This is a genomic window from Cohnella sp. GCM10012308 (assembly GCF_042649185.1).
Lineage (GTDB): Bacteria > Bacillota > Bacilli > Paenibacillales > Paenibacillaceae > Cohnella.
This window is the reverse complement of the sequence record NZ_JBHRYU010000002.1, coordinates 57,672-115,342: the sequence shown is the minus strand read 5'-3', so window position 1 is coordinate 115,342 and position 57,671 is coordinate 57,672. Positions and strand designations below refer to the sequence as shown.

General features: G+C 60.4%; 44 protein-coding genes, 2 tRNA genes and 1 other annotated feature (1 of these 47 only partly in view). Of the genes, 39 read left to right on the top strand and 7 right to left on the bottom strand.

The genetic code is table 11. The annotated features are described in order from the left end of the window. Positions 1–42: 42 nt before the first annotated feature. From ACFOTD_RS03785 to ACFOTD_RS03775, 3 genes are all read right to left on the bottom strand, one after another. Positions 43–1,020 carry an ROK family protein gene (locus tag ACFOTD_RS03785; protein WP_378115888.1) on the bottom strand — a complete coding sequence of 326 codons (978 nt, stop codon included), beginning with the start codon at positions 1,018–1,020 and terminating at the stop codon, positions 43–45. Then, entirely contained in the window at positions 1,017–1,649 is a 633-nt protein-coding gene (locus ACFOTD_RS03780) for a D-sedoheptulose-7-phosphate isomerase (RefSeq protein WP_378115886.1), read from the bottom strand. Before ACFOTD_RS03780 ends, ACFOTD_RS03785 begins: the two co-directional genes overlap by 4 nt. A 112-nt stretch (positions 1,650–1,761) precedes the next feature. After that, a complete protein-coding gene (locus tag ACFOTD_RS03775; RefSeq protein ID WP_378115884.1) occupies positions 1,762–2,667 on the bottom strand; it encodes a helix-turn-helix domain-containing protein in 906 nt (301 codons plus the stop codon). 174 nt (positions 2,668–2,841) lie between these two features. Here ACFOTD_RS03775 and ACFOTD_RS03770 point away from each other — a divergent pair, with 174 nt between their 5' ends. The 7 genes from ACFOTD_RS03770 to ACFOTD_RS03740 all read left to right on the top strand — a co-directional run bounded on the left by ACFOTD_RS03770 (position 2,842) and on the right by ACFOTD_RS03740 (position 17,399). Continuing rightward, positions 2,842–5,178, top strand: coding sequence for a glycoside hydrolase family 2 protein (locus tag ACFOTD_RS03770; RefSeq protein WP_378115882.1), 2,337 nt, complete (start codon positions 2,842–2,844; stop codon positions 5,176–5,178). A gap of 170 nt (positions 5,179–5,348) precedes the next feature. Further along, a complete protein-coding gene (locus tag ACFOTD_RS03765; RefSeq protein WP_378115880.1) occupies positions 5,349–9,593 on the top strand; it encodes a hypothetical protein in 4,245 nt (1,414 codons plus the stop codon). Between the two features lie 226 nt (positions 9,594–9,819). After that, positions 9,820–12,111, top strand: coding sequence for an AraC family transcriptional regulator (locus ACFOTD_RS03760; RefSeq protein ID WP_378115878.1), 2,292 nt, complete (start codon positions 9,820–9,822; stop codon positions 12,109–12,111). 231 nt (positions 12,112–12,342) lie between these two features. Further along, entirely contained in the window at positions 12,343–13,305 is a 963-nt protein-coding gene (locus ACFOTD_RS03755; RefSeq protein WP_378115876.1) for an ABC transporter permease, read from the top strand. Between the two features lie 14 nt (positions 13,306–13,319). Beyond that, positions 13,320–14,216: a carbohydrate ABC transporter permease gene (locus tag ACFOTD_RS03750; protein ID WP_378116479.1), complete on the top strand. Its 897-nt coding sequence runs from the start codon at positions 13,320–13,322 to the stop codon at positions 14,214–14,216. A 123-nt stretch (positions 14,217–14,339) separates the two neighbouring features. After that, positions 14,340–15,983, top strand: coding sequence for an extracellular solute-binding protein (locus tag ACFOTD_RS03745; RefSeq protein ID WP_378115874.1), 1,644 nt, complete (start codon positions 14,340–14,342; stop codon positions 15,981–15,983). Positions 15,984–16,025: 42 nt separating this feature from the next. Beyond that, positions 16,026–17,399, top strand: a complete 1,374-nt coding sequence (locus ACFOTD_RS03740) for an FAD-dependent oxidoreductase (RefSeq protein WP_378115872.1) — start codon at positions 16,026–16,028, stop codon at positions 17,397–17,399. Positions 17,400–17,484: 85 nt separating this feature from the next. On the opposite strand, the gene ACFOTD_RS03735 is transcribed toward ACFOTD_RS03740, so the two are convergent. The 3 genes from ACFOTD_RS03735 to ACFOTD_RS03725 form a co-directional block, all read right to left on the bottom strand. Next, a tRNA-Arg gene (locus ACFOTD_RS03735) sits at positions 17,485–17,561 on the bottom strand. Positions 17,562–17,612: 51 nt separating this feature from the next. Continuing rightward, positions 17,613–18,203, bottom strand: a complete 591-nt coding sequence (locus ACFOTD_RS03730) for a GNAT family N-acetyltransferase (protein ID WP_378115870.1) — start codon at positions 18,201–18,203, stop codon at positions 17,613–17,615. Positions 18,204–18,282: 79 nt separating this feature from the next. After that, positions 18,283–18,356, bottom strand: a tRNA-Gly gene (locus ACFOTD_RS03725). Positions 18,357–18,497: 141 nt separating this feature from the next. Between ACFOTD_RS03725 and ACFOTD_RS03720 the strand changes: the two genes are divergently transcribed. The 17 genes from ACFOTD_RS03720 (at position 18,498) to hemB (ending at position 38,930) form a co-directional block, all read left to right on the top strand. Next, complete coding sequence (locus ACFOTD_RS03720) at positions 18,498–19,412, top strand: HEAT repeat domain-containing protein (RefSeq protein WP_378115868.1); 915 nt, start codon at positions 18,498–18,500, stop codon at positions 19,410–19,412. Positions 19,413–19,521: 109 nt separating this feature from the next. Further along, positions 19,522–20,811 (top strand): trigger factor, encoded by a 1,290-nt coding sequence (gene tig, locus ACFOTD_RS03715; RefSeq protein WP_378115866.1) that lies wholly within the window; start codon positions 19,522–19,524, stop codon positions 20,809–20,811. Positions 20,812–21,010: 199 nt separating this feature from the next. Further along, complete coding sequence (clpP, locus tag ACFOTD_RS03710) at positions 21,011–21,601, top strand: ATP-dependent Clp endopeptidase proteolytic subunit ClpP (protein ID WP_090115565.1); 591 nt, start codon at positions 21,011–21,013, stop codon at positions 21,599–21,601. Between the two features lie 11 nt (positions 21,602–21,612). After that, complete coding sequence (gene clpX / locus ACFOTD_RS03705) at positions 21,613–22,869, top strand: ATP-dependent protease ATP-binding subunit ClpX (protein WP_378115864.1); 1,257 nt, start codon at positions 21,613–21,615, stop codon at positions 22,867–22,869. Between the two features lie 93 nt (positions 22,870–22,962). Beyond that, the gene (gene ispG, locus ACFOTD_RS03700; protein ID WP_378115862.1) at positions 22,963–24,102 is read left to right on the top strand and encodes a flavodoxin-dependent (E)-4-hydroxy-3-methylbut-2-enyl-diphosphate synthase; all 1,140 of its coding nucleotides are present in this window, start codon (positions 22,963–22,965) and stop codon (positions 24,100–24,102) included. Positions 24,103–24,914: 812 nt separating this feature from the next. Continuing rightward, a complete protein-coding gene (locus ACFOTD_RS34570; RefSeq protein ID WP_483862631.1) occupies positions 24,915–25,379 on the top strand; it encodes a four-helix bundle copper-binding protein in 465 nt (154 codons plus the stop codon). 185 nt (positions 25,380–25,564) lie between these two features. Beyond that, a complete protein-coding gene (gene lonB / locus ACFOTD_RS03695) occupies positions 25,565–27,355 on the top strand; it encodes an ATP-dependent protease LonB (RefSeq protein ID WP_378115860.1) in 1,791 nt (596 codons plus the stop codon). Positions 27,356–27,529: 174 nt separating this feature from the next. Next, entirely contained in the window at positions 27,530–29,953 is a 2,424-nt protein-coding gene (lon, locus tag ACFOTD_RS03690) for an endopeptidase La (protein WP_378115858.1), read from the top strand. Positions 29,954–29,972: 19 nt separating this feature from the next. Then, positions 29,973–30,617: a ribosome biogenesis GTP-binding protein YihA/YsxC gene (yihA, locus tag ACFOTD_RS03685; protein ID WP_378115856.1), complete on the top strand. Its 645-nt coding sequence runs from the start codon at positions 29,973–29,975 to the stop codon at positions 30,615–30,617. A gap of 213 nt (positions 30,618–30,830) precedes the next feature. After that, a complete protein-coding gene (locus ACFOTD_RS03680; protein WP_378115854.1) occupies positions 30,831–31,361 on the top strand; it encodes a non-ribosomal peptide synthetase module in 531 nt (176 codons plus the stop codon). Positions 31,362–31,653: 292 nt separating this feature from the next. Continuing rightward, on the top strand, positions 31,654–32,052 hold the full coding sequence (speD, locus tag ACFOTD_RS03675; protein WP_378115852.1) for an adenosylmethionine decarboxylase: 399 nt from the start codon (positions 31,654–31,656) through the stop codon (positions 32,050–32,052). A 286-nt stretch (positions 32,053–32,338) separates the two neighbouring features. After that, positions 32,339–33,745, top strand: a complete 1,407-nt coding sequence (gene hemA / locus ACFOTD_RS03670; protein ID WP_378115850.1) for a glutamyl-tRNA reductase — start codon at positions 32,339–32,341, stop codon at positions 33,743–33,745. A 49-nt stretch (positions 33,746–33,794) separates the two neighbouring features. Continuing rightward, complete coding sequence (ccsA, locus tag ACFOTD_RS03665) at positions 33,795–34,619, top strand: cytochrome c biogenesis protein CcsA (RefSeq protein WP_378115848.1); 825 nt, start codon at positions 33,795–33,797, stop codon at positions 34,617–34,619. A gap of 15 nt (positions 34,620–34,634) precedes the next feature. After that, positions 34,635–35,285, top strand: coding sequence for a precorrin-2 dehydrogenase/sirohydrochlorin ferrochelatase family protein (locus ACFOTD_RS03660; RefSeq protein WP_378115846.1), 651 nt, complete (start codon positions 34,635–34,637; stop codon positions 35,283–35,285). A 142-nt stretch (positions 35,286–35,427) separates the two neighbouring features. After that, entirely contained in the window at positions 35,428–36,366 is a 939-nt protein-coding gene (gene hemC / locus ACFOTD_RS03655; RefSeq protein WP_378115844.1) for a hydroxymethylbilane synthase, read from the top strand. Positions 36,367–36,368: 2 nt separating this feature from the next. Beyond that, positions 36,369–37,922 carry a uroporphyrinogen-III C-methyltransferase gene (gene cobA, locus ACFOTD_RS03650; protein ID WP_378115842.1) on the top strand — a complete coding sequence of 518 codons (1,554 nt, stop codon included), beginning with the start codon at positions 36,369–36,371 and terminating at the stop codon, positions 37,920–37,922. 18 nt (positions 37,923–37,940) lie between these two features. Next, complete coding sequence (gene hemB, locus ACFOTD_RS03645; protein ID WP_378115840.1) at positions 37,941–38,930, top strand: porphobilinogen synthase; 990 nt, start codon at positions 37,941–37,943, stop codon at positions 38,928–38,930. 152 nt (positions 38,931–39,082) lie between these two features. Here the strand turns inward: hemB and ACFOTD_RS03640 are convergent, their stop codons facing one another. Beyond that, a complete protein-coding gene (locus tag ACFOTD_RS03640) occupies positions 39,083–39,745 on the bottom strand; it encodes a Crp/Fnr family transcriptional regulator (protein ID WP_378115838.1) in 663 nt (220 codons plus the stop codon). Between the two features lie 80 nt (positions 39,746–39,825). Here ACFOTD_RS03640 and hemL point away from each other — a divergent pair, with 80 nt between their 5' ends. The 15 genes from hemL to ACFOTD_RS03565 all read left to right on the top strand — a co-directional run. Next, the gene (gene hemL / locus ACFOTD_RS03635; RefSeq protein ID WP_378115836.1) at positions 39,826–41,127 is read left to right on the top strand and encodes a glutamate-1-semialdehyde 2,1-aminomutase; all 1,302 of its coding nucleotides are present in this window, start codon (positions 39,826–39,828) and stop codon (positions 41,125–41,127) included. Between the two features lie 260 nt (positions 41,128–41,387). Further along, positions 41,388–42,977 (top strand): LysM peptidoglycan-binding domain-containing protein, encoded by a 1,590-nt coding sequence (locus ACFOTD_RS03630; RefSeq protein ID WP_378115834.1) that lies wholly within the window; start codon positions 41,388–41,390, stop codon positions 42,975–42,977. Between the two features lie 268 nt (positions 42,978–43,245). Beyond that, positions 43,246–43,492 (top strand) — a binding site (T-box leader). A 142-nt stretch (positions 43,493–43,634) separates the two neighbouring features. Then, entirely contained in the window at positions 43,635–46,286 is a 2,652-nt protein-coding gene (locus ACFOTD_RS03625; RefSeq protein ID WP_378115832.1) for a valine--tRNA ligase, read from the top strand. 17 nt (positions 46,287–46,303) lie between these two features. Next, a complete protein-coding gene (locus ACFOTD_RS03620; RefSeq protein ID WP_378115830.1) occupies positions 46,304–47,734 on the top strand; it encodes a bifunctional folylpolyglutamate synthase/dihydrofolate synthase in 1,431 nt (476 codons plus the stop codon). A 7-nt stretch (positions 47,735–47,741) separates the two neighbouring features. Continuing rightward, complete coding sequence (gene murC, locus ACFOTD_RS03615) at positions 47,742–49,127, top strand: UDP-N-acetylmuramate--L-alanine ligase (protein WP_378115828.1); 1,386 nt, start codon at positions 47,742–47,744, stop codon at positions 49,125–49,127. A gap of 254 nt (positions 49,128–49,381) precedes the next feature. Beyond that, a complete protein-coding gene (locus ACFOTD_RS03610) occupies positions 49,382–51,214 on the top strand; it encodes an SPOR domain-containing protein (protein ID WP_378115826.1) in 1,833 nt (610 codons plus the stop codon). Positions 51,215–51,403: 189 nt separating this feature from the next. Beyond that, positions 51,404–51,646, top strand: coding sequence for a DUF4321 domain-containing protein (locus ACFOTD_RS03605; RefSeq protein WP_378115824.1), 243 nt, complete (start codon positions 51,404–51,406; stop codon positions 51,644–51,646). 49 nt (positions 51,647–51,695) lie between these two features. Then, positions 51,696–52,307 carry a Maf family protein gene (locus ACFOTD_RS03600; protein WP_378115822.1) on the top strand — a complete coding sequence of 204 codons (612 nt, stop codon included), beginning with the start codon at positions 51,696–51,698 and terminating at the stop codon, positions 52,305–52,307. A gap of 133 nt (positions 52,308–52,440) precedes the next feature. Beyond that, entirely contained in the window at positions 52,441–53,133 is a 693-nt protein-coding gene (radC, locus tag ACFOTD_RS03595) for a RadC family protein (protein ID WP_378115820.1), read from the top strand. 39 nt (positions 53,134–53,172) lie between these two features. Next, positions 53,173–54,198, top strand: a complete 1,026-nt coding sequence (locus ACFOTD_RS03590; protein ID WP_378115818.1) for a rod shape-determining protein — start codon at positions 53,173–53,175, stop codon at positions 54,196–54,198. 87 nt (positions 54,199–54,285) lie between these two features. Further along, positions 54,286–55,110 (top strand): rod shape-determining protein MreC, encoded by an 825-nt coding sequence (gene mreC, locus ACFOTD_RS03585; RefSeq protein ID WP_378115816.1) that lies wholly within the window; start codon positions 54,286–54,288, stop codon positions 55,108–55,110. After that, the gene (mreD, locus tag ACFOTD_RS03580) at positions 55,107–55,643 is read left to right on the top strand and encodes a rod shape-determining protein MreD (protein ID WP_378115814.1); all 537 of its coding nucleotides are present in this window, start codon (positions 55,107–55,109) and stop codon (positions 55,641–55,643) included. Before mreC ends, mreD begins: the two co-directional genes overlap by 4 nt. An 85-nt stretch (positions 55,644–55,728) precedes the next feature. Continuing rightward, on the top strand, positions 55,729–56,391 hold the full coding sequence (locus ACFOTD_RS03575) for a septum site-determining protein MinC (protein ID WP_378115812.1): 663 nt from the start codon (positions 55,729–55,731) through the stop codon (positions 56,389–56,391). A 4-nt stretch (positions 56,392–56,395) separates the two neighbouring features. Beyond that, the gene (gene minD, locus ACFOTD_RS03570; protein WP_378115811.1) at positions 56,396–57,190 is read left to right on the top strand and encodes a septum site-determining protein MinD; all 795 of its coding nucleotides are present in this window, start codon (positions 56,396–56,398) and stop codon (positions 57,188–57,190) included. A gap of 6 nt (positions 57,191–57,196) precedes the next feature. Next, positions 57,197–57,671, top strand: the 5' portion of a protein-coding gene (locus tag ACFOTD_RS03565; protein ID WP_378115809.1) for an FtsW/RodA/SpoVE family cell cycle protein. It continues 674 nt past the right edge of the window; only the first 475 of its 1,149 coding nucleotides appear in the window; the start codon lies at positions 57,197–57,199; its stop codon lies beyond the right edge, outside the window.

Genomic DNA, 57,671 nt, shown 5'->3' with positions numbered 1-57,671 from the left:
AATGAGACGCTGTACAGAGCTAAATGACCGGACTGTTTCAGCCTACTGTCCATTCCGCCGCAGCGCGTCCGATGCGACCGACAAGCCTGCATAGTCGCCGATCCGGTCGCCGAGCGCCGCAGGCAGGACGCTGCATACGGCGAGCGCATGCGTCAGCGCCTCCCGCCGTAAAGCGGACTGCATCGGCGGTTCGAGCAACGGGCGCAGCTTCGCGTAAATGCTGCCGATCACGATGCGCTCGGGATTGAACAGGTCGACGAGCACGGCAAGGCCTTGGCCCAGGCGGTCGCCGCAGATGCGCAGCGTCTCCAGCGCAGTCTGATCTCCGGCTTGGGCCGCTTCGCCGACGCGCTGTGCCGTGATGCCGCCGAGCTCGGAGACGGAGCCGCAATAGGCTGTCTTGCGGCCGCGCTGCAGCTGCTCAAGCGCCAGCGAAGCCGCAAGCTGGGCGATGCCGCCGCCGCTGCAGAAGCCTTCGAACGAGCCGAGCTTGCCGTAGCCGACCGGACCGAATTCGGACAACCGGATATGTCCGGCTTCTCCGGCCATGCCGTTCGCGCCGGCATAAAGCCTGCCGTTCAGGATCAGTCCGGCGCCCAGGCCCGTGCCGAAGGTCAGGAAAACCATATGGTCCGTACCTCGGCCCGCTCCCCATTGCCATTCCGCCAGCGCGCAGGCGTTGGCATCGTTTTGCAGCGCGACCGGCACGTTATGCCGCTCCCGGACGGCGCCGACGATGTCGACCAGGTCCCAGCCGGGCAGATTGGGCGGAGAGAGGATCAGGCCGCGGCCCGCATCGAGCGGACCGCCGCAGCTGATGCCGACGGTGTCCGCCGTGGCGGCGCCGGCTGCCGCCAATAGCGACTCCAGCCGGTCAAGCAGGCTGCCGATCATCCGGTCCGGCGTGCCGGAGGTAGGCAGCATATGCTTGCCGACGATCTCGATGCCGTCCGCCGTCGGTCGTCCGAGGCTGACGGCGCACTTCGTGCCGCCGATATCAATGCCTGCGAGCAGCTTCATGAAGCGAACAACGCCTCCTCGATCGCGATGCACAGCGCATGATAGATCGGCAGATGGCGCTCCTGAACGTCCGGCGTCGTATCGGCCGGGACAGCGATGGCGGCTTCGCACAGCGATGCGAGCCTGCCGCCGGAACGGCCCGTCATGCCGATGACCGGGATGCCGGCGGCTTTGGCGGCCTGGGCCGCTCGCACGACGTTGGCGGAGTTGCCCGACGTACTGATCGCGATCAGCGCGTCGCCGCCTCTCGCGTAGCCGAGCACCTGCTGCGCATAGACGAGCTCGGCGTCCATATCGTTGGCGACCGCGGTGCACAGCGCCGCGTGCGCGGAGAGCGAGATCGCAGGGAGCGATGCCTGCAGCCGCTCGGCGAGACGGCGGCCTTCGCCTGGCAGCGCGGCTTCGAAGCGCGCGCATTCGTCGGCCGGGATCGGCCTTTTTTTCATAAAGCCCTTCATTAATTCACCGACGATATGGTCGCAGTCGGCCGCGCTGCCGCCGTTGCCGCATAGCAGCAGCTTGCCGCCGCCGCGGTAGACGGTCAGACAGATGCGAAGCGCGGCGTCGAGCTCGGCTTCAAGTGCGCGAAGCTCGGGATAACGAGAATATAAATGATGCCAGACAGTCATAGGGAGGCCTCCGCCGCTAAAAGAATGATGATGGATTCCTTCCGAGTGTAGCGGGGAAGCCGGCGCCTCTTCTTGTCTTATTATCCTGCGGATTGCACTTTTTTCGGAAAGTTTACGGATGATCGTCCTGCGTCTGATTGGCGTCCTCCATCGGACTCGCGTCCTGCGCCAGGCTGCCGTCCCGCTTGCGTGACGCATTCGGGGATATGCCGCGGTATTGCTTGTACACCCGGATAAAATAGGCGAGCGAGCCGAAGCCGGCACTGTAGGCGATCTCCGTGATCGGCAGGGAGGAACCGGCAAGCAGCCGGTCCGCGTAGGACACGCGGAGCCGCTGTACGTATGCGCTGAACGTCTCGCCCGTCCAATCCTTGAACTTCTCGCTGAAATAGCCGGGGGACAGGTGCAGCTGCGCCGCCGCGTCGGCGAGGCTGAGAGACTCCCGGTAATGAAGATGAATATAACGCAGCGCTCTTCTGACCTCGTGCTCCCGAACGCTTGATCGCGCCGTGCCGCTTCCGTCCTTGGCGCGTTCGCTCGCGCGCAGCAGATCGATCACGATTCTGCCAAGGGTGTAACGCATCGCGGCTGTCCGGGCCGGCGCCGTCCGCTCCGTCTCCTGGCGCAGTCGCGCCAGCTCGGCCTCGAGCGTTGAAGTCGCTTCGTCGCCGAGCTGCACGGCTAGCGGCCCGGGCGCTTCCAGCAGCAGGCCGAGCAGCTCGTCGTCCAGCAGCGTTCCCGAAAACTTGCAGTTTACGAGTCGTAAGGCGCTCCCCGGCGCCATTGCGACCTCATGGGCATCCGCAGGCGACAGCAACGAAAAGGTTCCCCGCGAGAGCGTCATCCCGGCGCCGTTGATGCGCTGGCTGCCTGCGCCAGACAGGATCAGCTCCATCTCGTAAAAGTCGTGCGCATGAAGCTCCCAGTTGCGGACGATCTCGTATTCCGACACGGCCAAAGCTTCGCCGTGGTTCAGAAAATCGGCTGCGCTGAGCCGTTCGAGCCACTTTCTGGACAAGGCCTTCTCCTCCTGCGTGCAAGCGTTTCCTCTCCCAACTATACTACGAACGACCGCGATGCGGAATTTTAAAAACCGAAAATAGTGCAACTTTTCCAGCTGGCCGCGAAGCCTGTCATTCTCGCCGGGATGTACAATTTTGTCGTAACGCATCTTGCCGGAGGAGGCTGTGAAATGAAGATCGTTCAACTGAATGCCGATTGGAAGCTGTACCCGCTCCCGCCGGGCTCGCCTGGGATCGGGACGCCTGCTGAGCTGCCCGGGAGCGGCATCGCGCCGGTGCCCGCGGCGGTGCCGGGCAACGTCGAGCTGGATCTGCAGGCGGCGGGACTGCTGCCGGAGGATCTCTTCTACTCGGACCGGCTGCGCGAGGTGCGCAAGCTGGAGCTTTACGACTGGTGGTACGTCGGCACGTTCGAGACGCCACTGGAAGCGACGGATCTGCCTGCGTCGCTCAGGTTCAACGGCGTCGACTGCCTGGCGCAGTATTGGCTGAACGGAGCGCCGCTCGGCGCAAGCGACAATATGCTGATCGAAGCCTCGTTCGAGGTCGGCGGAAGGCTGCGGGCAAGCGGGCTCAACGAGCTGGCCGTGCGCCTCTCTTCGCCGCTGCTGCATGCGCTGGAACAGACGTACGGACCCGGTATGGCCGCGCAGCCGACGAACTGGGAGCGGCTGCACGTGCGAAAGGCGGGCCATATGTATGGCTGGGACATTATGCCGCGGGCGTTGTCGGCCGGCATCTGGCGAGGTATCGAGCTTGTCGTGCGGGAAGGGGAAGCGGAGTTCGACGAACTTTACTTTTACACCCGGGCGCTGTCCGCCGATCGGGAGCGTGCGGAGGTCGGCGTTTATTATCGGTTGAAGGGGGGGCCTGGGTTGTTCGTCGCCGGCGATCTGCGACTGAAGGTGTCGGGCGTTTGCGGGGACGCGGCGTTCGAGAGCGAGCATATCGTCGCTTTTGCCGCAGGCAGAGCCGACTTCGCCGTCGCCTCGCCGCAGCTCTGGTGGCCCGCCGGCTATGGCGAGGCACGTCTGTACGCGTTGACCGTCACCTTGACGCAGGCAGGGCGCGTCGTCGCAGCGCGGACCGAGCGGGTCGGCATCCGTCTCGCGAAGCTGCTGCGCAGCGAGGTGACGACGCCTGAAGAGCCGGGACAATTTTTGCTGAAAATTAATGGCGAGCCGATTATGGTAAAAGGATCGAATTGGGTGCCGCTGGACGTTTTCCACAGCCGCGATGCGGCCAAGTACGAGACGGCCGTCGACTTGCTGACCGATCTCGGCTGCAATATGGTGCGCTGCTGGGGCGGAGGCGTTTATGAGGACGACGCTTTTTTCAAGCTTTGCGACGAGCGCGGTCTCATGGTGTGGCAGGACTTCGCGATGGCTTGCGAGGTGCCGCCCCAGTCGGCCGACTTTGCCGGCAAGCTGGAGCGAGAGGCGGCCGCCGTCGTCGTTCGGCTGCGGAATCGGCCATCGCTCGTGCTCTGGTGCGGGGACAACGAATGCGACGAGGCGTACGGCTGGCATGGGCTCGGCGATCCCGGCGCGAACCGGTTGACGCGCGAGCTGCTGCCGGCCTCGCTGCGCCTGCACGATCCGTTTCGCGACTATCTGCCGAGCTCGCCGTACCTGGCGCCGAGAACCGTAGCCGCCGGCGATCCGCGGCTTGCGCCGGAGCGTCATGTGTGGGGGCCGCGCAACTTTTTCCGCAGCCGCTATTACGAGACGAACGAGCCGCATTTTATTAGCGAGATCGGCTTTCAGGGCATGCCGAACTTGTCTTCGATGCGCCGCTTCCTGCCGCCCGAACGGCTCTGGCCATGGCGGGACAACGCGGACTGGATCGCGCATTGCACCGACGCGACGGGTCCGGACGGTCCTTATGCGTACCGGGTCGGATTGATCGCCGACGAGATCGCGGAGATGTTCGGGCGCATACCGGACGATATCGGCGACTTTATCGCGGGCTCCCAGATTCAGCAGGCGGAGGCGCTCAAGCATTTCATCGAGCTGACCCGGCTGCGGAAGTGGCGCCGCAGCGGCATTATATGGTGGAATCTGCTCGACGGCTGGCCCCAGTTTTCGGATGCGGTCGTCGATTATTACTTGTCCAAGAAGCTTGCTTACTATTATATAAGGCGCTCGCAGCGTCCGGTATGCCTCATGATCGACAACCCGGAGCAGTGGCGGGTCAGGCTCGTCGCGGGCAACGATTCGCTTGCGGCGGCGGAAGGCGATTATCGGGTGCGGGACGGGGAAAGCGGAGAAACGCTGCTAGAGGGGCGGTTCTGCGCGAAGGCGAACGAAAACGCGGAGCTGGGCAGCATTCGCCTGACGTTCGGCGAACAACGCCTGCTGCTGATCGAGTGGACGATGGACGGCCGCAAATACGGCAATCATTACGTGCACGGTTATCCGGTTTTCTCGCTCGACGCCTACAAGGGGTGGCTTGCGAAGATCGCTGCGCTCGAGGGCGAGTTCGACGCGGCCGCGCTCGGCGAATAGCGGATTTCTGGCGCGTTTTTGCACCTGCGCTCGTCCGACTGCCGCATCCCGCGGCGCTTCGGCAACAAAAGCATACGCTGCAACGATCGCCAGTTTACAGATTGGCGGCGCGACGTCCATCATGATCTCGGGGGGCCCTCCAAACACACTCGACAAGGAGGAATTGACGGATGGGACGCAAGCTGCCAATCGTAACGCTGATCGTCAGTCTGCTGCTTGCAACGCTAGGTGCTGGGACGGCTGGAGCGGCCGCGCAGTGGCACAACAAGATGATACGGAGTGCTTGGGAGCGGGATATGCAGGAAATCGGAGGCGACGGAACGCAAATCCCTCGCGCCATGGTTTACAGCCCGAAAAATGGGTATCAGACGATTTTTTTCGGCGTCGACACGGCTGGCGTCTATCGCAGCGACGACGGCGGCCAGACATGGACTTCCAAGATGAAAGGCATCAAGATGCCCTTTATCAAAAGCTTGGCCGTCGATCCGGGGAATCCGGACGTCGTCTACGCGCTGGCCGCGTACGAGCGCTGGGACACGCCCGATATCGGCCTGTACATCAGCGTCGACAATGGCGAAAATTGGACGCAGCAGCGGTACTTTAAAGTAACGACGCCGCCTGAAAACACGCATGTCATCGCGATCGATCCGACGTCTTACAGCGCCACGCTAGGCCGCTGCGCAGTCGTCTATGTCGGCGCGAACGACGGCTTGTACAAGACGACCGACGGAGGCGTTATCTACGCCAAAGTTGGTACCGCTTCCATCGGATCGCGGACGGTGACGAGCGTCGACGTGCACCAGGCCGACTCCGACATCGTGACGGTCGCGACCTACGACGGCGTCTTCCGCAGCGATGACGCAGGCGCATCCTTTACGGACATCAGCCTGGGCCTGCCGACGGTCGACGACGCGACGGCCGTCCCGATCGATACGCGCATCAACGCGCTGGCGGTCGATCCTAGCGACGCGGATACGATGTACGCGATCTTCGACGATCCCGTCGGCAAGGCGTACAAGGTGTTCAAAAAAACGGCGGCAGACGCGTCTTGGCGCCGGTTGACGAACGGCGTGCCGCCGAATAACGAATATTCGTTCCAGAGCGGCCGCTTCTACGATATCGTGATCCATCCGGACGCGCCCAACAAGCTGCTGCTCGGCGTCGAATGGGATTACCCGCACAAAGGTCCTTTTTACAGCGACGATTACGGCGAGACCTGGGTCGATTCCAACGCGGGCAAAGTGATCGAAGACCGCTTCAATCTCGGGGGCGGCGACATCGCCAATAATATCTTGTTCCGCTCGGCCTTCGCGCCGAAGCCCGACGACGGCGATACTTGGCTGGCCGCGATGAACTACGGCGCGATCTTCAAGACGACGGACTCGGCCGCCACCTGGCGCTGGAGCAACACGAATTACGGGGGCGCGCGCTTTTCCAAGTTCGCCTTCAATCCAAACGATTCGCGCCACATCGTCGCGGGCGGCACCGATATGGGCGTCGTGACAAGCTTCGACGGCGGCCAGTCGTTCAAGCGTTCGCAGGTCGAGGCGGCTGCCGACTCGGAGGCGGTTAAGGCGCTCGGCACGAACGTGACGACGCTCGCCGTCGATCCGGATTCGGCGACGCCGGAGACGGCGCGCGTCATCGCCAGCGCCGGGGGGACCAATCCGAATCTGCGGGGGGCGTTGCGGGTCAGCCAGGACGGAGGCCGCACGTTCGCGGCCATCGAAGGCACGATCGGCTACCAGGCGTCCAACATCATGTGGCACCCGTCGGACCACGATTACATCTATGCCGGACAGTTCGTCAGCGGCGACGACGGCGCCTCCTGGAAGGGCATCGTCCATACGCGCCGGCTATCCGAGACGTTCGAGAGCACGGCAGTGGGGGCGCTGCCCGCCGACTGGAGCGTGACGGTGGCAGGCACGGCGGGATCGGACGCAGACGTCCAATCCGTCTCCGGCAACAAGAAGCTGCGACTCGCCATCTCGCAAACTTCGCCGAAGGCGAGCGTGCCCACGGCGACCTACGGCGCCATGGCGCTCGACTTTGACGAGACGCCGATCACGGCGACCGGCACGATTGAGCCGGGCACGACGGCGGGCACGTCGCAGTCGCTCTTGCTGGACAACGGAGCCGGCTCTTCGATCGCCGCGACGATCGTCAAAAACGCGGGCGGCACTTACAGCACGAAGTACCGGATCAAGGACGGCAGCTACGACTCCGGAGAGGTCGTCATTCAAGCGTCCTCGTCTTCCGCCGTCACGACGCGGATTACCGTATCCAAGGATTACATCATCGTCAACTGCGGCCAGGCCGTCGTCATTCCTTATGCGTTCGGCTCGAGGACCGGGTTCAAGCTGGCGTTGTCAGCCGCCTCCGACGCGGTCGGTTCGACCGTCTACGCGTATGCCAACGACGTGACGTACAGCATGCTGCCGATCGATGTCGTCGGCTACTCGACGTCCGACCCCGATACGCTTTATGCGTACGACGGACTAAATCTATACAAGTCGACCGACTTCGCGGACAGCTGGACGAAGCTGATCACCCACGTCAGCTCCGATCCGGACGTCGGCTGGCTGTATTCCAACTATATTACTGCCGCAGAGATGAACGGAGCGGGCACCAAAATCTATATGGGGCATCGCGACGGCGTCTATATTTACGATATCGCGACGAATACCGAGACTTTCAAGTCGGTAGCCAATGGATTCGTGAACAATCAGAGCGGCTCGCTCGATGTCACGCATATCGCGATCGATCCGTCCGACGACACCAAAATATACGCCGGCGAGTTCAACCTGATCGCGGGCAACGGCGAATGGGTGTTCAAGAGCGAGGACGCCGGATTGACCTGGACCCGTCTGAACGGCACCGGATTTTTCGGCAACGGCAAAGTGTGGGGGCTCGACGTGGACGGCGCGGGTCGGCTGTTCGCAGGCAGCGACCACGGAACATTCTGGTACGGAGACCTCGCGCCGCCGGCCGCGCCTTCCGGCGTGACCGCCGTATCGGAGAGCGGGGCCGTCCGGCTCAACTGGAGCGCCGTCTCGGGGGCGCAGACGTATCAGGTCAAGCGCAGCGCATCGGCCGGAGGACCGTTCGCGGTCATAGCAGGCGGCGTCGTAGGCACGACATGGCTCGATGCGGCGGTCGAGCCGGCCGTCACGTATTACTACCAGATTAGCGCGGGCAATCTGGCCGGCGAAGGGACCGGTTCGACGCCGGTCGCTGGGACGGCATGGCTGTACGAGACCGGCTTCGGCGCCGGCAGCGGCGCATTGCCGCCGGAATGGTCGTATACGGGTAGCCCAGCCAGCAGCGCTGCCGTCTCTGGCGGACAACTCCGCCACAGCCTGAACCCGACGGCTGCCTGGAACGGCACAAGCCGAGTGACGCTCGCGAACCATCGTTTCGAATATTATTCTGCTCCGCTGCTGGTCGAGGCTTACCTCGATCCCGGCACCAAGCCGATCGGGCAATCGGGCATCCAAGTCGGTTATGACGACAATAACTATGTGTACGTGCTGGAGAAAACCGACCGCGGCGTTATCTACCGGGTCAAGGACGGATCCTACGACAGCGGCGAGTTGCTGGCCGGCACGTTTACGGAGACGACGGGCACGATCCGCGTCAAACTATCGCCGGACGGCGTCGTCATCTATCGCAACGGCTCGACGATCGCCACGGTGAATCACAATATGACGTATCGCAGCGACCTGAAGCTGAGCCTGCTCGGACGGTCCGGAACGGTGGACACCGACATCGGCATTTACGCCGACAACGTGAAGGCTTGGAAAGCGACGTACTCGACCGGCTTCTCCGGCAGCAACGGCACGCTGCCGCCAGGCTGGACGAATGTCGTCGCGGATGCCGGTCAGGGCACGATCCAAAGCGGCGCGCTGCGCCTTCAGATCGTCCAGCCATCCGGTTTTGCCAAGCACACCGTCTTACGCAAAACGGACAGCGCCTACGCGTTGACCGGCACCGACAAGCTGAACGTCGAGGCCTACCTGAAGGCGGATGCGTTCTCGGGCACGGCGACCCAGGTCGTCTTCGGACTCGCCCAACGAGACCGCCCGAACCAGAACCAGTTCTACATCGTCGTGCAGAACAACGGTTACGTCGGCTACCGGATCGTCGATCCGACGGGCATTCCCGACGCCAAGGTTGAAACTTACGACACGGGCGAGGTGAAAATCGGCGATTTTGCACAGTCGTACGGCGTATTCCGGCTGGAGGCGACGGACACGTCGCTCCTCATTTACCGCAATGGCGTCCTGATTAAATCGGTCGCTTGGAACTTCACGAACAAGAGCGGCTATCAGGCGAGCCTGGTCGGACGAAGTTCTACGGCTTCGAGTATGTACTATGTGACGGCGGACGACGTCAACGTTTACCGGGCACCGTGACCTAGTCGACTATCGATTGCCGGACGGCAATCGCGAGACCGGCGAGATCAAGAAGCAATTTACGTTGGAACCGGGGGATGGCCGCGCGCGCGGCCGTCCTTCGGTTCCTTTGCGCCCATGACGGGACGGATTCCGCTGTCGCAATGTATTCGCTATTGACGGCGGACGGCCCCTTTGCCACAATTCTAGAAAGCGTTACCAATTATCGGATTCGGAGGAAGACGCCTTGCTTACGCGCCATTTTCATTCCCGCCTGCTGTTAAGCTACGTGCTGTCCAATACGCTCGTGTTCCTGCTGCCCGTCGCCGTGCTCGGCTGGCTTATGTATCAGAGCGCCGTCGTCAATTTGCGCGGGGAGATCGAATCGGCGACGATGCGCCAGCTGACCCAGGCCAAGGAATCGACGGAGCGCAATATGGTCGAGCTGAGCCGGATCGCGGCCAAGATCGCCTACGATCCGGCGCTCACGCCATATATGGTGCGCCACGACCGGTACGCCAGCATCGGCGCGATCGACGCGTTGGCCCGATACCGGGCGCTAAACGGCGTCACAGAGGACGTGCACCTTTATTTTCGCGGCGGCGCCGACATCTATTCGGGACTCGGCGTCAGCGACTTCGACGTGTTCGCGAAGACCTATTACCGCTTCGACGCGGACGAAGCGAAGCAGTTCGCCAACCTGATGGATACGGTCGAGACGCCTTACGTTTATCCCGCGCGTACCGTCGTCTTCAATTATATGCCGACGCGGATGCTGACGCTTCTGTTCCCGATCAAGGAGCAGACGCCGTACGGCACCGTTCTGTTCTGGCTGCGCGAGTCCAAGCTGGCCGATCTGATCGAGAGCGCGGCGGACAGCTACGAGCGCAAATCGATGATCGTGCAGGACGACGGCACGGTCATCGCGGACAGCCGGGCCGGCCGGGACGATCCCTTGTCCGCCCAGATGGTCAAGCTGCTGCGGGAGAACGGGGAAGACGGCATCGCGCAAGTGAGGTGGTCGGGACAAAAATATGCGGTGGCGGTCGTCCATTCGGACAAAATGGGCTGGAAGTTCGCGACGGCGATGCCGACGGATCAATTTTTCGGACGCGTCATCGAAAAAAGGACGTTTCTGCTGCTTGTGCTCGGACTCGTGCTGACGGCCGGACTGCTTGCCGCGTTATTAACTTCGTTGCGGCTGTACCGTCCGATCCGCAAGCTGACGCGGCACGTCCGCGAGCGCTTCGGCGGCGATGCCGACGCTTCCAGGGACGAGCTGGAGATGATCCGTCATACGCTGGACGCCACGCTCGACATGCGGCAAGATCTGGAGGCGCGTATCGAACTGCAGCGGCCCTGGGTCGAACAGATGACGCTCATCAAGCTGCTCGCCGGCGATTGGACGGCGTCTGAACCGGACCTGCTCGGGCGGCTCGCGCCGGACATGGCCGGCAGGCGGTTGATCTGCGCTTTTGTGCTGCTGCTTCAGTCCGGCGACGATGCGCTCAACACGGCCGGCCGCGACGGATCGACCGCCCTGGGCAAGGAGCGTCTGCTGCAGCGACTCGCCAGCTTCCCGGTACCGGGCGGGCTTGGTCTTGGCGCGGAGCTAATCCAGGAGCGGACGATTGCGCTGACGGTCCTGATCTACGAGCTCGCGGACGGAGAAACGCCAAAATCGGCGCAGCGCCGGACCGCGCTCGTCGTGCAGGAGCTGCTTGAGATGGCAGGGAGCGGCGCGGCAGCCGCGCTGGCGATCGGCGGTCCCGTCTCCGAGCTGCAGCAGGTGAACCGTTCGTTCGTCGAGGCTTCCGCGGCGCTGGAATACGCGCGCAAGCTGAACGTCGGCGGCGCGTTGTTTTTCGACGAGATGAGCGACCGGCAGGACGGCTCTTCGTGGTTTTCCGCCGAGGAGCAGCTCAAGCTGGTCCATGGCTTGAAAATGGGGGACGAGGCAGTCGCGCTGGAGTCGCTTGGCGCGATGGTGCAGCGGCTTGCCGAACAGCCGCAATCGCTGCTGCTTCTGAAGTGCATGAGCTTCGATATCGTCAACACCTTGCTCAAGACGATGAACGAAATGCAGGTGCGCGAGGACGCCTTCGATTTGCGGGAGCTGGCCGAGTTCTCTTCGCTCGCCTCGCTGGAGGAGCGGGCGTCGAAGCTTGTCCGCATCCTGTGCCGGACCGTATCGAGCCGCAAGGCATCCGAGCTGGCGTTGCTGCATCGCGAGGTGACGGATTATATCCATCGGGGCTTCGCCTCCTATGAGCTGACGCTGGACAGCGCTGCCGATCGCTTTGGCATGTCGCAGTCGTCGATGAGCCGGCTCATCAAGGAGGTGACCGGCTCGACGTTTACCGATTACGTATCCGATCTGCGCATGAACGAGATCAAGCGCCAGCTCGCAAGCACCGATCTGCCGATCAAGGATATCGTCGTCAGCGTCGGTTATGTCGACGTGTCCGCCTTCATGCGCAAGTTTAAAAAATCCGAAGGCATCACGCTTGGCGAGTATCGCAAGCTGTACGCGAAGTGACGGACGCCGGTACATTCGCCTCGCCTCCGCATCTCCGCAATGCGCGATTATGCCCGGATACCCGCGTGCATATTGCGAGTCTTTAAACCTGCGCGCCCTTGTCCCATAAGGGCTTGGGGCCGCCCTGCAGCAAAAGCAAACCGTGCAACATCGGCCGATTTACAGAAGAGCGCCCATTCCTCTATCGTGAAGTCACAACATATTCCATTCACGACAGAGGAGCGTTTTGTCATGATCAAGTCCAACAGCTTGTCCGCGCCGTCCGTCTCCGGGACGATCGCCGGACGCGCGGTAAGGCCGTCGCGGCGCAAGCTCGCCAAGTATTGGCAGCTTTACGCGCTGGCGCTGCCGGCGGTCGTTTATTTCGCCGTCTTTTGTTATGTCCCGATGTACGGCGTGCAGATCGCGTTCAAAGATTACACGGTTACGGGCGGCATTTGGGGCAGCCCCTGGGTCGGATTGACGCATTTCGAACGTTTTTTCAACTCCTATTACTTCAGTACGCTCATCTCCAATACACTTCTCATCAGCCTGCTGCAGCTCCTGATGTTCCCGATCGCGATCATCGTGGCGCTGTCGATCAACGAGCTGAAGAACGGATTTTACAAAAAATTCGTGCAAACGGTTACTTATATCCCCCACTTCATCTCGGTCGTCGTCCTTTGCGGCATGCTGATTTCCTTTCTGAATCCGTCCACCGGCATTTTAAATCGGCTTATAGTCGCAGCGGGCGGTCACGCCCTCCCGTTTCTCACCGATCCCTCGTGGTTCAAGCCGGTGTACGTCCTGTCCGGCGAGTGGCAGAATCTCGGCTGGGGCGCCATCGTCTATCTGGCCGCGCTGGCGGGTGTCAACCCCGATCTGCATGAAGCGGCGACGATCGACGGCGCTTCGCGCTGGCAGCGCATCATCCATATCAATCTCCCGGCGATCAAGCCGACCATCGTCATCCTGTTCATTCTCAGCACCGGCAATCTGATGAATATCGGCTTTGAAAAGGTATACCTGCTGCAAAACGAGCTGAATCGCGAAGGCTCGGACATTATACAGACTTACGTATACCGGACCGGCCTGCTCGGCGGACAGTACAGCTTCTCCGCGGCCGTCGGCCTGTTCAACTCCGGCATCAATCTGTTCGTGCTCGTTTTCGTCAATACGCTGGCGCGCCGGATCAGCCGGACGAGTCTATGGTGAGGGGGACGCGAATGATGATCAAGCTTTCCCGGCAGGACCGGTTGTTCGACGTCGCCAACAAAATCTTTTTAGGCCTGCTGCTGCTGGTGGTGCTTTATCCGCTGGTCTATGTGACGAGCGCCTCGATCAGCGACCCGCAAGCGGTCAATACGGGACGGATGTGGCTGTGGCCTGTGCAGATGACGTTCGAGGGATACGAGCGGGTATTCCGCAATGCCGACATCTGGACGGGATATCGCAATACGGCGCTGTTCACCGCGCTCGGCGTGCTTATTAATCTCGCCGTCATGGTACCCTGCGCATACACGCTCTCTAGGCGCGACATGCCGCTGCGACAGGCGATCCTCATGTTCATGCTCGTAACGATGTTTTTCAACGGGGGACTGATCCCGACCTACCTGCTCGTCCGCAATCTGCACATGCTGGATACGATTTGGGCGCTGGTCATCCCGAACGCGGCCAACGTATGGAGCATCATCGTCATCCGCACGTTTTTTCAGAGCACGATCCCCCGCGAGCTGGAGGAGGCCGCGGAAATGGACGGCGCTTCGATCTTCCGGCTGTTCAGGAGCGTTATTCTGCCGCTCTCGGCTCCGATCCTTGCTGTGATCGCGTTGTTCCAAGGCGTTGGCCATTGGAACGCCTACTTCTCGGCGATGATCTATCTCAAAAACAAAGAGCTGTTCCCGCTGCAGCTCATCATCCGCGAGATATTGGTGCTTCAGCAGATGAGCGCCAGCATGCTGATGAACGCGAGCGGCGATCAGGAGACGCTGGCCCGGCAAGCCCGCATCGCCGACATCGTCAAGTATGCGGTCATGATCGTGTCGGCGCTGCCGCTGCTCGTCATTTATCCGTTTTTGCAGCGTTACTTCGTCAAAGGCATGATGGTCGGATCGATCAAGGGCTGAATCGCGTCTGGCGAGAGGGGGAATGCCGGGCTGCAGCAGGAGAAGCCGCAGGCAAGCCGAAAGAAAAACGATACAAAGAGAGCGATTACAAGAAAGCTGCGTTTATCCAAGGGAGGTTACCATGTGTTAAAACGTACAAGCCGCATGATGCTGCTCGGCATGACGGCGGCGCTCGCCGCCTCGGGCTGCAGCTCCAATTCCGATTCTCAAAACAGTTCGTCCGCTTCGCCGTCCGGCGGGAATCCGTCCGCCGCTTCGTCCGCTTCCGCGTCGACGCAGTCCGACGCCTCGACGCCGATCGAGCTGACGATGATGGGGCCGAAGCAGTCGATCCAGGGTCCGTGGGAAGACATGGACTTTTTCAAAGAGATGGAGAAGCGCACGAATATTCACTTCAAATTTGATACGCCGCCGATCACGAGTTATCAGGAAAAGAAAAATCTCGCGTTCGCGAGCGGCGATCTGCCGGACGTGCTGTTCGCGGCGCAGCTGACGCCGTCCGAGGAAGTCAACTACGGCAAGCAGGGGCTGATCGTTCCGCTGGAGGACCTGATCGAGCGGCATGCGCCGAACATCAAAAAGCTGCTGGACGACAATCCGGCGGTGCGCAAGTCGATCACGACGACGGACGGGCACATCTATGCGCTGCCGCAGGTAACGGAGCTGGCGCACAATCTGATCAATAAAACGTGGATCAACGGCGCTTGGATGAAAAACGTGGGCGCGGATCAAGCGCCGAAGACGACGGAGGAGCTTTACGCCCTGCTCAAGGCATTTAAGGAAAAGGACGCGAACCAGAACGGCAAAAACGACGAAATTCCGTTGTCCGGCATCAATATCGACTCGATTCGGCCCTTTATCCTATCCGCCTTCGGCTATTTGTCCAACTACAGCGTGCTTTCCAACCAGCTTGACGTCGTGCAGGTGATCGACGACAAGGTCGTGTATGTACCGACGACGGAAGGCTACAAGCAATATTTGATTTATATGAACAAGCTGTACAAGGAACAGCTACTGGATAACGAAATCTTCTCGCAGACAAGCGAGCAGTTCACGGCGAAGGGGAAAGAAAACAGGATCGGCGTGTTCCCGTCGGCCGCGCCGTTCCTCGTGCTCGACATTAAGACGGACGAGGAGAACTTCCAGAATCCGGTGCTGCCGGCGCTGACCAGCGCGTTTAACGCGACGCCGACATATTTGCTGAACAACGGCACGAGCCGCGGCACGTTCGCCATTACGAAAAAAGATAAATACCCCGAGCGGACGATCGCCTGGATCGATTATTTGTATACGCAGGAAGGCGGCATTCTTGCCAACTCTGGCGTGGAGGGCAAGGGGTGGAAGTGGGTCGACGCGGAAAAGACCAAGTGGGAACGTCTCGCGGTCGACGGCAAAAATATCGAGGAATCCCGCGCGATGAACGCGCCCGATCCGGGGCTTGTCATTCCGACATTCAAAGGCAAAGACTTTCATTATAAAATCAACAATCCGGTTACCCAGTGGCTGCACAAAACGTCGGAGCCGTTTCTCGCGATCGCAAAGACGCCGTATCCGCTCGTTTACTTCAGCGACGACGAGCAAAAGCGGATGAACGTGCTGACGACCGACTTAACGACCTACGTCAGCCAATCGGAGGCCAAGTTCATCCTGTCCAAAGACGTGGAAGCGGGCTGGGACGAATACGTGAAAACGATCGAAAACATGAACGTTAACGAACTGCTGAGCATTTATCAGGCGGCTTACGACCGCTGGAATCAATCCAAGTAAACGGCGCGGCCGCGAGTTTGCGGCGCGCAAGGAGGTTTGGCCATGACGGAAGCAAGCGCGAAAACGTACCGCGAAGCGGCCAGAGACCTGCCGGTCGGCGGCGAGTTCGACGTCATCGTCGCCGGAGGCGGTCCTGCCGGCATCGGAGCCGCCGTCGCATCGGCGCGAAGCGGCGCCAGGACGCTGCTGCTGGAACGGTACGGCTTTTTGGGCGGGATGGCGACGGCAGGGCTCGTCGTGCCTCACTTCGACGGGCATTCGAACAAAGGAATCAATGCGGAGCTGATCGATCGGCTGTCTTGTCTTGGCGGGTGGGGCGCGCCGGGGTGGAAAATATCGTTCGATCCGGAGCTGTTCAAGCATGTGTCGGAGGCGATGGTGCTCGAGAGCGGAGCGAGCATTCTGTATCATAGTGCCGTCGCTTGCCCGATCGTCGAGGATAACCGGGTATGCGGCGTCATCGTAGAGAGCAAGTCCGGCCGCGAGGCCTATCTTGCCCGGACGGTCGTCGATACGACCGGAGACGGCGACGTGGCGGCCCGGGCGGGTTGCCGGTTCGAGAAAGGACGTCCGGAGGATGGCCTCATGCAGCCGATGACGTATATGTTCCGGATGGGCGGCGTCGATTGGGTGCAGCATGGCGCACACGATCTGTTTAACCTCTGCCAGCGCGCAATCGAGGAGACGGGAGACGATTACCGGCTGCCGTTCGACGTGCCCTGGGCGATCCATGTGCCCAATCCGGGCGAGGTCGTCCTGCAGCTGACGCATGTGCGAGGCGTGGACGGTACGGACGCGGCCGAGCTGACGCGCGCGGAGATCGAGGGGCGGCGGCAGGTGCTCGACGTGTGCCGGTTCCTGAAGTCGCACGTCGCCGAGTTCGCCGGCTCGCGCCTGATCGAGACGGCGACCCAGATCGGCGTACGCGAGACGCGACGCATCGTCGGCGACTACCGGATCAGCGACGACGACGTATACGACGGCGTCGCATTCGCTGACGGCATAGCGGACGTCACCTTCCCGGTCGATATCCACGATCCGGTGGACAAGAGCCAGCCGGTGTCGCTCGTCGGCACGCGGCGCGGCAAGTCCGGCGCCTACCAGATCCCGTACCGCGCGCTGCTGCCCACAGACCGCGAGCAACTGCTCGTAGCCGGCCGCTGCATCTCCGGCTCCTATACGGCGCATGCCTCGTACCGGGTGAAGGGCCCGTGCATGGCGATGGGCCAGGCTGCGGGAACCGCCGCCGCGCTTGGCGTTCTTAACGGCATCGCTCCCCGTCTGGTCGATGCCGGCGAGCTGCAGCACAAGCTGACGAAGCAGGGCGTCACCTTCCCGCGCAGGGAAGCGTCGAGCATCCCGCAACCGGATGAGCGGGAGCCCGTGCCGCGGCGTCCTTATCTCGGACCGGGCTGAGCAAGCGGAAAAGAGCCGAAAACCCTTGGACGCGAAGGGTTCTCGGCTCTTTTTGCTTATATAAACCTTAAGGTAACATTCGAACTGGCGTCCCAAGAGGGATTCGAACCCCCGACCGCACGCTTAGAAGGCGTGTGCTCTATCCAGCTGAGCTATTGGGACACAGCTTGATTATATTACCACAGGTGGCGTGCGTTGCTCAAGTGCAATTTTTTATATTTTTGCGGCGTTACCGGCTGGTACGCGAAGCGTCTTGCGCATATGCCTGTACGGATGGCCGTTAATGGAGACGCGCTTGTCTTCTTCGAACCCGAGCCGGGCGTACAACGCGCGTGCGCCTTCCTTTTCGATGTCGACGTTCAGTCCGATTGCGGCGTATCCCCGCGCGGCAGCCTCCAGCTCGGCATGGCGAATGAGCGCCTTGGCGAATCCGCGGCCTTGATACGCCGGGGCGACGGCGACGGCATCAATATAATATTCGTCTTCGTCCGCTTCGCGATCCTGCACGGCATCTTCTATGCCTGCCTCGTACAGCTGCTGTGCGATCGGCGCATAGAGCGCATCCGTTTGATCTCCGCCGTAGCACAGGATGGTACCGGCGGGTTCGTTTCCTTCGGCGACGAGCAGCGCGTGACGCTCGGCGCTGAACCGATTGCCCGGCGTCCGGTAGTATTCGGCCAGCTTCGCGAGCACGGCCGCCTCGGTGCGTTCTCCGGTGAGCCTGTAGGCGATGTTTTCGATGGCCAGCAGCACAAGCTTGGACACCGCTGCGGCGTCGGCTGGACCTGCGGATCTGATCAGCATTGCGCGCGTCCCCCATTTCATATTGAAGAGCGGAAACAAAAAAGCCTCTGCGTCAACAGAGACTCGTCGGTTATGCGGTTGGAGCGGGTGATGGGAATCGAACCCACGCCTCAAGCTTGGGAAGCTGGCGTTCTGCCATTGAACTACACCCGCATAGCAGTAGTATAATAGCATAGCTTGGCAGCGCTAGGCAATGCGACGCTTTTTTTTATTTGCCTCGTCTTCATGATATAATTCCTGAATCGGACTGATCAAGCAAGCACTCGGACAGCGATGGAGGAAGGGGTTCGCGGCGTGTCGGACTTCACCGGGGACAATCTGGTCTTGTTTCCCAAGACCTTGGACTACTATCAGATACAATTGACGCGCATGCTCGAGACGGAGCGATACGGCGAGGCTAAGGGCCTATTGGACTTCCTGCTGCAGTGCGGAGGCGAGGCGGAGAAGCATCATACCGAGTGGCAGGCGCTGCTTGGATGGCTGGAGGCCGCCTTTCCGGAGGCGACGGCAACGGGGGGCCCGGGAGAAGAAACCGATGAGGCCGAGCAGGAGGGCGAGGATGCGGACTCGGTGCTCAGGCAGCGTGTATTGGACCGGGCAGCCGAGGATCCCGCCTATTTGCAGCGGCTCGTTTCTATTCTTTTCGATGACGAGGACCCGGAGCAACAGCTGCTGGCGCTGGGCCAAATGGCGCATCTGCCTGGACCCGAAGCCGAAGCGGCGTTGCGAAAATGGCTGTCCGAACGCGAGCACCATCCGCTCGTGCAATTTCGCGCGCTGCAGCTGCTTCGCAGGTTCGGGGCCGTAGGGACGGCGGCCATGCTGCGGGACGGCGAGACGCTGGCCCTCGAGATCGAGGAGACGCCGCTGTCGTTCGAGGAATTCCCCCAGTCGGTTCTCGAGGTGCCGGATCGGCTGAGCCGGATGGCGGAAGTGTCCGATCCGGCTTTATCCTACTTTGCGGATGAGATGTGGCGGGAATGCGTGCAAGCGGCTTACGGATCCAACGTTTTCAAATGGATGATGGAAGCCGACGACGGCGCCTCGGATCTGTGGGCCGCGGCGCTTCACCAGCATCTGCAGGAGAAGCTCCACGGACTGACGGGCGACGAATGGACGCGTGAACAGTACGGCATTACGGGAGAGCTGCGGTTCCGGTATGAGCAGGCGCTGCGCTGGCTGAGGATGTACGGGGCGGACACGGTCTGATCTGTGCCGTTTTTGCCTTGAATTCGCTGCCAGACTTGTTCTATAATAAAATGGTTTATGTCAATCGGCCGCATCTGGCGGCAAGACGTCTTCGGAGGGATTGAATATTATGCAAGCAAAATGGGAAAAAATAGAGAAGAACCTTGGCGTTCTGGAGGTCGAGATCGACGAGGCGAAGGTCGCCGAGGCGCTTGACAAAGCCTTCAAGAAAGTCGTTCAAAAAGTAAACGTGCCTGGCTTCCGCAAAGGCAAAGTACCGCGCGGCATCTTCGAATCCCGCTTCGGCATCGAGAGCCTGTACCAAGACGCGATCGACATTCTGCTGCCGGGCGCATACAGCGAAGCCGTCGAACAGACGGGCATCGTGCCTGTAGACCGTCCTGACGTAGACGTCGAACAGTTCGGCAAGGGACAGTCCTTCATTTTCAAAGCTAAAGTTACCGTTAAGCCTGAAGTAAAGCTGGGCGAGTACAAGGGTCTTGAAGCACCCGCTGCGGACAACGAAGTCAAGGAAGAAGAAATCTCCGCCGAACTCGAGCGCCTGCAGAACCGCCATGCGGAGCTCGTCGTCGTCGACGAAGGCCCCGCGCAAAACGGCGACACCACGATCATCGACTTCGAAGGCTTCCTGGACGGCGTGCCGTTCGAAGGCGGCAAGGGCGAGAGCTATTCGCTCGAACTGGGCTCCGGCTCCTTCATTCCGGGCTTCGAAGAGCAAGTCGTCGGCCTGAACATCGCCGAGGACAAGGATATCAACGTCACGTTCCCTGAGAACTACCAAGCCGAGAACCTGGCAGGCAAGGAAGTCGTGTTCAAGGTGAAGCTGCACGAGATCAAGCGCAAGAACCTGCCTGAGCTGGACGACGAGTTCGCGAAGGACGTCAGCGAGTTCGACACGTTCGACGAATACAAAGCGGACCTGACGAGCAAGCTGAAGGAGCGCAAGGAAAAAGAAGCCGAAGCCGCCAAGGAAAACGCCTTGATCGACAAGGCTGCCGAAGGCGCAGAGCTCGAGATCCCGGGCGCTATGATCGAATCCGAGATCGACAGCATGCTTAAGGATTTCGAGAGCCGTCTTCGCATGCAAGGCATGACGCTGGATCTGTACTATCAGTTCAGCGGCCAGGACGAGGAAGCGCTGAAGGGTCAAATGCGCGTCGACGCCGAGAAGCGCGTCCGCAACAACCTGGTGCTCGAAGCGATCGCGAACGCGGAGAACCTGGAGATTTCCGAGGACGAGCTGTCCGCCGAGCTGGACAACCTCTCTACGATGTACAACCGTTCCGCCGACGAGCTTCGCACGATCTTCGGGTCCAACGGCTATATCGATACGCTGAACGCCGACCTCAAGGTCCGCAAGGCCGTCAAGTTCCTGCTGGAGAACAGCAAGACCGCATAATCGCCGCAGGGTCCTACGCAAGGGCGGGCCCGGCTCATAATCATGAGGCACGTGATCATCGCGTGCCTCATTTTTAACCCTACATATGCTCGGAATATACGCGAACAGAGCGGTTTTTTCGCCGACATGACATTCGGGTATGAACATGTTAGAATATTACCGAATCGCGAAGTCCATTTCAGAAAAGAGGTTGGCGCGTATGGCATTGGTCCCTATGGTTGTTGAACAGACTAACCGCGGAGAGCGGTCTTATGACATCTACTCGCGGTTGCTGAAGGACAGAATCATATTTCTAGGCAGTGCGATTGATGACGATGTCGCCAATCTCATCATGGCCCAGCTGTTGTTCCTCGCCGCAGAAGACCCGGAGAAGGACATCCATCTTTATATCAATTCCCCTGGCGGTTCGGTCACGGCCGGCATGGGTATTTACGATACGATGCAGTATATCAAGCCTCCGGTGAGCACGATCTGCGTCGGCATGGCCGCGAGCATGGGATCTCTGCTGTTGACGGCGGGCGCTCCCGGCAAGCGCTTCGCGCTTCCGAACAGCGAGATTATGATTCACCAGCCGCTCGGCGGCGTGCGGGGGCAGGCTTCGGATATCAAGATCCATGCCGATTGGATCGTCAAGACCAAGGAGAAGCTGAACAAGATCTATGTGGACCGGACCGGACAGCCGTACGAGAAGATCGAGCGGGATACCGACCGCGACAACTTCATGAGCGCCGACGAAGCGCAGGCTTACGGACTGATCGACAAGGTCATCTCTTCTCCGACCAACGTATAAGGAGTGATTCCATGTTTAAGTTCAACGACGAGAAGGGCCAGCTGAAGTGTTCCTTCTGCGGCAAGTCGCAGGACCAGGTTCGCAAGCTGGTAGCCGGACCGGGCGTATATATATGCGACGAGTGTATCGAGCTGTGCACGGAGATCGTCGAGGAGGAGCTCGGGCACGAGGAAGAGCTCGATCTCAAGGATATTCCCAAGCCGATCGAGATTCGCAATATTCTTGACCAGTACGTCATCGGTCAGGAGCAAGCGAAGAAGTCGCTGTCCGTCGCCGTTTACAATCACTATAAGCGGATCAACTCGCAAAGCAAGATCGAGGACGTCGAATTGCAGAAGAGCAACATCATGCTCGTCGGCCCTACGGGTTCGGGTAAGACGCTGCTCGCGCAGACGATGGCCAAGATCTTGAACGTGCCGTTCGCGATCGCCGACGCCACTTCTTTGACGGAAGCCGGCTACGTTGGCGAAGACGTCGAGAACATTTTGCTGAAGCTGATTCAAGCTGCCGACTATGACGTAGAAAAGGCCGAACGCGGCATTATCTACATCGACGAGATCGACAAGGTGGCCCGCAAGTCAGAGAATCCTTCGATCACCCGCGACGTATCCGGAGAAGGCGTACAGCAGGCGCTTCTGAAGATTCTAGAGGGCACCGTCGCTTCCGTGCCTCCGCAGGGCGGACGCAAGCACCCGCATCAGGAGTTCATTCAGATCGACACGACGAACATCCTATTCCTTTGCGGCGGCGCATTCGACGGTCTCGAGCAGCTCATCAAGCGCCGTATCGGCAAAAAGGTCATCGGCTTCAGCGCGGCTCTCGAAGGACAAAAAGAGCTTAAGCCAGGCGAATACCTGTCCCTCGTTCAACCGGAGGACCTGCTGAAGTTCGGCTTGATCCCCGAGTTCGTCGGACGTCTGCCGGTTATCTCTTCGCTCGAGCCGCTCGACGAAGCTGCGCTGGTACGCATTCTATCCGAGCCGAAGAACGCGCTGGTCAAGCAATACCAGAAGCTCCTCGAGATGGACAACGTCAAGCTCGACTTCGAACAAGGCGCCCTCGAAGAAATTGCCCGCGAAGCGATCAAGCGCAACACGGGTGCCCGCGGTCTGCGCGCCATCATCGAAGGCATTATGCTTGAGGTGATGTACGAGGTTCCTTCCCGCGACGACGTCAATTCTTGCGTCATCACTGAGAAGGTCGTGCGCGACAAGATCGCGCCCGAGCTGACGAACAAGAAAACCAAGAAAAAAGAAGAGAGCGCTTAAGGCGCCTCTATTCCGCTCAAGTTCCACCCCGCCCCCTCGCGTATGCCGTGCGGAGGCGGGGTGGACTTATGCCTTTACGGGGTGAACTGAACCATGTATTTGCGTACGGATACCGTGCCGGTCCGCGTCGGCAACTTGACGATCGGCGGCAACAATCAAGTCGTGCTGCAGAGCATGTGCACGACGAAGACGGCGGACGTCGCGGCCACGGTGGCCGAGATCAAGCGTCTTGAGGAAGCCGGCTGCCAGATCGTCCGCGTGACGGTGAACAACAAGGAAGCCGCCGCCGCCATCAAGGAGATCAAAAAGCAGATCAGCATTCCGCTCGTCGCCGACATTCACTTCGATTACAGGCTCGCGCTGCTGGCGATCGAGAACGGCATCGACAAGGTCCGGATCAATCCGGGCAACATCGGACGCCGCGAGAAGGTCGAGGCGGTAGTCAAGGCTTGCAAGGAGCGGGGAATCCCGATCCGGATCGGCGTCAACGCGGGTTCGCTGGAGAATCATCTGCTTGAAAAATATGGATACCCGACTGCTGAGGCGATGGTTGAGAGCGCCTTGTTCCACATCGGAATTCTCGAAGAACTGGATTTCCACGACATTATCGTTTCTCTTAAGGCGTCCGACGTTCCGATGGCGATCGAGGCTTATACCAAGGCGGCCCAGGTCATTAAATATCCACTGCACCTGGGCATCACCGAGGCGGGCACGCTGTTCTCGGGTACGGTCAAGAGCGCTGCGGGTCTGGGCGTCCTGCTGAACGCCGGCATCGGCAATACGATGCGCATCTCGCTTAGCGCGGATCCGGTCGAGGAGATCAAGGTCGCGCGCGAGCTGCTCAAGACCTTCGGTCTGATCACGGACGCGCCGACGCTGATTTCTTGCCCGACATGCGGACGTCTGGACATCGATCTGTTCTCCGTGGCCAACGAGGTCGAGGAATATTTGTCCAAGCTGAAGGTACCGATTAAGGTATCCGTGCTCGGCTGCGCGGTCAACGGACCCGGCGAAGCGCGCGAGGCCGACATCGGCATTGCGGGAGCCCGCGGCGAAGGCATGTTGTTCCGTTACGGCGAGATGATCCGCAAGGTTCCGGAGGCCGAGCTCGTCGGCGAGCTGAAGAAGGAGATCGACCACATCGCGGCCGTGTATGCCGAGACGGGCGAGATTCCGGGACGCAAGCTGCATGCGCCGAAGCCTGGCGTCGCTGCCGGTACCGGCACGCTTTAAAGCCATTGACCCCGTAACTGACGACGCGAATGCGGCTGTCAGCAACAGACGAGGAAACTCCGCTGTTATGTAGCGGGCACTGAAAAAGCCCGCCCGGCAAAAAAAGGCACAGTTACTCAGGAGCTTGAGGAGACTGTGCCTTTTTCCGTTTGTAATTAAAGCATCACGGAGTGCAGGTGAGCGAATGGTTTGGCAACAACAATCGCTAATGCTTAGTCTACACGCCAAGCTCTACTATATGCTGATTCCCAAAGACAACCTGCTGCGACAGACTAACGGCCCGAACGCCATGGTTCCCCTTCGTATCATTCACTAGCTGTTGCTTAAAGCCATCTTCGAGACGTAGATCTCCTGCTTGTAGATGCGACGCAAGAAAAAACCATCGTGCCGATGGGTCGGCCGACAGCCGTTCCCATGGTTCGTCGATTGGCGTGATGATGGGTCGTAGATAGCCGTGCCGGTGAATCTGCCGACAATCGTTCTCATGGCTCATCCGAATGTCGTTCCCTTCGCTCGTCGATTGGTCTCCCGATGGGGTGGGCCAATGTCGCCGGCGACGTTCTTTAACTTTAATGCCTAGCCGAATATACATCTATTTTTGCTAAGATCGGCCCTTTTGGAAGCGATAGCTGCAAAAACGCAGTTATTTTCTTCCATCACTCCGATTCCCGGCTTTAGCTTTGAATTTACCTGCATATTTGCAGGTATTTCAACATGTGTCGTCGGTCCGAAGAAAATACCTGTATAAATGCAGGTTTTCCATCCCGCAATGTTATTTGGCGGGTTTTTTTCACATGCCGTGAGCGTCGCGGATGGCTGCCAATCGAATCGACCGCTTTTGGGTAAAAAAGGAGCAGGCGGTACCCTTCATCCCAGATTCGAAAAAGGAGGAATGCGACATCATGAATGAAGCGTCTATCGAAAGCATGTCATCCTGCATCGAGGACTGTCTCGCTTGTGTCATCGCGTGCAACGAATGCTACAACGCATGTCTGGAGGAACCCCATTCCGCTAGCATGCGGAGCTGCATCCGACTCGACCGGGAATGCGCGGATCTGTGCGCGTTTACCGCGCAAGCGATAACGATGGGCAGCAGCTACCGCGCGGAACTCGTTCTGCTGTGCGCGGAAGCTTGCCAGCGCTGCGGGGAAGCTTGCGCCGAGCATGAACATGAGCATTGCCGGCGCTGCGCGGAAGCTTGCTTGAAGTGCGCATCATCTTGTCTCGGGCTGGCGCGAGAGCTTAGCATGCGCCAACGTGAAACGGCAGGCGTATAAAGGCTAAGACGTCCCGAACTCAACCGTTTTTTCGAAGACCGGCCGCGGTTTTGCGCGTTCGCTGCCAACCTCATCCTCGCATGACTATATCCGCCTGCAACCGGGCAATACTAAGAATTATGCTGCCAGCTTGCCGGTTGGACGGACGTGGGGATCCACGACGCTAGTAGAGAGGATGAGGTTATATGGCATTGGGCACCGTTTTGATGCTCGTACAGGTGTTTTTCGCCGTCGTAATCGGGATTTACTTTTGGAATCTGCTTCGCAATCAGAAAACGAACAAGACGGCCGTCGACCGGGAGTCGCGCAAGGAGATGGATAAGCTGCGCAAGCTGAGGTCCATCTCGCTTACGAAGCCGCTTTCGGAGAAGACGCGCCCCGTCTCGATGAACGATATCGTCGGACAACGCGAGGGGCTGCGCGCGCTCAAGGCCGCGCTGTGCAGCGGCAATCCGCAGCATGTCATCGTCTACGGGCCTCCCGGCGTCGGCAAGACGGCCGCTGCGCGGGTCGTGCTGGAGGAGGCCAAAAAGAATCCGTCGTCGCCGTTCAGGCTCGAAGCGAAGTTCACTGAGATCGACGCGACGACCGCCCGCTTCGACGAGCGCGGCATCGCAGACCCGCTGATCGGCTCGGTCCACGACCCGATCTATCAGGGCGCCGGCGCGATGGGCGTCGCCGGCATCCCGCAGCCCAAGCCGGGCGCGGTGACCAAGGCGCACGGCGGAATATTGTTCATCGACGAGATCGGCGAGCTGCACCCGATCCAGATCAACAAGCTGCTTAAGGTGCTCGAAGACCGCAAGGTGTTCCTCGAGAGCGCCTATTACCATGCGGAGGATCCGAATATTCCGCTCTATATCCATGACATCTTCCAGAACGGGCTGCCTGCCGACTTCAGGCTCGTCGGCGCGACGACGCGGTCGCCAAGCGAGCTGCCGCCCGCGCTCCGCAGCCGCTGCATGGAGATCTACTTCCGGCCGCTGCTGCCGTCCGAGATCGGCGATATCGCCGTGAACGCGGTCGCGAAGATCGGTCTGCCCGCCGATCCGGAAGCTGTCGAAGTCATCAAGCATTATGCGACCAACGGCCGTGAAGCCGTGAATATGATCCAGCTGGCGGCGGGGCTTGCGCTGTCGGAAAATCGCCAGCGTATCTCGGCTTCCGACCTCGAATGGGTCGTCAACAGCAGCCAGCTGCCGCCGCGTCCGGACCGCAAGGTGCCCGACAAGCCGGCGGTGGGCTTCGTGAACGGCCTGGCGGTATTCGGGCCGAGCATGGGCGCGCTGCTTGAGATCGAGGTGACTGCTCTCCCGGCGATGCCGGGCAAAGGCGTCTATACCATCACGGGCGTCGTCGAGGAAGAAGAGATCGGAGGCGGGCAGCGCACGTTGCGGCGCAAGAGCATGGCGAAGGGATCGGTCGAGAACGTGCTGACCGTGCTTCGGGCCTTCAACCTCAGGCCGGAAAATTATGACCTTCACATCAACTTCCCCGGCGGGACGCCGATCGACGGGCCTTCGGCGGGGATCGCGATGGCTGTGGCGATCGCGTCGGCGATCACGGGCCAGCCGATCGACAACAAGCTTGCGCTTACGGGCGAGATCAGCATCCACGGGCGCGTGAAGCCGGTCGGCGGCGTGCTTGCGAAGGTCGAGGCGGCCTTCCAGTCCGGCGCGGATACGGTGCTTATTCCGAAGGAGAACTGGCAGGCGATTTTTGAAGGTCTGCAAGGCGTCAAGGTCGTTCCGGTCGAGACGGTGGAGGAAGTGTTCGTCCGCGTATTCGGCTCTGCTCCGCTCCGTCTTCCTGGCGAGCTGGAGGCTGCCGATCGGCCGGCTGCGGCCGACGGATATGCCGCTGCCGCGCCTCTGTCGATCCTTCATGCCGGCTCGCCTGCGTCCACGAATCCGCAGGATACCGTGCGTACGCCTCATCATGGAGACAGCCGGCCCTCACCGGGCGCAGGCGTCTAAAACCAAGTTTCCGACAGCCGGTTAAGGGCGCCGTCCTTCGGGGCGGCGCCGCCCGTTTTTGCGGCGCGCAATTTCTTTTGATACAATGTCTGAAGGGTTCGCCGCCGGCTACTGGCGACCCTAACCATACCGGGCCACGCCGATATCGGCTAGGCTTGAGGAGGTGCCGTCCTTATGGCTTCTAACAAGACGAAGAGCCGTTCACTGCCTTTGCTCCCTCTACGCGGGCTGCTCGTCTACCCCAGCATGGTGCTGCATCTGGACGTAGGCCGCGAGAAGTCGATCAAGGCGCTGGAGCAATGCATGATCGACGATCATATGATCCTGCTATGTTCCCAGTCGGAGATCAATATCGAAGAACCGACGCAGGAGGATATTTACCGCGTCGGCACGATCGCCAAGGTCAGACAGATGCTGAAGCTGCCGAACGGCACGATTCGCGTGCTGGTCGAAGGCGTCATCCGCGCGGAGATCGAACAGTATTTGCCCAATGACGGCTTCTATGAGGTCGTCGCCCGGGAGCTCCCGGAACCGGATTCGAACGATTCCGAGCTGGATGCGCTCATGCGCGCGGTATTGAGCCAGTTCGAGCACTATATCAATCTATCCAAGAAGGTCACGCCGGAGACGCTGGCCGCCGTATCCGACATCGACGAGCCGGGACGTCTGGCCGATGTCATCACGAGCCACTTGTCGCTCAAGATCAAGGACAAGCAGGAGATTCTCGAGACGGTCGAAGTGCGCAGCCGGCTGGAGAAGCTCCTCGACTTCCTGAACAACGAGCGCGAGGTGCTGGAGCTCGAGCGCAAGATCAGCCAGCGCGTCAAGAAGCAGATGGAGAAGACGCAAAAGGAATACTATTTGCGCGAGCAGATGAAGGCGATCCAAAAGGAGCTCGGCGAGAAGGAAGGCCGGGCGGGCGAGGTCGAGGAGCTGCGCAACCAGCTTGAGGAGAAGAAGCTCCCCGAGAAGATCGCCGCCAAGGTGGAAAAGGAAATCGACCGCCTCGAAAAGATGCCGGCTTCGTCCGCGGAAGGCGCCGTCATCCGCAATTATATCGAATGGCTGCTTGCTTTGCCGTGGAACAACTTCACGGAAGATCATCTGGATCTGTCGAAGGCCGAGCAGATTTTGGACGAAGCGCATTCCGGTCTCGAAAAGCCGAAGGAACGCGTGCTGGAATATCTGGCCGTTCAGCAGCTGGTTAAAAAGCTCAAGGGACCAATTCTTTGCCTGGTCGGGCCTCCGGGTGTCGGCAAGACGTCGCTCGGCCGTTCGATCGCGGCTTCTCTCGGACGCGAGTTCGTGCGCATCTCGCTCGGCGGCGTCCGCGACGAGGCCGAGATCCGCGGACACCGTCGCACCTACGTCGGCGCGATGCCGGGCCGCATCATCCAGGGCATGCGCACCGCAGGCTCGATGAACCCGGTATTCCTGCTCGACGAGATCGACAAGATGGCGAGCGACTTCCGCGGCGATCCGTCGTCCGCGATGCTCGAGGTGCTCGATCCGGAGCAGAACGCAACGTTCAGCGACCACTACATCGAGACGCCGTTCGACCTGTCCAACGTCATGTTCGTGACGACGGCCAACGTCGCCCATCAGATCCCGCGGCCGCTGCTTGACCGGATGGAGGTTCTCTATATTCCGGGCTACACGGAACTGGAGAAGCTTGAGATCGCCAAGCACCACCTGATGCCGAAGCAGAAGCGCGACCACGGCCTGGAGGAGGAGCAGCTCCAGATCGACGAAGACGTGCTGATGCAGCTCGTGCGCGGCTACACGCGCGAATCCGGCGTGCGCAACCTGGAGCAGCAGCTCGCCGCGATCTGCCGCAAGGCGGCCAAGATCATCGTCGGCGATCCTGAGCTCCGGTCGGTCGTCGTAGACGCCGCGAAGCTCAAGGAATTCCTCGGCCCTGCCAAGTTCCGCTACGGTATGGCGGAGCTGGAGGACCAGATCGGCGCCGTCACGGGCCTGGCCTGGACGGAAGTGGGCGGGGATACGCTCGTCATCGAGGTGACGGTGATGCCCGGCTCGGGCAAGCTGACGCTGACCGGCAAGCTGGGCGACGTCATGAAGGAATCCGCGCAGGCCGCATTCAGCTATACGCGCAGCCGGTCGATCGCGCTTGGCATCGATCCGCAGTTCCACGAGAAAAACGATATTCACATTCATATTCCCGAAGGCGCGATTCCGAAGGACGGGCCATCGGCAGGCATTACGATCGCCACGGCACTGATCTCGGCGCTAACGAACCGGCCGGTCAACCGCGAGGTTGCCATGACGGGCGAGATCACGCTCCGCGGACGCGTGCTGCCGATCGGCGGCCTCAAGGAAAAGTCGCTCGCCGCCCACAGGGCGGGCATCAAGACGGTGCTGCTGCCTAAGGACAACGAACGCGACCTTCGCGACATTCCGGACAGCGTGCGCCGCGAGATGACTTTTATCCCGGTGGCGCACATGGACGAAGTGCTCGAGCACGCGATGGCGACCAAGCTGAGCGACCTGCCCAGCGGAGACGAGCCGCTCGCCGGCGAAGTGACGATTCCGCGCGAAGGTGAAAGGGAAGAGCTTCCCCCGATGGGGACGCATTGACGGGAGTGTACCGCTTCTTATGAAGATCAAGTCCAGCGAATTTATTATCAGCGCAGTAGGACCCAAGCAATATCCCGTTGACGGCTTGCCGGAGATCGCTCTGGCAGGCCGTTCCAACGTCGGCAAGTCTTCGCTGATCAACCGCCTGCTGCTCCGGCGCAACCTGGCCCGCACGAGCTCGCAGCCCGGCAAGACGCAGCAATTGAATTATTATAAGATCAACGAAGAAATGTACTTCGTAGACGTGCCTGGTTACGGCTATGCCAAAGTGTCCAAGTCGGAGCGAGAGGCTTGGGGCCGGATGATCGAGAGCTATTTGCGCCAGCGCGAAGAGCTCAGGCTCGTAATCCAGCTGATCGATCTGCGGCATCCGCCCACCGCGCTCGACATTTCCATGTATGAGTGGCTGTCCCACTACGATATTCCGCTATGCGTCGTCGGCACCAAAGCCGACAAGCTTTCGCGCAATCAGGTGGCCAAACACGGCCGCATCATGCGGGAGACGCTAGGGATGCCGAAGGGTGCACCGCTCGTTTTGTTTTCATCGGAGACCGGAGAGGGTAGAGATGATTTATGGCGCATTATCGCCCACGCCGCTGATATTCCCACTGCTTCCCCTTCTGAATCGGAGCATGAACGGCAGGAAACCGAGGATAACGGTTAAATGTGCGGCTCAATGCCGGGAGGAATCGATTTTTACGGCTTTTTTCGGCTAAATCGGGTTTTCTTCGGAAGATAAGAACCGACCGGATGTCGTATAATTAAAAAAGCAAGGAATCATCACCTTCGTGAACAAAATGGAATTGAGGAGATTTTTATGGCTAAGCGGGTAGCCACAGAGTATGTTAACGCCAGTCTTACATTGACAGAAGCCGAAATGCGAAGCTTAACCTCCCTATGCGGAACGCAGCAGCTGCGCCAGCAGATTTTCGTGCTGGAGAACGGCAACCAAGAAATGGTTCTAGAAGACGAAGCTGGCGGTGAATCGATCCGTTTAACCTTCGAGCGTCAAGGCGGCCGCTACCGTTGCTCTTTATCTTGCAGAGTCGTCCAGCCCGGTCTGACCGATGCGCTGCGCAAGATGGTGTCCTCTTACAAGGGGGATGCCGTCGTCAATCGGATTTATCCCGGATTTACGATGGTTTATCATTACTTAGGCGGCAAGGTCATGCGAATCGTCGAATGCAAGGGCGACACCGTTCGTACCGTATTCGAACATCGGGACGCGTTGTCCGAGATGGAATCTCGCTACAAGCTGTGCGCGGTCGAGGAAGAGATCGCGATCGTCAGGAAAGCCGTCAACGAGCTGCTTGATCTGCGTAACGCACGGACGGACGCGGACGAGATAGCCGAGATCGACGAGCGCCTGCGGCATCACAGCAGACTTTTGTTCGCGCTTGAAGCTTAAATATCTATCATATGAATTCCGCGAAGAACCTGCCTTCTCCGAAGGCGGGTTTTTTATTAGCGTGACATACGCGCAGGGTGTTTGAGAAGCGAGATGATTTTCGTTAAAAAAACAGTTGCATTTAACCCAGATAGATGTTATTTTTAGTTTCGTTGAAAAAAACAATAGGAACCAGGATTCACTCAGGAATGGAATGCGATTGTTTTGCAGATTCCCTCGAGAAGTGAATGACGTAGGTCCTAGCGGATGAAATCAGCTTCACATTTTATTCCTAGGAAGGGGGAACCGAACAGTGGAATACTCTACTTTCGGACGGCACGTTGCGGTTGATACCTGGGGGGTCGATTTCGATCTTCTGAACAGCGCTGAGCTTCTCCAATCGCATATGGTGGAGGCAGCCGAAGCTTGCGGAGCAACCGTTCTCTCGGTTCAAGCCAAACAATTCGAGCCACAGGGCGCGACGGTTCTCGTCATGCTGTCGGAGAGCCATCTCTCCATTCACACGTATCCTGAACGTGGTTTTGCCGCTATCGATTGCTACACTTGCGGCGAGACGGTCGATCCGCAGCTCGCGATCGATTATATGGTCAATGTACTCAAGCCTACGAGCACACACGCCAAGAAGCTCATTCGCGGCGTCGGCGAGATAAAGGTCGAAGAGCCTGCTATCAAGCTCGCTGAATTGGTGTAAGAGTAGTAGAGCGCCTAACAGACGATGATGAAGCATGTTAGCCATGGGGCTGGTCCCCATGGCTTTTTAAATGCGATTCGCGGCAATCGGCCGCAGGGAATAGAATGCGGTTCCGACGACGACAATAGGAAGTATCGGAATCGACTGGATGTCGCAAAATATTCATCAAATCTTCAGAGCCGGCACGCCCGGCTATGCTATAATGAATCCTAGTTAGCGGGCACGCCGGACGCGCTTGCTCCGCATCATCGGCATCCAGACCTCAGGAAAAGGCAGGTGAATTCCCGTGCATCTCATAGTCGTCGGTTTGAATTATAAAACGGCACCGGTGGAAGTCCGGGAACGCTTCGCGATTCCGGACGAGGAGCTGCCGCAGGCGCTGGACGCGCTGAAGGCGACGACGGGCATTTTGGAATGCGTCATCGTCGCCACCTGCAACCGCACCGAATTGTATGCGGTAGTCGACCGTCATACGCTGTGCGGGCATTATATCCGCGCTTTTATGGAGCAGTGGTTTAACCTGCCCCGCGAGATGTTCAACCGTCATCTCTACATGTACGAGGACGACCTCGCCAATCGTCATCTGTTCCGCGTCGCGTGCGGCCTCGATTCGATGGTGATCGGCGAGACGCAGATTCTCGGACAAGTCCGCGACGCGTTTTTCCTCGCGCGCGAGCGCAAGGCGACGGGCACGCTGTTCAACCGTCTGTTTCAGCAGGCGATCACGGTCGCCAAGCGCGCGCATACCGAGACGTCGATCGGCGAGAGCGCCGTATCCGTCAGCTACGCGGCGGTGGAGCTCGGCAAGCGGATTTTCGGCCGCTTCGACGACAAGAAGGTGATGATTCTCGGCGCGGGCAAGATGAGCGAGCTTACGGCGCAGCATTTGACCGCAGGCGGCGCCAAGGAAGTGTTCGTCGTCAACCGCACGCTGTCGCGCGCGGAAGAGCTCGCGGACAAGATGGGCGGCAAGGCTATGGCGATGGAAGAGGCGCTACGCCGGATCGACGAAGCCGACATCGTCATCAGCAGCACCGGAGCGCAGCGGTTCGTACTGGAGCGGGACGTCGTCGCGCGAGCCATGAAAAGCCGCAAGAAGAGACCGCTGTTCCTGATCGATATCGCGGTACCGAGAGATATCGACCCCGCGTGCGGCGAGCTTCCGGGGGTCTATCTGTACGATATCGACGATCTCGAAGGCATTGTCGAGACTAATCTGGAAAAGCGCAGACAAGAGACGGCTGCGATCGACGTCATGATCGACGCCGAGATGGAGTCCTATCGTCAATGGTACGCGACCCTCGGCGTCAGTCCGCTGATCCGCGGCCTTCAGGAGAAGGCTGCTTCGATCCACGAGGACACGCTGGACAGCCTGCTGCGCAAGCTGCCGGAGCTGGACGAGCGGCAGGTCAAGGTTATTCGCAAGCTGACCAAGAGCATGCTGACGCAGATGATCCACGACCCGATCCTGCGGGTCAAGGAGCTGGCCGCGGAGAAGCGCAGCGAAGCTTCGCTGGACCTGTTCGTACAGCTCTTCGCGCTTGAGGAGGAAGTCGCGCGCCTCAAGAACGAGGCGAAGGAAGCGGAGAAGGCGCGCACGGCCGGACAAGCTGCTGCGGCAGCCACCGACAAGCAAGCCGCCTCCGCAGAGCCTCAGTCATTTCTGGCTCAGCTGGCCGGCGCGCTTCGCTGACCGGATCGCCGGCCTGGCCGGATTCGAGTGAAGCCGGAGGCGTTGCTGCATGTTAACGAATAATTGGCTGACGGATGCCATCATGTATATTTACGCCCTGAGTCTGCTGTTTTTCGTATCGGACGCCGCATATGGCAACCGAAACGGGAAACGGATCGGCACAGGGCTGCTTGTTTTTGTCTGGGTGCTGCAGACGGGCTTTCTCGTAGACTTGCTGCTTCGCCGCTTCGCGGTTCCCGAGGTGACGCTGCACGACTACGTCTTTTTCGTATCGTGGCTGCTCGTCTCCGCGTCGTTCGCCGTGAATCGGATCGTCCGCGCCGAGCTGCTTGTCCTGCTCGTGAACGTCGTCGGGTTCGCGGTGCTCGGCCTTAACTTGATGGAACGCTCCTCCGGGCGGGAGATCGCCCTGGCTCCGTCGGAGGTGGCGAGGCGGCTGCTCGTCCTCCATGTGAGTCTGATCACCGTCGCATTCGCCCTCCTTACCGTTTCCGCTGTCTGCGGCGCCATGTACCTATTTTTAAATTACAGATTAAAGAAGAAAAAGTGGGGCAGCGTGATGAACCGCATGCCCAGTCTCGAAGCGATCGACAAGTATGCGTTCAGATCGGGGCTGTTCGGCGTACCGCTGCTGCTGCTCGCGCTGTCTACCGGGACGGCCGCATTGCTCGTCGACGGACACGATGCCAAGCTGCTCGACGAGAAGGTGCTTTTGTCTTTTGTCGCTGGCGCCGTTTATATTTTCTATCTTCTGCGCAGATGGATCGGCAGAGACGATGCGAGACGCTGCGCGATATGGAACCTGGCCGGATACGTTCTGCTCGTTTTGGACTTTTTCGCGAATTCGCTCTCATCCTTTCATCGATGGTTATAGAAAGGAGACTGCGGTATGCAGCGCTATTATCCGATTATGTTATCCGTAGAAAATAGCCGATGCGTGGTAGTAGGCGGCGGCGCGGTCGGCGAACGCAGAACGGGCGGCCTGCTGGAAGCGGGAGCGGACGTCTTGCTCGTGTGCCCCGAGATCGTCTCGTCCCGGCTGCGGGAATGGAAGGACGCCGGCGCGATCCGTCATTTGCCGAAGCCGTTCTCCCCGGAGGATCTCGCTGGCGCCGCGCTCGTCGTCGCAGCGACCGGCATCGACGAGTTGAACGGCTGGATTTGCGACGAAGCGAAGCGGCGAGGCATTCCGGCGAACTCGGCATCGGACGGCGCGCGGGGAAGCTTCATCGTGCCGGCTGTGATCCGCAGAGGCGGCTTGCTCATGGCCGTCGGCACCTCTGGAGCGGGACCGGCATTGTCCGCGCGTATCGCAAGCGAGCTTAGGGAGCGATACGGTCCCGAGTACGCCGAGCTGACGCGCAGGCTGGGCACCGTGCGACGTCGCGTGCTCGCGGAGGTCGCCGAAGCGTCCGAGCGGCGAAGGCTGATGAACGCGGCCGTCTCGGATCGTGCCGTCCAGGCGTGGTTATCGATGACGGAGCTGCCCGAGCCGGAAGCGCTGATCGCGATGCTGCGCGGTTGGGCCGACGACATTTAGCGATATATCGATTGATGCCGAACGGAAGCCGAACCGGATGCCGAATTGGCGCTGTTTGGGCCGAGCGACGGAATATGAGACAATAGAAATTAATCAAGCTTCATATTCGATTTGAAAGAAATACCGGGGAGTGTTGCAGCGAATGCGGAAGATCAAGGTTGGGACTAGACAAAGCGCGCTGGCGTTGACGCAGAGCGGACAGACGCTCGATGCGCTGAAGGCGTTGGCGATAGAGGCAGGACTGCCGCTAGACTTTGAGGTCGTGCCGATCGTAACGCGGGGGGACCGGATTTTGGACGTGACGCTGTCCAAGGTCGGAGGCAAGGGCCTGTTCGTCAAAGAGATCGAGGAGGCGCTGCTCGGCGGCGAGATCGATATCGCAATCCACAGTATGAAGGATATGCCGTTCGAGCTGCCCGAAGGCCTCGTGATCGGATGCGTACCGGCACGCGAGGATCCGCGCGACGCGCTCGTGAATTTGACCTCGAGCACGCTGTCGGATCTGCCGCCAGGCGCCCGGATCGGCACGAGCAGCCTGCGCCGGTCCGCGCAGCTGCAATCCCGGCGCCCCGATTTTCGGATCGAATCGCTCCGCGGCAATATCGATACCCGTCTTCGCAAGCTGGAATCCGAAGGGCTTGACGCGATCGTGTTGGCGGCAGCGGGCCTCAAGCGGATGGGGTGGAGCGACCGCATCACGACCTATATCGAGCCGGAGGACTGCCTGCCTGCCGTCGGACAAGGCGCGCTTGCCATTGAATGCCGAGCGTCCGACGAAGAAGTGCTGGCGCTGCTGGCAAGGCTGAACGATACCGCAGCAGAGCGCGCGGTGGCCGCTGAGCGCACGTTTTTGGGATTGTTGAACGGCGGCTGTCAAGTACCGATCGGCGCGTACGCGACCGCCGAGTCGGCAGCGCCGGATGCCATCGTCTCCATGACGGGCATGGTGGCGGCTGCCGATGGCAGACTTGTCCTCAAAGCGTCGGCTTCCGGCAGCGATCCGGCCGAAGTCGGACGTCGCGTAGCGGAGGAGCTGCTGGCCAAGGGCGCGGACGCATTGCTCGCGGAAGCGAGGGAATAACGATGGCGCAGGGGAAAGTATATCTGGTAGGCGCGGGACCGGGGGATCCGAAGCTGATCACGGTACGCGGTCTTCGCGCGCTTCAGCGCTGCGACGTCGTCGTATACGACCGCTTGGCCGGACCCCAGCTGCTGCAGGAGACGCGTCCCGGCACGGAACGCATATACGTCGGCAAGCGACCGGATCGTCATACGATGAAGCAGGACGAAATCAACCGGCTGCTGCTTAACCTGGCGCTTGCCGGCAAGGTCGTCTGCAGGCTCAAGGGCGGCGATCCGACTGTGTTCGGGCGCGTGGGCGAAGAGGCGGAGCTGCTGAGGCATCACGGCGTCCCCTATGAGATCGTCCCGGGCATTACGTCGGCGATCGCTGTGCCTGCTTATGCCGGCATACCGGTGACGCATCGTGACCTTGCCTCCTCCTTCTCGATCGTGACCGGTCACGAGAGCCCGGACAAGCTCGACCGCACGATCCAGTGGGACAAAGTAACGAACGCCACGGGCACGCTGCTTTTTCTGATGGGCGTCGCCAAGATCGGCTATATTAGCGAACAGCTGATGAAGTTCGGCCGCTCGGCCGAGACGCCGGTGGCGCTTGTCCGATGGGGGACGCGCGCGGAGCAGGAGACGTTGACCGGCACGCTGGGCGACATCGAGCAAAAAGTGAGCGAGGCGGACTTCCAGCCGCCGGCGGTTATCGTCGTCGGCGATGTGGTGCGGCAGCGCGAGACCTTGAAGTGGATCGAGGCGAAGCCGCTGTTCGGCTGGCGCGTTCTCGTCACGCGGGCCCGGTCGCAAGCAAGCGAGCTTGCGGACCGGATCGACGACCTCGGCGGAGAGCCGTACGTGTTTCCCGTGATCGATACGGTCAAACAGTCGAATTCGGACGAAGCGGAGCGGATCCAAGCGGCGCTACGGGAAGCAGAGCGCTTTGACTGGGTCATTCTGACGAGCGCGGCGGGCGTCGAGTTCTTTTTCTCATGGCTGGCCGAAGCGCGTGTCGATATCCGCCGGTTTGCCGGAGCCCGCTTTGCCGCGGTCGGTCCGAAGACGGCCGAGGCGCTGGCGGCTCGCGGCGTCGTTGCCGACGTGATTCCTACAGCGTTTCAAGCCGAAGGTTTGCTGGAAAGTATGGCGGACAAGTTGGAGCCGGGTCAACGGGCGCTGCTGCCCAGGGGCGATCTGGCCCGCGGCTTGTTGCCTGCAGAGCTCGCCAGAGCGGGCGTCGAAGCCGTGGAGCTCGATGTGTACGAGAACAGACTGGTCGTTCAAGAGGACGACACGATTGTCGAAATGCTGCAAGCCGGCGAAATCCATGCGGTGACGTTTACGAGTTCTTCAACAGTGGTTAACCTCCTAGAAGCATTGCGCCGGCTTGGCGTCGAGCGTCCGGCCGACTTGCTGCAAGGCTGCGTGATCGCGTGCATCGGACCGATCACCGCGGGCACGGCTGAAGCGCATGGACTTCAAGTGACGCTGACGGCCGAACAATCGACGATCGAAGGCTTGCTGGCGGCGATGTTGAAGCATCGCGTCGCCGGCAAAGAAATTCGTTAAAGAAAGGTTCTGATTCGAATGACTACATCTATCGTGCGCCATCGCCGGCTCCGTCGGACGGCAGGCATCCGCAATCTGGTCAGGGAGACGCATCTTCACGTGCACGACCTGATCATGCCGATCTTCGTCGCCCATGGCGACAACGTCAAGACCGAGATTTCTTCGATGCCGGGCGTTTTTAACCTGTCGCTCGACCGTCTGGACGCGGAGATTGAAGAGATCGTGTCCCTGGGCATTCAGGCGGTTCTGCTGTTCGGCATTCCGGCGACCAAGGACAGCGTCGGAACAGGCGCTTACGCGGAAGACGGCATCGTCCAGCAAGCTACCCGCAAGATTAAAAAGCTGGCGCCCGATCTGGTCGTAATCGCGGACACTTGCTTGTGCGAATTTACGGATCACGGGCACTGCGGCGTCGTGCACGAAGGAGACTGCGGCGCGGTCGTGGACAACGACGAGTCGCTCGCGCTTCTGGTGCGCACGGCCGTCTCTCAAGCGCAAGCGGGCGCGGACATCATCGCGCCGTCGAATATGATGGACGGGTTCGTCGGGGCGATCCGGCAGGGACTCGACGAAGCTGGTTTCGAGGACATTCCGATCATGTCCTATGCGGTCAAGTACTCCTCGGCCTACTACGGCCCCTTTCGCGAAGCCGCCCAGTCGGCGCCGAAGTTCGGCGATCGCAAGACGTACCAGATGGACTCGGCGAACGCGCGGGAGGCGCTAAGAGAGGCAGAGACGGACGTGCGCGAGGGAGCGGACATGCTGATGGTCAAGCCGGGACTCGCATATCTTGACATCGTGCGGCTGCTCAAGGAACGTTTCGACCTGCCGCTCGTCGTATACAACGTCAGCGCTGAATACGCAATGGTGAAGGCCGCGGCGATGCAAGGCTGGATCGACGAACGCGCGATCGTCCTTGAGACGCTGACGGGCATGAAGCGTGCGGGCGCGGACATGATCATTACGTATCATGCGAAGGATGCCGTTCGGTGGATGAGCGGCCGGTAAGAGGTTGTTGTCGAGTATAGCGGCAAAAAGTGCCGCTAATGTGCCTGGCGAGCCGTGCCATGGGCGGCATAGCGGAAAAACTTGCCGCTAAAGTGCCGGGCGAGCGGGTCGTGAGCGGTCTTAGCCATCATCATTAGCGACACGCAGCTGCTTCAGCCCCGCAGCTTGGTCAAGTTAAGCGTGTACTGGTTCAGGCCGAAGGCTAGCACGCCTTTGGCTTCGAGCTCGCGGAGCACCTCGGACAATACTTGCTTGGATACGCCGGCCAATTGAGAGAGTTCGTCGTAGTTGAGCGCCAGATGGATGCGGATGAAGATGCCGTCGCGCTTGCCATGCTGGTTGGCGAGATTGATCAGGTTCTTGAGCACGCGCGTGCGGTCGTCCAGGAAGGTCAGATCGCTCACGTGCTCGTTCGTTTGCCTGAGACGCCGGCTTAGTTCGGCTAGGATACCCTTCGTAATATCGAAGTGCGTTTCCAGCAGCCGCATAAAATCGTCGCTGGCGATCTCCAGCACGAGCGACGGCTCGAGCGTGCGGGCGGACGCCGAACGAGGCAGCCCGTCGAGCAGCGCAAGCTCGCCGAAGCTGTCGCCTCCCGCGACGACGGACAACACCTTTTCGTCGCCGCCGGCGCTGCGCGTGAAGAGCTTGATCGATCCGCTCAGCACGACGTAAAAGACGTTGCCTGGATCCTTTTCCTGAAAGAGGATGCTGCCTGCGGGTATGCTGCGCCGCCTCGCGATGCGAGATATATGTTCGAGCTGCGGATCGCTGAGCTTGTCGAATAAAGACACCTTTTTAAGCCATTGAATCATGATGGAGCCCCCAATGCCGCACGTTTGATGATTCAGTTTACCATAGTCTTTTCCATTCCAGATAGCAGAGGTGTGCCAAAATGAGCGAATCGCGTCAAATCCGGTCGGATTCTAAGTCCAAAGCCGCATTCGAGCGGGCCAAAAGATCTATTCCCGGCGGCGTTAACAGTCCGGTCCGCGCCTTCAAATCGGTCGGCTTGACGCCGGTCGTCATCGAACGCGGCCAAGGCAGCCGAATTACCGATATCGACGGCCAGAGCTATATCGATTACGTATTGTCCTGGGGACCTTTGATCGCAGGCCATGCCCATCCGGAAGTCGTCGAAGCGATCAAGCGGACCGCTGAAAAAGGAACGAGCTTTGGCGCGCCGACCGAGCTGGAGACGGAGATGGCGGAGCTTGTATGCGCCCGCGTGCCTTCGATCGAGGTGGTCCGCATGGTCAACTCGGGCACCGAGGCGACGATGAGCGCGATCCGGCTAGCTCGCGGATATACCGGCCGCAGCCGGATTTTAAAGTTTGAGGGCTCGTACCACGGGCATGCCGACAGCCTTCTGATCAAGGCCGGTTCCGGCGTGGCAACGCTCGGCCTGCCGGACAGCCCGGGCGTTCCGGAGAGCATCGCGTCTCACACGATTACGGTTCCGTACAACGATCTCGCATCGGTCAAGCTCGCATTCGAGCGGTACGGCGAGGAGATCGCGGCGATCATCGTGGAGCCTGTTGCCGGCAACATGGGCGTCGTCCCTCCGCTGCCCGGATTTCTGCAGGGCCTTCGGGACGTAACGAAACAACATGGCAGCTTGCTCATTTTCGACGAGGTCATGACGGGCTTTCGCGTGCACTTGAACTGCGCGCAAGGGCTTTACGGAATTACGCCCGACCTGACTTGTCTCGGGAAGGTCATCGGCGGCGGACTGCCGGTCGGCGCCTACGGCGGCCGGCGGGAACTGATGGAGCGGATGGCGCCGGTCGGGCCGATCTACCAAGCGGGCACGCTCTCGGGCAATCCGCTAGCGATGGCGGCGGGGCTTGCCACGCTCAAGCTGCTCGATGAGACCGCTTATCAGCGCTTGGAGCGGCTTGCCATGCGTTTGCAAGCGGGGCTCGACGCCAATGCGCGCGAATACGGCATCGGGATGACGATCAACCGCGTCGGCTCGATGGTCTGCCCGTTCCTTACGGACAAGCAGGTCATCAACTTCGAGACGGCGAAGCAATCGAACACGGAACGATTTAAGACGTTGTTCGGCAGAATGCTCGATCAGGGCGTCAACCTGCCGCCTTCCCAATTCGAGGGCTGGTTCCTGTCCATCGCGCATAGCGAGGACGACATCGACGAGACGATCGCGGCGCACCGCGCTGCACTCGGCAAGTTTTAATCCGGACGACCCGGAAGTCCATAGGCATGCCCACCTTTTTAGAGCATATAGATAGATAGGGAGTGAAGCCTGCCTCCGGGCGGTTCGGGCAGCGGATGCTCCAGGGCACGCGGGAACAGGGGCTTGAACCGGCCTCTTCGCGTCGACGACGGAGATCTTGGAATCGCAAGTCAGGCATACGGCTGTTGCTGCCCTTTGCAGCGAAGCGGCCGTTGCTGCCGGGGAAGCAGGGACTCTATGCCGAGAGGGGGAGACCTGTCGTGACGGAATCGTCGAACGGATTGAGATTCGATATTTATGAACGGGTGCAGCTGGCCAGCGATGCCTTGTCCATCGACACGCTCGAGGAGATCGAGCTGTCGCCGCACATCGAGGCGTTGGAACAGGAAGATAGCGTGCTGCTGCGGGGATATTTGCTGCTCAGCGGTACTTACCGGTCAATCGGAGAGGCAGAGGCGGCGGGCACGCTGGAGCATCGCATCCCGGTCGAAATCTCCTTGCCGCAGAGCCGCGTGCGCCAGCTGGAAGAGCTGGACGTCGAGATCGACCACTTCGACGTCGATCTGCTCACCGAGCGCTCGCTGAACGTGACGGGCGTGCTCGGCTTGCGGGGCGTGCAGACGGAAGCTCGCGAAGCGCCGGCATGGCGCGAGGACGAATTTACGGTCGCGCACGACGCGCCGGAGCGAGTGTCGGCGCCTGAAGCGGATCGGCGCGACGAAGTCAGCCAAGCCTTCGCGCTGCCGCCGCTTGGCGATTTTGCTTTCGAACAGGCGGAGGAAGCCAGGGAGAGCGAGACTTTTGGCGGGGCGCCGGAAGCAGGTCGGACGGAAGCCTCTTTTTCCGCGGGCAACCAACCTCAAGCGCCGGTCTATTCGCAGCCCGGGCCGGTATACTTGCCGCCTGCTTGGACGGATCCGGGCGCCGCTCAGGATGCGGCCGCATCGCCGGTCTGGTACGAGCAGCAGCGTGCGCGCGCCGAAGCCGAGGCGCGCGCTCGCGAGGAGGCGCTGCTCCGGCAGCAGGAGCTCGCTCAGGTCGCCGCCGAGGCGCTGGAGCGGCAGCTCGCCGAAGCGACAAGGGCGGAGGCCGAGGCACGCGCTGCCGAGGAAGCCCGCGCGTACGAGCTTGCGGAGCGGGAAAAAGCCGAGCATGATGCGTTTGAGGCATCTGCGCAGGCGGAGCGCAACAGGCAGTTGGAGGAAGAGCGGGACAGGCGGGAAGAAGCCGAAGCTTGGGAGCGGCTGCTCGCCTATCAGCGTCTCGAGGAGGAGCCGGCGGAGTTTATCGCGCCAGCCGAGACCGTTCCTCCGCAGTCCGAGCCTCCCACTTACCCGCAGGTATACGAGACGAATATCTCTGCGCCTCCCGCGTGGCCCGGCGTCGAGAGCGACGCAGTTGCGCAGGATCAGACGGAAGCGGCCGAAGCGGACGACGCGTCCAAGTATGAGCAACGCCAGCCGGACCCGGCCGGACCGAAGCTGGGATTGTCCGGCAAGGGGCCGAGCGGGGCGGAGTCGGCTTTTGGCGTCGGCATCCTGTCTCAGCTGGGCGATAAGGGAGCGATTCGAGAGGCCGGTCTGAAGGCGGCCGAAGAAGCGAGGCTAGCCGCGCCGCCCGAGAATCTGCAAAATAACCGTGCCACGGGAGACGAGATCGAATGGACGCGCCTGTTCCTCGCCAAGGACGCGGGCCAATCGTTTCGCAAGGTGAAAATGGTGATCGTACAGTGCGAGGATACGCTCGACGGCATCGCGGGCAAGTACCAGCTGCAGTCCCGCGAGCTGCAGCTGTACAATAGGCTTCCCGATCCGCATCTGGCGGAAGGGCAAGTGCTCTATATCCCTTAAGCAAAGAAGCAGTTCGCCCTGCGGCCGCCTTGGCCGCAGGGCGTCTTCGCGTTCCGCCCGCTCGGCCCCTCGCCTCGTCCGAGTCCCGTCCAGTCCTTTCCTCGCCCGAACCCGCAGTCTCTTCACACGAGTCGCTCGCCCGTCCGGTTCCAATGGCTCGCCGTCCGGCCCGAGTCCCGCTCACGTCCGGTCCGAGTCGCTCGCCTCGTCCGCTCCCGCCGCTGCCGCCACAGGTTGACTGCATGTAGCCGTACGGGTATGATAGGGAAATAAGACATGGATAGGGATCAGTAAGCAGTCGTACCCTTCAGAGAGCGGAACCGCTGCATTGCAGCGCTGCGAGGTTCCGCAGGTAGTAAGCTGCCGAAGTCGCCCTGGAGTTTCCCGTTCGAACCGAGCACGCCGTAGAACGGGACGGCCGCAGCCGTTATCTTGCGTTCGAGAGCCGCATGTTGTCCGGATGGAAGATGCGGAATGAAGGTGGTACCACGGAAGTTCAACCTTTCGTCCTTTGCGGCGGGAGGTTTTTGCTTTTTTTCGGGGTCTCGCCCTGAACCCGAGCGCGCTTCGGCGGCGCCGTCCCTGTTCGAACGGGGCGCGAAGTGCCGAAGGCCGATCGCCAATCGTCTGATCCACGTCCCTGGAGGTTGTGAACTAATGAGCGACATCAATCAAAACAAACCCCTTGAACTGCCAACTACGTACGACCCGACCGGTGCCGAGCAGAAATGGTACGAGGCTTGGCTTGAAGGCGGATTTTTCAAAGCCGGCTCTAGACCGGATGCGCCCAAATACACGATCGTCATCCCGCCGCCCAACGTGACGGGCATGCTGCATATCGGCCATGCGCTCGATCTGACGCTGCAGGATATCCTCATTCGTTTCAAAAGGATGCAGGGCTTCGACGCGCTATGGGTGCCGGGTACGGACCACGCGGGCATCGCCACGCAGACGAAGGTGGAGAGCAAGCTTCGCGAGGAGGGGCTGTCCCGTTACGATCTCGGACGCGAGAAGTTCCTTGAGCGCGTCTGGGACTGGAAGGAGCAGTACGCGGGCTCGATCCGCAAGCAATGGTCCAAAATGGGCCTCAGCCTGGACTACTCCCGCGAGCGTTTCACGCTTGACGAAGGATTGTCCAAGGCGGTTCGCGAGGTGTTCAAGCGCCTTTACGACAAGGGCTTGATCTACCGCGGCAAGCGTATCATCAACTGGGATCCGGCCGCCAAGACCGCGCTCTCGGACATTGAAGTCGAATACAAAGAAGTGAACGGCCATCTCTACCATCTGCAGTACCCGCTCGCGGACGGCAGCGGACATCTGACGGTCGCGACGACGCGGCCCGAGACGATGCTGGGCGATACGGCGGTAGCCGTGCATCCCGAGGACGAGCGTTACAAGCACCTCATCGGCAAGATGCTCCGGCTCCCGATCGTCGGACGCGAGATTCCGGTCGTCGGCGACGAGTATGTCGACAAGGAGTTCGGCAGCGGTGCCGTCAAGATTACGCCGGCGCACGACCCCAACGACTTCGAGGTCGGCGCCCGCCACGATCTGCCGCAGATCATCGTCATGGACGAGAGCGGACGGATGAACGATCAGGCCGGCCCGTACGAGGGTATGGACCGCGCCGACTGCCGCAAGGCGATCGTCAAGGACCTGCAGGAGCAAGGCGTCCTGATCCGGATCGAGGATCACGTTCACCAGGTCGGCCACAGCGAGCGCAGCGGCGCCGTCGTCGAGCCTTACCTTTCGACGCAGTGGTTCGTCTCCATGAAGCCGCTCGCCGAAGCCGCGATCAATGCGCAGCGCTCGGGCAATGGCGTCAACTTCGTGCCGGATCGCTTCGAGAAAATTTATCTGCACTGGATCGAGAACGTACGCGACTGGTGCATTTCCCGCCAGCTCTGGTGGGGACACCGCATCCCGGCCTGGTACAAGGAAGGCACGGACGAGATCTACGTTGGCACGGAGGCGCCCGAAGGCGAAGGCTGGGTGCAGGACGAGGACGTGCTGGACACGTGGTTCAGCTCGGCGCTATGGCCGTTCTCGACGCTCGGCTGGCCGGAAAGCACCGAGGACCTCAAGCGTTACTATCCGACGGACGTGCTCGTTACGGGCTACGACATTATTTATTTCTGGGTCGCCCGGATGATTTTCACCGCGCTGGAGTTCACGGGAGAGTCGCCGTTCAAGGACGTGCTCATCCATGGTCTCGTACGCGATGCCGAGGGCCGCAAGATGTCCAAATCGCTCGGCAACGGCGTAGATCCGTTCGAAGTTATCGAGAAATACGGCGCCGACGCGATGCGCTACATGCTGTCCACGGGCAACACGCCTGGACAGGATCTTCGTTTTCGCTGGGAGAAGGTCGAGCAGGCGCGCAACTTCGCCAACAAGATCTGGAACGCTTCTCGCTTTGCCTTGATGAATCTTGAGGGCTTCAAGGTAGAAAATATCGATCTGACCGGCAGCCTGTCTACGGCGGACCGTTGGATTCTGCACCGGTTCCACGAGACGGCGCGCGACGTGACCCGCCTTATGGAAACGTACGAGTTCGGCGAGACGGGACGTCTTCTTTACAACTTCATCTGGGACGATCTGTGCGACTGGTACATCGAGTTCGCCAAGCTCACGCTGTACGGGGAAGAAGCTGCCGCTAAGGCGAGTACGCAATCGGTCATCGCCTATGTGCTGGATCGTACGCTGCGCCTGCTGCATCCGTTCATGCCTTATTTGTCGGAAGAGATCTGGCAGCATCTGCCTCACGAAGCTGGCGAGACGATTACGCTCGCAGCCTGGCCGGCCTACGACGCCGCGTTCGACGCGCCAGAGGCGGTTCAAGAGATGGGACTGCTCATGGACGCGATCCGCGCGGTGCGCAACGTGCGCGCCGAGGTCGGCGTAACGCCGGGCAAAAAAGTAGAACTGCTCGCGAAGCCGACGACTGAAGCGTCCGCGGGCATCCTGAAGCGCAACGAAGAGTATCTGCGGAGGTTCTGCAATACGTCGAGCCTGACGCTGGACGCAAGCCTCGCCGCGCCGGAGAAGGCAATGACCGCCATCGTGACGGGCGTCGAGCTGTATCTGCCGATCGCCGGCCTGATCGATATCGGTCAGGAGATCGCGCGGCTGACCAAGGAGCTCGCTTCGCTGAACGCCGAGGTCGACCGCGTTGAGAAAAAGCTGGCGAACGAAGGCTATATCGCGAAGGCGCCAGCCAACGTCGTCGAGCAGGAGCGCGCGAAAGGCGCCGACTATCGCGACAAGCGCGACAAAGTGCTGGCACGGATCGAAGAGCTTAAAAACTAATGGAGGCGAGCGCAGGCATGACAACTTCGCAAGACGCGTCATCTCAGAACGCTCATGACCTGACAGCCGCCGGAGACGGCGGAGTAGCTTCCTTCCGTACCGCCGCCGAGGCGGTCGGCTGGATCTCCGGCCTTGCGCCGGTCGTCGGCATCAAGCCGGGTCTCGAGCGGATGGAGCTGCTGCTGGAAAAGCTGAACCACCCGCACCGCCGTCTCAGATTCATCCATGTGGCGGGCACGAACGGCAAAGGCTCCGTATGCGCGATGCTGGCCTCGGTCTTGCGGCAGAGCGGTTATGACGTCGGATTGTTCACGTCGCCATACCTTACTTCATTCGCGGATCGTATCGATTACAACGGCGAAGCGATGCCGGACGAGGTCATCGTTCGTCTTGCGAACCGGCTGAAGCCGCTCTCGGACGCGTTGGCGGATTCCGAATGGGGGCCGCTGACGGCCTTTGAGCTGACGACGGCCATGGCGATTCTCTACTACGCGACGGTGACTTTTCCGGATTATGTCGTGTGGGAGACGGGGCTGGGCGGGCGCCTCGACGTGACCAACGTCGTCACGCCGGTCGTCAGCATCATTACGAACGTCGGGCATGACCATATGGATCTTTTGGGCGATACGCTTGCGGACATTGCCCGGGAAAAGGCAGGCATCGTCAAAGCTGGCGTTCCTGTCGTATCGACTGCGCTTGCGCCTGAGGCGGCCGCGATCATTAAAGAGACCGCCGTCTCGCGCCAAGCGACGCTATATCAGTTGGGCGATCAGTTTTCCTACGAAAATCGCGGCACGCAAGAAGAAGCGCAAGCCTTCGATTTTCGGAATCTGTTCAGGGGACTCGGCGAGGTACGGATCGGCTTGGCCGGTCCGCATCAACAGACCAATGCGGCTGCCGTCATCATGGCGATCGACGTGCTGCGGACATACTATGCGCTTATCGTCGACGAGGCCGACTTGAGGGAAGGGCTAAGCCGGGCGTCTTGGCCCGGCAGGCTGGAACTCGTCAGCCGCGAGCCTCGGATTCTGCTTGACGGCGCGCACAATCCCGAAGGCATGGCCGCATTGGCCGAGGCGCTGCGTCAGGGGTATCCGCGCGATAAGCTCAATGTGCTGATCGCCATGATGCCCAACAAGAATCATGAAGACGCATTAAGGCATATACTACCAATGGTGAGTACGCTTGTCGTTACGGAACCGGACCATCATCGCAAGATGGGGGCTGAAGCGCTGGCGGACGTCGCCCGGCGTGCGGGGCGGGATGCGGTCGGCGCGGCATCCGTCATCGTTGAACCGGATTGGCGCAAAGCGCTCGAAAAAATACAAAGCCTCGCGGCCGCCGATCCCGAGGAAAGTACGTTGACACTCGTGACGGGCACCCTTTATTTAATCGCGGATGTCCGCTCATGGCTGCTCGAACGCAAGACTTCTGACAAAGGCTGGTGAAGCGTCGTTGGCAACGGCTGAACACGTACATTTTATCGGTATCGGCGGCTACGGGATGAGCGCCATTGCCAGAGTAATGCTGGAAATGGGCTATCATGTGACCGGGTCGGACGTAGCCCGGCAGGAATTGACGGACAAACTGGCCAGCAAAGGGGCCGAAATCTACATCGGGCACGAACCCGGCAACGTCCGTGGCGCCAATCTCGTCGTTTATTCGACCGCGCTGGCGCGGGACAACGTAGAGCGCGTGGAGGCGGAGAGCCTGAACATTCCGACGCTCCACCGCGCGCAGATGCTGGCACGGCTGCTCAACAGCCGCACCGGCATCGCGGTAGCCGGCGCGCACGGCAAGACGACGACCTCCTCGATGATCGCGCTCGTCATGGAGCTGTCGGGTCTGGATCCCACTTATATTATCGGGGGGGAGATCGTGAACGTCGGCACGAACGCAAAAGCCGGCAAAGGCGATCACGTCGTGGCCGAAGCGGACGAGAGTGACGGTTCGTTCCTCCAGTACGAGCCCGCGGTAGCCGTCGTCACGAACATCGAGGCGGACCATCTCGAGAACTACGACGGGGACTTCGGCAAGCTCAAGGCGGCTTACGTGCAATTCCTTAAGCAGGTCCGTCCCGAAGGATGCGCCGTCGTGTGCGCGGACGACGAGAATGTCAGGGAGCTGCTTCCGCAGGCGGCCGGTACGAACGTGATCACGTACGGCGTCGATCAAGAAGCGGACTACAAAGCGGTCTCCATCGAATTGGGCGACCGTCAAGCCGGCTTCGACGTGGTTAAGGGCGGGGAGACGCTCGGTCACGTTCGGCTTTCCGTACCGGGCCTGCATAATGTCTACAACGCGCTCGCGACGATCGTCGTTTGCTTGCACGCAGGCGTGCCTTTCGATCGGATCGCGTCGTCGATCGTAGAGTTCAGGGGCGCGAAGCGCCGTTTCCAGGTGCTCGGAGACGTGAACGACGTGCTTGTCATCGACGATTATGCGCACCATCCGACGGAGATCCAGGCGACGATTCTGGCGGCCAAGGCGACGGGAAAACGTATTTTGGCGGTATTCCAGCCGCAGCGGTACACGCGTACCTACTTCCTGCTGGATGCGTTCAGCCGGGCATTCGCCGAGGCGGACGAGGTGTATATTACCGATATTTACTCGCCGGCCGGCGAGAAGCGCATCGAGGGCGTCACGTCTTCGCGTCTCGTCCAGTTGATCGCCGAGAACAGCAACGCCAACGTCTCTTACGTCCCGACGCGAGAGCAGGTTCGCGACCTGCTAGCCGAGCGCGTGAAGCCCGGCGATCTCGTGCTGACGATGGGGGCAGGCGATATTTGGAAATCCGCCGACGAACTGGCCCGCATCCTGCGGGATCGGGCGGGGAAATAATAGCAGGTACGTAGCGCAGCGGGATCTCTCCGCTGCGCTTTTTTTGTTGCCGGATTTTTTTTAATACGATTTAAGCGCTTGGCTGTAATCAAGAAAACCCTGGTTGCGGGAATTTGCAGCGGCCTAGCGTGGTATGCAAGCGAGGGTTATCGAGGTTGGAGTAACACGGACGAAGACGGCATTGCAGGCGATCATATTCTCTCTCATTCGTTCATAGACTAGGATTAATAGACGAAGCAGGGAGAGAAGCCAAGATGCAGCCAACTTCCAGAATGACCTTTAAATTCGACGGCAACCTGCCAAGGGAAGTCCGTAACGATAGCGCCGTTCAACAAGATTCCGAGCTTCGGGAGTCGGTGCAGAAAGGCGCGAACGCAGCGCTCGCGGAGCCGGCGGTCCGCGGCTTCAAGCCGCGCGGCTTTTCGGCGCAGACGGGCAAGCAGACGCAGAGCACGGGCAACGGATATCGTCTGCCGGGCAAAGGCGCGCATATCGGGCAAGCGCGCCCGTCGGCAGATATCAATAATGTAGATCGCACGCAAGCCGCCATGGCGGAGAAAGGCAGCCCGTCGGCCCATCGCGCGCCGCGGACTCCGTTCGGAAGCGACGGACCGGCAAGCAGGGTTACATCCGGTACTGTCCCTTTCGGACAGCATCCTTCGAGTGCGCATACGCCAGGCTCGCATCCGAACCAAGCACATTCGAACCACGCACATTCGAATCTCTCGCATCCTTCCCGCGAACAACCGGCCCGGTCGCCAGTTCGCAGTCATTCGTCCACGCGCGACCTGCATGCTGTCCCATACCAGGACGACGTAGAAGCGCTGGAACGGATGATCCGCGGTACCGAAAGGGAACGCGGTCAATTGCAAAACGAGGGTGGTTCGGCGACCGCGGACCAACTGAAGGACAGACAGCCCGGCCGCGTCGCCGGTTTTCGCAAGCCGTCTTCCGCTACGGCGCCGCTATCGCCCGCATACTCCTATGATGAAGATCGACATGGATCGGCTGAACCGCATGTTCAAAACGTTTACCCGCTTATCGATGCCTATGACCCGTATTCGCATGAGCAGGGCGAAGCATACGGCGCTCACTCGATGCAAGCCGATTCTGGATTGCATGTGAATGCGGAGGGGCGCTGGATCGACGGAGGGGAGACCCGTAGGTATCGGGGGGGACCGTCCTGGATGCGCATTTTCGCTTCGATCGCGGCTGCGATCGTGACCGGCGCGATCTTCGGGTACATCGTGCTGGCGCTGTTCACAGGGGAGCCGATCCTGCCTACGGGAAGCGCCGCGGATCCGGCTTCCGCCGGGGTCAAGCCGGCCGCAACGGGCGGAGCGGCGGCAGCGTCGGGCGGCACCAAGTCCGATGCTGCGGCGACCGGGAAGGCAACGGACGACAAGCTTGAGGGCGCTGGCGCATCGGGGGGAGCAAAGCCTGACAACACGGCGGGAGCTGCGGACGATGCTCAGGTTCCTGCCTCTGTCAGCTATCTGCTGCAATACGGCGTCTTCCAGAGCGAAGCCAGCATGAACGAGGCCGTCCAGGCGCTGACGAACCAAGGCATCGCGGCGGCGACGGATACGACGGACGGGTTCCGCGTTTACGCGGGAATCGCAGCCGATAAAAGCGAGGCGGAGAAGCTGGGTGCGGTTTTGACGGACGAGGAACTATATGCGAAGGCGCTGGAAAACCGGGCGCTTTCGCTGCCGCAGACGCCCGCGGCGGTATCGTGGGCAGCGTATCTCGAGGAAAGCGACGCGCTCGGTCGCCTGCTGGCGGGATCTTCGGCAGAGCTGTTGGTTAAAGGAGGAAAGGCGCAGCCAAGCGAACAGGCCGCCGCCGATCTGCAAGCTGCCTTGAAGCGTTGGAAAGCGACGACGACGAAAATGGATGCTTGGTCCGGAAGTCGCAGCGAGCCTGCCGGCGCATTGGCAACCCAGCTCGGAACGGCGTCAGAGCAATGGACCGCCTACGCGAAGACACCGTCCGCCGCCCTCTTGCGAACCGTGCAGGCTTCCGCGATGAAAGCGGCGTTGATCGCCCGCCAGCTGCGCGAGGAGCTCGGCGAGGATGGCGATTGATCGGCATCTTCCGCACCTTCGCAAGCGCGTCATATGGCCTTATAGACCTATTGCTGAAGCGGCTTCCCGCATCGCGCGCATAAGCAGCCCCGACCTAGGGGCTGTCTTTGCGTTGTCCATTGTGCGTGCCGCCGCGGCCACGTATAATAATGAAGCAAGTGTCAAAAAATGGCGGGAGACGTAGATAGCGTGAAGAAAAACGGCTGGATTTTAATTTTGTTCGTATTCCTCGGCATGCTGGCCGGCGCGCTTGTCGCGGACTGGCTGAAGCGCGTCCCGGGACTTGACTTCCTCACGCGGACGGTGAAGGTACATTGGTCGCCTTCCGCCGATCTGCTCATCCTCGTTTACAACATCAATATCTCGCTGAACGTAAGCCTGCTCAGTATGGCCGGCATCGCGGCGGCGATCTGGATTTACCGAAAGATGTAAATAATGCCATAAGTCAAAGCGAAGCGTATCCGAAAGGAAGATTTCCGTCATGACCCAATATGCAGCATCCGAGATGCGCGCTACGCTCGTTCTCGCTTCCACTTCTCCTCGCAGGCAGCAATTGATCGGCTTGCTCGGTTTGCCTGTCGAGATTATGCCAAGCCATGCCGACGAGGACACGCCCGAGGGGTGGAGTCCCGCGCGCATTGTCGAAGCGCTCTCGCACCGCAAAGCTTCAACCGTGCTGGATCGCGCTTCGCAGACGCCGGGAGCGATCGTCGTAGGCAGCGACACGATCGTCGTGCTGGACGGGGACGTGCTCGGCAAGCCGAAGGATCGAGAGGACGCCGTGTCGATGCTGACGCGACTTGCGGGCCGCGGTCACGAGGTGTACACCGGCCTCTGTTGCATCGAAGCGGCTTCCGGACGCGCCGTCGTGTCGCACAGCGTCACGCGCGTGTTCATGCGAGCGCTCTCGGAGGATCAGATCGGCCGTTACGTCGATTCGGGCGAGCCGATGGACAAGGCCGGCGCCTACGGCATTCAGGAGATTGGCGCGATGCTCGTCGAACGCATCGAAGGCGACTTTTTTACTGTCGTCGGACTGCCGGTCTCCATGCTCGCAGCGCAGCTCGGCGAGTTCGGACTTCAGCTTCCCTGACCGGATCGAATGAGGGATTTCGTACGGGCGACGCACGACGGCCGCGACCAGGCCGCGGGGTAGCGTCCCTCCGGAAGACCTTGAGCCGATATCCGCAGCCGATGCGGTCGATAGGGAAGAGGGTATGTTCGATATGGAACAACAACGCGCTTATATGTTAAGGGAAATGCCGGAAAACGAGAGGCCGCGCGAGCGGATGCGAAGCCGGGGGGCTGCGGCGCTCAGCCATGCCGAGCTGCTGGCCATTCTGCTGCGAACCGGCACGAAAAACGAGTCCGCGATCCACCTGGCGCAGCGCGTTCTGAACGAATGCGGCGGGCTTCGCAGGCTGGCCGAGCGCGCATGGGACGAGCTCATACATATCAAGGGGATCGGCCCGGCCAAGGCGCTCGAACTGCAGGCTTCGATCGAGCTGGGCAGGCGCATGGCCCGCGCCCGGCTGCCGGAGATGCCGCGCATCCAGCGTCCCCAGGACGCTTCCGAACTGCTGATGGAGGAAATGCGGCATTTGCGGGAAGAGCGATTCGTATGCCTGTTTCTCGATACGAAAAACCAGGTCATCGGCATGGACACGCTCTCCGTGGGCTCCTTGAGCGCGGCCATCGTGCATCCGCGCGAGGTTTATCGCGCGGCCATACGCCGCAGCAGCGCCTCCATCATCTGCGCGCACAACCATCCTAGCGGAGATCCGACGCCAAGCGCGGAAGATATTGCGCTTACCCGGAGGCTTGCCGAAGCCGGCCAGCTGGTCGGGATCGAATTGCTCGACCATTTGGTAATCGGTGACAATCGCTTTGTAAGTTTGAAGGAGCTAGGCTCCATGTAATATAATATACAGGATTGTCCCAACAGGAGGTTACAAAGCATGTTCGGAGGATTTACACGAGACCTGGGTATCGACCTGGGCACAGCTAACACACTTGTATACGTCAAAGGCAAAGGCATCGTCGTCAGGGAGCCCTCCGTGGTAGCCCTTCGTACCGATACAAAGAAGATCGAGGCCGTCGGCGAAGCAGCCAAGAAAATGATCGGACGGACCCCGGGCAACATCCGCGCCATTCGCCCGATGAAGGACGGCGTTATCGCCGACTTTGACACGACCGCTACCATGATCAAGTACTTTTTGAATCGCGCCCAGAAGCAGCGCTCCTTCCCTTCGCGTCATCCCAACGTGATGATCTGCGTGCCTTCCGGCATCACCGCGGTCGAGAAGCGCGCGGTCGAAGACGCGGCCAAGCAAGCGGGCGCGCGCGACGCCGTCACGATCGAAGAGCCGTTCGCGGCAGCCATCGGCGCCGATCTCCCCGTCTGGGAGCCGACCGGCAGCATGGTCGTCGACATCGGCGGCGGCACGACCGAAGTCGCGGTCATCTCGCTCGGCGGCATCGTCACGAGCCGCTCGATCCGCGTGGCCGGAGACGAGATGGACGAGTCCATCATGCAGTACATCAAGCGCCTCTACAATCTGATGATCGGCGAGCGCACGAGCGAGCAGCTCAAAATGGAAATCGGTTCGGCGATGCCGCTGGACAAGATGGAGTCGATCGAGATTCGCGGCCGCGACCTGGTCTCCGGCTTGCCCAAGACGCTCGCCATTACGTCAGACGAGATCACCGAAGCGCTGGCCGACACGGTGAACGCGATCGTCGACGCCGTCAAGGTGACGCTGGAGAAGTGCCCGCCCGAGCTGTCGGCGGACATCATGGACCGCGGCATCGTGCTGACGGGCGGCGGCGGCCTGCTTCGCAACCTGGACAGGCTGCTTGCCAGGGAGACCGGCATGCCGGTGATCGTTGCCGAGAATCCGCTGGATTGCGTCGCCATCGGTACGGGCAGGGCGCTCGAGAATATCCATCTGTTCAAGTCCAAGGGCTCCTCGCGCGGCCGCTAATGCGCAAGGTACCGCCGTTCGGCGGCATGTCAGAAGCAGGTGATCGTTATTTTTAAATTATTCGGGACCAAACGTTTATTCATTCTCATGATCGGCTTGATCCTTTTTATCGCCGTCATGGGGTTCACCTTGCGCCGCAGCGGCTTGACGTGGCCCGAACGCTTCGTTAACGACGCGTTCGGGACCGCGCAAAGCGCGCTGTATCGGCCGGTCGGAGCGGTCGCGGGCTTTTTCCGCGACCTCGGCCGGCTTTCCGACGTCTACAAGGAGAACGAGGAACTGCGCCGTACGGTGGCCATGTACACGCAGGATCAGGTACGTTATAACGCGATCGCGAGCGAAAACGAGCGTTACAAGAAGGATCTGGAATTCAAGCAGCGGCAAGAGCAATTATTCAATTATAAGCAGGTCATCTCGCAGGTGATCGCGAGCGGCTCCAATCCGTACGACAAGACGATCAAGATCGATCAGGGCTCCCACGACGGCGTCAAGGCCGGGATGGCGGTCGTCACCGTCGACGGTCTCGTCGGCTTGGTTAGCAAGGTGTCCGAGTTCACGTCGACGGTCATGCCGATTACCGAGCTGGATTCCACGACGCCGGACACGATCCAGATCTCCGCGACCATATCGGGCAAGGAGCAGCAGGTATTCGGCATCGTCGATTACGACAAGGAAAACGGCGTCATGCGCATGAGCAAAATCGACGAAAACGCGAACGTGGCCGAAGGCGACATCGTCGTCACGTCCGGCAAGGGCGGCGTATTGCCAAAAGGCCTGATCATCGGCAAAGTGCTGACCAACCAGGTCGGCGATTTCGGCCTCACGCATACGGCGACGATCCAGCCGGCCGCCCAATTTGACCATCTATACGAAGTATTCGTCGTCATGACGCCGGATCCGGATCAGCCATGACGAGGATTCGTCTGAACCGCGCCATCGTAGCTACGCTCATTTTGCTGCTGATTCAGTCGTCGGTCCTGCCCTGGCTCGTTCCGTCAGCCTGGAGCGGCCGGCTGCTGCTGCATCTTCCGTTCGTCATGACGGTTTTCGTCGCGCTGCTGGGCGGACGTCATCGCGCTTTTTTGTTCGGCCTCGGGTTCGGTTTGCTCGAGGATATGCTATTTTACGGCCATATGATCGGCGCGTACGCCTTCGGCATGGCGCTGATCGGTTATCTCATCGGGCTTGCCTTCGAGCGCAAGCTGAGCACGCTGGCATTCGTCTTGCTCTTGACAGGCATAGGAAGCGGTTTGCTCGACATGCTCGTCTATTTCGTATATAAGCTGTTCTCCTTGACGCATCTGAGCGCCAGCTTCGTCTTCTACTGGCAGGTGCTGCCGACGCTCCTGCTGCACATGCTGGTCGCCTTGGCGCTGTACCTGCCATCGCGACGCTTCCTGGTCCGGCAAGTCGTATCGCAGTCGGAGGCAGCCGAAGGCAATTGAACTTCGCGCCGGACGCAGAGCGAGGCGGACAGGCAGGAATTCGGACATTCTTGCCCGAATTGGTTAGCAGTAGGAGGGACGAGGCGTGAATGTCAAATCGCTAGTGACGATCAAAGGGGTCAAGGACGGGCTGGTGTTTCTGCTCGACGACGCCTGCGAGCTTGAAGCGCTGATCGACGAGCTCGAAGCTAAGCTGGAGAAGCATGAGCAGCAGCTCGCCGGGCCGATCGTGCACATTCAGATCAAGCTGGGAGCCCGACAGCTCCCGGAAGAGGACAAGGAGCGCATCCGCTCGATTATCCGCAAGCAAGGCAATTTCGTCGTTCAATCGATCGAGAGCGATCCGCTGCCCGTAGGTCCGGCCGACTACAGTTCTTATAAGGTTGAGACGGTCACGGGCATGGTCCGTTCGGGTCAGACGCTCGAGCACGAAGGGCATCTGCTGCTGCTTGGAGACGTCAACCCCGGCGGAGCCGTCCGGAGCACGGGCGATATTTATATAATGGGCGCGCTGCGCGGCGTCGCGCATGCCGGCTGCGCGGGCCATGCGGAGGCGATCATCGCGGCGTCGCTCATGAAGCCGACGCAGCTTCGCATCTCCGACGTCATCAGCCGGCCGCCTGACGAATGGGCAAGCGGCGAGTCGTGGATGGAGTACGCGTATCTAAAAGACGGCGCCATGCAGATCGACAAGATGGCGCATCTGCATCATATCCGCAATCGAGCCTTGCAGGCCAAAGGAGTGTAGTACGATGGGTGAAGCGATAGTCGTGACGTCGGGCAAGGGCGGCGTCGGCAAGACGACGACATCCGCAAATGTCGGCACGGCCCTGGCGCTCATGGGCAAAAAGGTATGCATGGTCGATACCGACATCGGCCTCCGCAATCTCGACGTCGTGATGGGTCTCGAAAACCGGATCATATACGATTTGATCGACGTGGCGGAAGGACGCTGCCGGCTGAATCAGGCGCTCGTGAAGGACAAGCGCTTCGATGAGCTGTACATGCTGCCGGCCGCGCAGACCAAGGACAAAAACGACATTTCGCCCGATCAGGTGCGCAAAATCGTAGAAGAATTAAAGCCCGACTTCGATTATGTCATCATCGACTGTCCGGCGGGGATCGAGCAGGGCTTCCGCAATGCGATCGCCGGCGCCGATCATGCCATCGTCGTGACGACGCCGGAAAACGCGGCTGTTCGCGACGCCGACCGGGTCATCGGCCTGCTTGAAAAAACGAACATCTCCCAGCCCAAGCTCGTCATCAACCGGATTCGTCCGAACCTGTTGAAGAGCGGAGACATGCTGGAGGTCGACGACATCATTCAGGTGCTGGCGATCGATTTGATCGGCATCGTGCCGGACGACGAGGACGTCATCAAGGCAGCCAATCAAGGCGAGCCGACCGTCATGAATCCGAACTCCCGGGCCGCGATGGCCTATCGCAACGTCGCACGCCGCATTCTCGGCGAGACGGTGCCGCTTATGCATCTGGACGAAAAGGCCGGCGTGCTGCGGCGCATGCGCAAGTTTCTCGGAATGGGTTGATCTGAATTGCTTAACCGACTTAAAAAAATCGATCTGATCATGCTGCTGTGCCTGTTCGGCTTCATGGCGATCAGCGCGCTGCTCGTCCGAAGCGCGACGAGTATCGATGCCGGATATTCCGGCAAGCCGATGCAGCAAATCGTATTTTACGCGATCGGGTTCGTGCTCATTCTACTGACGACCTTATTCAATTACCGGCTTCTGCTCAAAACGTGGTTCGTCTGGTATGGGATCGGCCTCGTCATGCTCGTCGCGGTGTATTTGCTGGCAGCTCCGATCAACGGTGCCAAGAGCTGGTTCCAGCTGCCCGGCGGCATGCTGTTCCAGCCCGCGGAGATCGTGAAGATTTTCCTGATTATAGCCGTCGCATGGCTGATGGGCAGGCGGCAGGGAGACCCGCTCTCCATGCGCAAGGACGTGCTGCTTATCGCGGCGGTGTCTTTCGTACCGTTTATACTCGTCATGATTCAGCCTGACCTTG

Excerpts from the sequence above, each read along its gene's own strand:
- ACFOTD_RS03740 (WP_378115872.1), top strand. The coding sequence starts at position 16,026 with ATGACGGAAGCAAGCGCGAAAACGTACCGCGAAGCGGCCAGAGACCTG.
- ACFOTD_RS03620 (WP_378115830.1), top strand. The coding sequence starts at position 46,304 with ATGACAACTTCGCAAGACGCGTCATCTCAGAACGCTCATGACCTGACA.
- hemC (WP_378115844.1), top strand. The coding sequence starts at position 35,428 with ATGCGGAAGATCAAGGTTGGGACTAGACAAAGCGCGCTGGCGTTGACG.
- ACFOTD_RS03755 (WP_378115876.1), top strand. The coding sequence starts at position 12,343 with ATGATCAAGTCCAACAGCTTGTCCGCGCCGTCCGTCTCCGGGACGATC.
- clpP (WP_090115565.1), top strand. The coding sequence starts at position 21,011 with ATGGCATTGGTCCCTATGGTTGTTGAACAGACTAACCGCGGAGAGCGG.
- ACFOTD_RS03750 (WP_378116479.1), top strand. The coding sequence starts at position 13,320 with ATGATCAAGCTTTCCCGGCAGGACCGGTTGTTCGACGTCGCCAACAAA.
- ACFOTD_RS03625 (WP_378115832.1), top strand. The coding sequence starts at position 43,635 with ATGAGCGACATCAATCAAAACAAACCCCTTGAACTGCCAACTACGTAC.
- ispG (WP_378115862.1), top strand. The coding sequence starts at position 22,963 with ATGTATTTGCGTACGGATACCGTGCCGGTCCGCGTCGGCAACTTGACG.
- minD (WP_378115811.1), top strand. The coding sequence starts at position 56,396 with ATGGGTGAAGCGATAGTCGTGACGTCGGGCAAGGGCGGCGTCGGCAAG.
- ACFOTD_RS03610 (WP_378115826.1), top strand. The coding sequence starts at position 49,382 with ATGCAGCCAACTTCCAGAATGACCTTTAAATTCGACGGCAACCTGCCA.
- radC (WP_378115820.1), top strand. The coding sequence starts at position 52,441 with ATGGAACAACAACGCGCTTATATGTTAAGGGAAATGCCGGAAAACGAG.
- lon (WP_378115858.1), top strand. The coding sequence starts at position 27,530 with ATGGCTTCTAACAAGACGAAGAGCCGTTCACTGCCTTTGCTCCCTCTA.
- clpX (WP_378115864.1), top strand. The coding sequence starts at position 21,613 with ATGTTTAAGTTCAACGACGAGAAGGGCCAGCTGAAGTGTTCCTTCTGC.
- ACFOTD_RS03765 (WP_378115880.1), top strand. The coding sequence starts at position 5,349 with ATGGGACGCAAGCTGCCAATCGTAACGCTGATCGTCAGTCTGCTGCTT.
- ACFOTD_RS03730 (WP_378115870.1), bottom strand. The coding sequence starts at position 18,203 with ATGCTGATCAGATCCGCAGGTCCAGCCGACGCCGCAGCGGTGTCCAAG.
- mreD (WP_378115814.1), top strand. The coding sequence starts at position 55,107 with ATGACGAGGATTCGTCTGAACCGCGCCATCGTAGCTACGCTCATTTTG.
- mreC (WP_378115816.1), top strand. The coding sequence starts at position 54,286 with ATGATCGGCTTGATCCTTTTTATCGCCGTCATGGGGTTCACCTTGCGC.
- yihA (WP_378115856.1), top strand. The coding sequence starts at position 29,973 with ATGAAGATCAAGTCCAGCGAATTTATTATCAGCGCAGTAGGACCCAAG.
- ACFOTD_RS03680 (WP_378115854.1), top strand. The coding sequence starts at position 30,831 with ATGCGAAGCTTAACCTCCCTATGCGGAACGCAGCAGCTGCGCCAGCAG.
- hemL (WP_378115836.1), top strand. The coding sequence starts at position 39,826 with ATGAGCGAATCGCGTCAAATCCGGTCGGATTCTAAGTCCAAAGCCGCA.
- hemB (WP_378115840.1), top strand. The coding sequence starts at position 37,941 with ATGACTACATCTATCGTGCGCCATCGCCGGCTCCGTCGGACGGCAGGC.
- lonB (WP_378115860.1), top strand. The coding sequence starts at position 25,565 with ATGGCATTGGGCACCGTTTTGATGCTCGTACAGGTGTTTTTCGCCGTC.
- cobA (WP_378115842.1), top strand. The coding sequence starts at position 36,369 with ATGGCGCAGGGGAAAGTATATCTGGTAGGCGCGGGACCGGGGGATCCG.
- ACFOTD_RS34570 (WP_483862631.1), top strand. The coding sequence starts at position 24,915 with ATGGCTGCCAATCGAATCGACCGCTTTTGGGTAAAAAAGGAGCAGGCG.
- ACFOTD_RS03640 (WP_378115838.1), bottom strand. The coding sequence starts at position 39,745 with ATGATTCAATGGCTTAAAAAGGTGTCTTTATTCGACAAGCTCAGCGAT.
- ACFOTD_RS03590 (WP_378115818.1), top strand. The coding sequence starts at position 53,173 with ATGTTCGGAGGATTTACACGAGACCTGGGTATCGACCTGGGCACAGCT.
- ACFOTD_RS03660 (WP_378115846.1), top strand. The coding sequence starts at position 34,635 with ATGCAGCGCTATTATCCGATTATGTTATCCGTAGAAAATAGCCGATGC.
- ACFOTD_RS03600 (WP_378115822.1), top strand. The coding sequence starts at position 51,696 with ATGACCCAATATGCAGCATCCGAGATGCGCGCTACGCTCGTTCTCGCT.
- ACFOTD_RS03770 (WP_378115882.1), top strand. The coding sequence starts at position 2,842 with ATGAAGATCGTTCAACTGAATGCCGATTGGAAGCTGTACCCGCTCCCG.
- tig (WP_378115866.1), top strand. The coding sequence starts at position 19,522 with ATGCAAGCAAAATGGGAAAAAATAGAGAAGAACCTTGGCGTTCTGGAG.
- ACFOTD_RS03785 (WP_378115888.1), bottom strand. The coding sequence starts at position 1,020 with ATGAAGCTGCTCGCAGGCATTGATATCGGCGGCACGAAGTGCGCCGTC.
- ACFOTD_RS03780 (WP_378115886.1), bottom strand. The coding sequence starts at position 1,649 with ATGACTGTCTGGCATCATTTATATTCTCGTTATCCCGAGCTTCGCGCA.
- ccsA (WP_378115848.1), top strand. The coding sequence starts at position 33,795 with ATGTTAACGAATAATTGGCTGACGGATGCCATCATGTATATTTACGCC.